52 protein-coding genes and 4 pseudogenes are annotated in these 55,730 nt (G+C 61.2%); 29 read left to right on the forward strand and 27 right to left on the reverse strand.

The window, feature by feature from the left end:
- The 5 genes from ACCD00_RS06610 to paaF form a co-directional block, all read right to left on the reverse strand.
- Positions 1–808: acetyl-CoA C-acyltransferase (locus tag ACCD00_RS06610; RefSeq protein ID WP_413422993.1), on the reverse strand; the 808-nt coding region annotated here is incomplete at its 3' end.
- A complete protein-coding gene (gene paaI / locus ACCD00_RS06615; protein WP_413422995.1) occupies positions 805–1,251 on the reverse strand; it encodes a hydroxyphenylacetyl-CoA thioesterase PaaI in 447 nt (148 codons plus the stop codon). The genes paaI and ACCD00_RS06610, both read right to left, overlap by 4 nt.
- Positions 1,244–2,761 carry a 3-hydroxyacyl-CoA dehydrogenase PaaH gene (paaH, locus tag ACCD00_RS06620; protein WP_413422997.1) on the reverse strand — a complete coding sequence of 506 codons (1,518 nt, stop codon included), beginning with the start codon at positions 2,759–2,761 and terminating at the stop codon, positions 1,244–1,246. The genes paaI and paaH overlap by 8 nt, the downstream gene beginning before the upstream one ends.
- A gap of 3 nt (positions 2,762–2,764) precedes the next feature.
- A complete protein-coding gene (gene paaG / locus ACCD00_RS06625) occupies positions 2,765–3,556 on the reverse strand; it encodes a 2-(1,2-epoxy-1,2-dihydrophenyl)acetyl-CoA isomerase PaaG (RefSeq protein WP_413422999.1) in 792 nt (263 codons plus the stop codon).
- 47 nt (positions 3,557–3,603) lie between these two features.
- Positions 3,604–4,377 (reverse strand): 2,3-dehydroadipyl-CoA hydratase PaaF, encoded by a 774-nt coding sequence (gene paaF, locus ACCD00_RS06630; protein ID WP_008021633.1) that lies wholly within the window; start codon positions 4,375–4,377, stop codon positions 3,604–3,606.
- 348 nt (positions 4,378–4,725) lie between these two features.
- Between paaF and paaY the strand changes: the two genes are divergently transcribed.
- From paaY to feaR, 3 genes are all read left to right on the forward strand, one after another.
- Positions 4,726–5,322 (forward strand): phenylacetic acid degradation protein PaaY, encoded by a 597-nt coding sequence (gene paaY, locus ACCD00_RS06635; protein ID WP_413423125.1) that lies wholly within the window; start codon positions 4,726–4,728, stop codon positions 5,320–5,322.
- Positions 5,323–5,498: 176 nt separating this feature from the next.
- Entirely contained in the window at positions 5,499–6,422 is a 924-nt protein-coding gene (gene paaX / locus ACCD00_RS06640) for a phenylacetic acid degradation operon negative regulatory protein PaaX (protein ID WP_413423001.1), read from the forward strand.
- A gap of 101 nt (positions 6,423–6,523) precedes the next feature.
- On the forward strand, positions 6,524–7,438 hold the full coding sequence (gene feaR, locus ACCD00_RS06645) for a transcriptional regulator FeaR (RefSeq protein WP_413423003.1): 915 nt from the start codon (positions 6,524–6,526) through the stop codon (positions 7,436–7,438).
- A 128-nt stretch (positions 7,439–7,566) separates the two neighbouring features.
- Here feaR and ACCD00_RS06650 read toward each other — a convergent pair whose 3' ends face one another.
- Complete coding sequence (locus ACCD00_RS06650) at positions 7,567–8,310, reverse strand: anti-sigma factor family protein (protein ID WP_413423005.1); 744 nt, start codon at positions 8,308–8,310, stop codon at positions 7,567–7,569.
- Positions 8,303–8,815 (reverse strand): sigma-70 family RNA polymerase sigma factor, encoded by a 513-nt coding sequence (locus tag ACCD00_RS06655; protein ID WP_413423007.1) that lies wholly within the window; start codon positions 8,813–8,815, stop codon positions 8,303–8,305. Before ACCD00_RS06655 ends, ACCD00_RS06650 begins: the two co-directional genes overlap by 8 nt.
- Before the next feature lie 154 nt (positions 8,816–8,969).
- Here ACCD00_RS06655 and ACCD00_RS06660 point away from each other — a divergent pair, with 154 nt between their 5' ends.
- Together ACCD00_RS06660 and ACCD00_RS06665 are read left to right on the forward strand one after the other, a co-directional pair.
- Positions 8,970–9,938, forward strand: coding sequence for a metallophosphoesterase family protein (locus tag ACCD00_RS06660; RefSeq protein WP_413423009.1), 969 nt, complete (start codon positions 8,970–8,972; stop codon positions 9,936–9,938).
- Positions 9,939–9,952: 14 nt separating this feature from the next.
- Entirely contained in the window at positions 9,953–10,261 is a 309-nt protein-coding gene (locus tag ACCD00_RS06665; RefSeq protein ID WP_111285877.1) for a cupredoxin family copper-binding protein, read from the forward strand.
- Positions 10,262–10,393: 132 nt separating this feature from the next.
- Here the strand turns inward: ACCD00_RS06665 and tynA are convergent, their stop codons facing one another.
- On the reverse strand, positions 10,394–12,679 hold the full coding sequence (gene tynA, locus ACCD00_RS06670; RefSeq protein ID WP_413423011.1) for a primary-amine oxidase: 2,286 nt from the start codon (positions 12,677–12,679) through the stop codon (positions 10,394–10,396).
- A 234-nt stretch (positions 12,680–12,913) separates the two neighbouring features.
- On the opposite strand from tynA, the gene ACCD00_RS06675 reads away from it, so the two are divergent.
- The 3 genes from ACCD00_RS06675 to ACCD00_RS06685 all read left to right on the forward strand — a co-directional run bounded on the left by ACCD00_RS06675 (position 12,914) and on the right by ACCD00_RS06685 (position 16,960).
- On the forward strand, positions 12,914–13,414 hold the full coding sequence (locus ACCD00_RS06675) for a sigma-70 family RNA polymerase sigma factor (RefSeq protein WP_413423013.1): 501 nt from the start codon (positions 12,914–12,916) through the stop codon (positions 13,412–13,414).
- Between the two features lie 40 nt (positions 13,415–13,454).
- Positions 13,455–14,438, forward strand: coding sequence for a FecR family protein (locus tag ACCD00_RS06680; protein WP_413423015.1), 984 nt, complete (start codon positions 13,455–13,457; stop codon positions 14,436–14,438).
- 98 nt (positions 14,439–14,536) lie between these two features.
- On the forward strand, positions 14,537–16,960 hold the full coding sequence (locus tag ACCD00_RS06685; RefSeq protein WP_413423017.1) for a TonB-dependent siderophore receptor: 2,424 nt from the start codon (positions 14,537–14,539) through the stop codon (positions 16,958–16,960).
- A 145-nt stretch (positions 16,961–17,105) separates the two neighbouring features.
- Here ACCD00_RS06685 and ACCD00_RS06690 read toward each other — a convergent pair whose 3' ends face one another.
- Positions 17,106–18,257 (reverse strand): MFS transporter, encoded by a 1,152-nt coding sequence (locus ACCD00_RS06690; protein WP_413423019.1) that lies wholly within the window; start codon positions 18,255–18,257, stop codon positions 17,106–17,108.
- A 166-nt stretch (positions 18,258–18,423) separates the two neighbouring features.
- Between ACCD00_RS06690 and ACCD00_RS06695 the strand changes: the two genes are divergently transcribed.
- The gene (locus ACCD00_RS06695) at positions 18,424–19,416 is read left to right on the forward strand and encodes a diaminopimelate epimerase (protein ID WP_413423021.1); all 993 of its coding nucleotides are present in this window, start codon (positions 18,424–18,426) and stop codon (positions 19,414–19,416) included.
- A gap of 119 nt (positions 19,417–19,535) precedes the next feature.
- Here the strand turns inward: ACCD00_RS06695 and codA are convergent, their stop codons facing one another.
- From codA to ACCD00_RS06715, 4 genes are all read right to left on the reverse strand, one after another.
- Positions 19,536–20,780, reverse strand: coding sequence for a cytosine deaminase (gene codA / locus ACCD00_RS06700; RefSeq protein ID WP_413423023.1), 1,245 nt, complete (start codon positions 20,778–20,780; stop codon positions 19,536–19,538).
- A gap of 113 nt (positions 20,781–20,893) precedes the next feature.
- Positions 20,894–21,676: an alpha/beta fold hydrolase gene (locus ACCD00_RS06705; RefSeq protein ID WP_413423025.1), complete on the reverse strand. Its 783-nt coding sequence runs from the start codon at positions 21,674–21,676 to the stop codon at positions 20,894–20,896.
- Positions 21,677–21,821: 145 nt separating this feature from the next.
- Positions 21,822–22,178 carry a 6-carboxytetrahydropterin synthase QueD gene (gene queD / locus ACCD00_RS06710; protein WP_008021670.1) on the reverse strand — a complete coding sequence of 119 codons (357 nt, stop codon included), beginning with the start codon at positions 22,176–22,178 and terminating at the stop codon, positions 21,822–21,824.
- A gap of 75 nt (positions 22,179–22,253) precedes the next feature.
- Complete coding sequence (locus ACCD00_RS06715; RefSeq protein WP_413423027.1) at positions 22,254–23,333, reverse strand: patatin-like phospholipase family protein; 1,080 nt, start codon at positions 23,331–23,333, stop codon at positions 22,254–22,256.
- 197 nt (positions 23,334–23,530) lie between these two features.
- Between ACCD00_RS06715 and ACCD00_RS06720 the strand changes: the two are divergent.
- The 4 genes and pseudogenes from ACCD00_RS06720 to ACCD00_RS06735 form a co-directional block, all read left to right on the forward strand.
- Positions 23,531–23,721 (forward strand): annotated as a pseudogene (locus ACCD00_RS06720) (peptidase); the annotation flags it as partial.
- A complete protein-coding gene (locus tag ACCD00_RS06725) occupies positions 23,721–24,041 on the forward strand; it encodes a PepSY domain-containing protein (protein ID WP_413423029.1) in 321 nt (106 codons plus the stop codon). The pseudogene ACCD00_RS06720 and the gene ACCD00_RS06725, both read left to right, overlap by 1 nt.
- 3 nt (positions 24,042–24,044) lie before the next feature.
- Positions 24,045–24,713: a response regulator transcription factor gene (locus ACCD00_RS06730; RefSeq protein ID WP_057396084.1), complete on the forward strand. Its 669-nt coding sequence runs from the start codon at positions 24,045–24,047 to the stop codon at positions 24,711–24,713.
- Positions 24,710–26,023: a sensor histidine kinase gene (locus tag ACCD00_RS06735; RefSeq protein WP_413423031.1), complete on the forward strand. Its 1,314-nt coding sequence runs from the start codon at positions 24,710–24,712 to the stop codon at positions 26,021–26,023. The genes ACCD00_RS06730 and ACCD00_RS06735 overlap by 4 nt, the downstream gene beginning before the upstream one ends.
- A 130-nt stretch (positions 26,024–26,153) precedes the next feature.
- Here the strand turns inward: ACCD00_RS06735 and ACCD00_RS06740 are convergent, their stop codons facing one another.
- From ACCD00_RS06740 to ACCD00_RS06750, 3 genes and pseudogenes are all read right to left on the reverse strand, one after another.
- The gene (locus tag ACCD00_RS06740) at positions 26,154–27,830 is read right to left on the reverse strand and encodes an MFS transporter (RefSeq protein WP_413423033.1); all 1,677 of its coding nucleotides are present in this window, start codon (positions 27,828–27,830) and stop codon (positions 26,154–26,156) included.
- Between the two features lie 312 nt (positions 27,831–28,142).
- Positions 28,143–28,898: a methyl-accepting chemotaxis protein gene (locus ACCD00_RS06745; protein ID WP_413423127.1), complete on the reverse strand. Its 756-nt coding sequence runs from the start codon at positions 28,896–28,898 to the stop codon at positions 28,143–28,145.
- A 102-nt stretch (positions 28,899–29,000) separates the two neighbouring features.
- Positions 29,001–30,290 (reverse strand): annotated as a pseudogene (locus ACCD00_RS06750) (HAMP domain-containing protein); the annotation flags it as partial.
- Positions 30,291–30,649: 359 nt separating this feature from the next.
- On the opposite strand from ACCD00_RS06750, the gene ACCD00_RS06755 reads away from it, so the two are divergent.
- The 4 genes and pseudogenes from ACCD00_RS06755 (at position 30,650) to ACCD00_RS06770 (ending at position 34,227) form a co-directional block, all read left to right on the forward strand.
- A complete protein-coding gene (locus tag ACCD00_RS06755; RefSeq protein ID WP_413423035.1) occupies positions 30,650–31,966 on the forward strand; it encodes a Na+/H+ antiporter family protein in 1,317 nt (438 codons plus the stop codon).
- Positions 31,967–32,179: 213 nt separating this feature from the next.
- A pseudogene (locus tag ACCD00_RS06760) lies at positions 32,180–32,998 on the forward strand (cache domain-containing protein); the annotation flags it as partial.
- 102 nt (positions 32,999–33,100) lie between these two features.
- On the forward strand, positions 33,101–33,856 hold the full coding sequence (locus ACCD00_RS06765) for a methyl-accepting chemotaxis protein (protein ID WP_413423129.1): 756 nt from the start codon (positions 33,101–33,103) through the stop codon (positions 33,854–33,856).
- Between the two features lie 209 nt (positions 33,857–34,065).
- The gene (locus ACCD00_RS06770) at positions 34,066–34,227 is read left to right on the forward strand and encodes a metallothionein (protein ID WP_085718940.1); all 162 of its coding nucleotides are present in this window, start codon (positions 34,066–34,068) and stop codon (positions 34,225–34,227) included.
- A gap of 27 nt (positions 34,228–34,254) precedes the next feature.
- On the opposite strand, the gene ACCD00_RS06775 is transcribed toward ACCD00_RS06770, so the two are convergent.
- Both ACCD00_RS06775 and ACCD00_RS06780 read right to left on the reverse strand, forming a co-directional pair.
- Positions 34,255–34,533 (reverse strand): hypothetical protein, encoded by a 279-nt coding sequence (locus tag ACCD00_RS06775; RefSeq protein WP_413423037.1) that lies wholly within the window; start codon positions 34,531–34,533, stop codon positions 34,255–34,257.
- Between the two features lie 33 nt (positions 34,534–34,566).
- Positions 34,567–34,794: a DUF6555 family protein gene (locus tag ACCD00_RS06780; RefSeq protein ID WP_413423039.1), complete on the reverse strand. Its 228-nt coding sequence runs from the start codon at positions 34,792–34,794 to the stop codon at positions 34,567–34,569.
- 146 nt (positions 34,795–34,940) lie between these two features.
- Between ACCD00_RS06780 and ACCD00_RS06785 the strand changes: the two genes are divergently transcribed.
- The 5 genes from ACCD00_RS06785 (at position 34,941) to mnmH (ending at position 39,297) form a co-directional block, all read left to right on the forward strand.
- Positions 34,941–35,720, forward strand: a complete 780-nt coding sequence (locus ACCD00_RS06785) for an AraC family transcriptional regulator (RefSeq protein WP_413423041.1) — start codon at positions 34,941–34,943, stop codon at positions 35,718–35,720.
- Positions 35,721–35,825: 105 nt separating this feature from the next.
- The gene (locus ACCD00_RS06790; protein ID WP_413423043.1) at positions 35,826–35,999 is read left to right on the forward strand and encodes a DUF1427 family protein; all 174 of its coding nucleotides are present in this window, start codon (positions 35,826–35,828) and stop codon (positions 35,997–35,999) included.
- Between the two features lie 27 nt (positions 36,000–36,026).
- Positions 36,027–36,983, forward strand: coding sequence for a quinone oxidoreductase family protein (locus ACCD00_RS06795; protein ID WP_413423045.1), 957 nt, complete (start codon positions 36,027–36,029; stop codon positions 36,981–36,983).
- Positions 36,984–37,159: 176 nt separating this feature from the next.
- Positions 37,160–38,194, forward strand: a complete 1,035-nt coding sequence (gene selD, locus ACCD00_RS06800) for a selenide, water dikinase SelD (RefSeq protein WP_413423047.1) — start codon at positions 37,160–37,162, stop codon at positions 38,192–38,194.
- Positions 38,194–39,297: a tRNA 2-selenouridine(34) synthase MnmH gene (gene mnmH, locus ACCD00_RS06805; protein WP_413423049.1), complete on the forward strand. Its 1,104-nt coding sequence runs from the start codon at positions 38,194–38,196 to the stop codon at positions 39,295–39,297. Before selD ends, mnmH begins: the two co-directional genes overlap by 1 nt.
- A gap of 137 nt (positions 39,298–39,434) precedes the next feature.
- Here mnmH and ACCD00_RS06810 read toward each other — a convergent pair whose 3' ends face one another.
- On the reverse strand, positions 39,435–40,106 hold the full coding sequence (locus tag ACCD00_RS06810) for a histidine phosphatase family protein (RefSeq protein ID WP_413423051.1): 672 nt from the start codon (positions 40,104–40,106) through the stop codon (positions 39,435–39,437).
- Between the two features lie 367 nt (positions 40,107–40,473).
- Here ACCD00_RS06810 and ACCD00_RS06815 point away from each other — a divergent pair, with 367 nt between their 5' ends.
- Together ACCD00_RS06815 and hemB are read left to right on the forward strand one after the other, a co-directional pair.
- The gene (locus tag ACCD00_RS06815) at positions 40,474–41,184 is read left to right on the forward strand and encodes a glutathione S-transferase family protein (protein ID WP_413423053.1); all 711 of its coding nucleotides are present in this window, start codon (positions 40,474–40,476) and stop codon (positions 41,182–41,184) included.
- A 138-nt stretch (positions 41,185–41,322) separates the two neighbouring features.
- A complete protein-coding gene (gene hemB / locus ACCD00_RS06820; RefSeq protein WP_008021700.1) occupies positions 41,323–42,297 on the forward strand; it encodes a porphobilinogen synthase in 975 nt (324 codons plus the stop codon).
- 139 nt (positions 42,298–42,436) lie between these two features.
- Here the strand turns inward: hemB and ACCD00_RS06825 are convergent, their stop codons facing one another.
- Complete coding sequence (locus tag ACCD00_RS06825; protein ID WP_413423056.1) at positions 42,437–43,972, reverse strand: FAD-dependent oxidoreductase; 1,536 nt, start codon at positions 43,970–43,972, stop codon at positions 42,437–42,439.
- Positions 43,973–44,109: 137 nt separating this feature from the next.
- Here ACCD00_RS06825 and ACCD00_RS06830 point away from each other — a divergent pair, with 137 nt between their 5' ends.
- The gene (locus ACCD00_RS06830) at positions 44,110–45,204 is read left to right on the forward strand and encodes a DUF1615 domain-containing protein (protein ID WP_413423058.1); all 1,095 of its coding nucleotides are present in this window, start codon (positions 44,110–44,112) and stop codon (positions 45,202–45,204) included.
- 265 nt (positions 45,205–45,469) lie between these two features.
- On the opposite strand, the pseudogene ACCD00_RS06835 reads toward ACCD00_RS06830, so the two are convergent.
- Positions 45,470–45,667, reverse strand: a pseudogene (locus tag ACCD00_RS06835) (phage infection protein); the annotation flags it as partial.
- 261 nt (positions 45,668–45,928) lie between these two features.
- On the opposite strand from ACCD00_RS06835, the gene ACCD00_RS06840 reads away from it, so the two are divergent.
- A complete protein-coding gene (locus tag ACCD00_RS06840) occupies positions 45,929–46,552 on the forward strand; it encodes a glutathione S-transferase (protein WP_413423060.1) in 624 nt (207 codons plus the stop codon).
- A 127-nt stretch (positions 46,553–46,679) separates the two neighbouring features.
- Here ACCD00_RS06840 and ACCD00_RS06845 read toward each other — a convergent pair whose 3' ends face one another.
- Complete coding sequence (locus tag ACCD00_RS06845) at positions 46,680–47,120, reverse strand: CBS domain-containing protein (protein WP_413423062.1); 441 nt, start codon at positions 47,118–47,120, stop codon at positions 46,680–46,682.
- 331 nt (positions 47,121–47,451) lie between these two features.
- Between ACCD00_RS06845 and ACCD00_RS06850 the strand changes: the two genes are divergently transcribed.
- On the forward strand, positions 47,452–49,812 hold the full coding sequence (locus ACCD00_RS06850) for a DNA polymerase II (RefSeq protein ID WP_413423064.1): 2,361 nt from the start codon (positions 47,452–47,454) through the stop codon (positions 49,810–49,812).
- On the opposite strand, the gene ACCD00_RS06855 is transcribed toward ACCD00_RS06850, so the two are convergent.
- Both ACCD00_RS06855 and ACCD00_RS06860 read right to left on the reverse strand, forming a co-directional pair.
- Entirely contained in the window at positions 49,777–50,247 is a 471-nt protein-coding gene (locus ACCD00_RS06855) for a DUF1810 domain-containing protein (protein WP_413423066.1), read from the reverse strand. The genes ACCD00_RS06850 and ACCD00_RS06855 overlap by 36 nt on opposite strands.
- A gap of 29 nt (positions 50,248–50,276) precedes the next feature.
- Positions 50,277–51,098 carry an aldo/keto reductase gene (locus ACCD00_RS06860; protein WP_413423068.1) on the reverse strand — a complete coding sequence of 274 codons (822 nt, stop codon included), beginning with the start codon at positions 51,096–51,098 and terminating at the stop codon, positions 50,277–50,279.
- Between the two features lie 255 nt (positions 51,099–51,353).
- Between ACCD00_RS06860 and ACCD00_RS06865 the strand changes: the two genes are divergently transcribed.
- The gene (locus ACCD00_RS06865) at positions 51,354–52,139 is read left to right on the forward strand and encodes a sulfite exporter TauE/SafE family protein (protein ID WP_413423070.1); all 786 of its coding nucleotides are present in this window, start codon (positions 51,354–51,356) and stop codon (positions 52,137–52,139) included.
- A gap of 20 nt (positions 52,140–52,159) precedes the next feature.
- Here ACCD00_RS06865 and ACCD00_RS06870 read toward each other — a convergent pair whose 3' ends face one another.
- Positions 52,160–52,528: a VOC family protein gene (locus tag ACCD00_RS06870; RefSeq protein ID WP_413423131.1), complete on the reverse strand. Its 369-nt coding sequence runs from the start codon at positions 52,526–52,528 to the stop codon at positions 52,160–52,162.
- A 181-nt stretch (positions 52,529–52,709) separates the two neighbouring features.
- Between ACCD00_RS06870 and ACCD00_RS06875 the strand changes: the two genes are divergently transcribed.
- The gene (locus tag ACCD00_RS06875) at positions 52,710–53,270 is read left to right on the forward strand and encodes a DUF4174 domain-containing protein (RefSeq protein ID WP_413423072.1); all 561 of its coding nucleotides are present in this window, start codon (positions 52,710–52,712) and stop codon (positions 53,268–53,270) included.
- A gap of 76 nt (positions 53,271–53,346) precedes the next feature.
- Here ACCD00_RS06875 and ACCD00_RS06880 read toward each other — a convergent pair whose 3' ends face one another.
- Positions 53,347–53,982 carry a TIGR02646 family protein gene (locus tag ACCD00_RS06880; RefSeq protein WP_413423074.1) on the reverse strand — a complete coding sequence of 212 codons (636 nt, stop codon included), beginning with the start codon at positions 53,980–53,982 and terminating at the stop codon, positions 53,347–53,349.
- On the reverse strand, positions 53,975–55,342 hold the full coding sequence (locus ACCD00_RS06885; protein ID WP_413423076.1) for an AAA family ATPase: 1,368 nt from the start codon (positions 55,340–55,342) through the stop codon (positions 53,975–53,977). The genes ACCD00_RS06880 and ACCD00_RS06885 overlap by 8 nt, the downstream gene beginning before the upstream one ends.
- Positions 55,343–55,730: the final 388 nt, after the last annotated feature.

A 55,730-nucleotide genomic window follows, 5' to 3' on the forward strand; every position in this document is an offset into this window, starting at 1 on the left:
CTTCCGGGCTGGCCAGCAGCAGGGCACAGGCACCGTCGTTGACCCCGGAGGCGTTGCCGGCGGTGACGCTGCCGCCTTCGCGGAACGGCGTCCCCAGTTTGGCGAGCTGCTCAAGGGTGGTGTCGCCGCGCGGGTGTTCGTCGTGCTCGACCACCTTGGCCGGGCCTTTGCGCTGGGGGATTTCCACCGCGACGATTTCTTTGGCCAGGCGCCCGTTGGCCTGGGCAGCGGCAGCGCGTTGCTGGCTGCGCAGGGCGAAGGCGTCCTGGTCGGCCCGGGAGATGTTGAACTGTTCGGCGACGTTCTCTGCCGTTTCCGGCATGGAGTCGATTTCGTAGGCCTTTTTCATCAGCGGATTGACGAAGCGCCAGCCGATGGTGGTATCGAAGATTTCGGCCGCACGGGAAAACGCCTGCTCGGCCTTGCCCATCACCAGTGGCGCGCGGGACATGGATTCAACGCCACCGACCAGCATCAGCCCGGTTTCGCCGCTGCGAATCGCCCGGGCGGCGGTGCCGATGGCATCCAGCCCGGAGCCGCACAGGCGATTGAGGGTGGTGCCCGGCACGCTGACCGGCAACCCGGCCAGCAATGCCGACATGCGCGCGACGTTGCGATTGTCTTCGCCGGCCTGGTTGGCGCAGCCGTAGATCACGTCGTCGACCGTGTTCCAGTCGACTTGCGGGTGGCGGCGCAGCAGTTCGCGCAACGGCACCGCGCCGAGGTCGTCGGCGCGCACGCCGCTCAGGACGCCAGCGTAACGGCCGATGGGGGTGCGCACCGCGTCGATGATCAGGGCGTCTTTCATTCGGGGGTCTCCTGCGTCAGCACCGGGCCGCGCACTTTGTAGGATTTGCCGTGGAACAGGGCGATCAATTGGCCCTGCTGGTTTTCGATGCGTACGTCGTAGTTGCCGGTGCGACCGGAGCGGCTCTGCTCGATGCAGTCGGCGTTCAGCGTGTCGCCCAGGCGGGCCGGGGCGATGTAGTCGATGCTGCAACCGATGGCCACCGTGGCTTCGTTGTAGCTGTTGCAGGCAAAGGCGAACGCCGAATCGGCGAGGGCGAACAGGTAGCCGCCGTGGCAGGTGCCGTGGCCCTGGACCATGTCGGCCCGCACGGTCATGCCCACTCGGGCAGCACCCGGACCGGCGGACAGCAGGCGCATGCCCATGGCCTGGCTGGCGGTGTCGCGCTGGAACAACGCTTGTGCGCAGTCGCTGGCGAGGTTCATCGCTTCGCGGTTAGTCATGGAAGTTTCTCCCTTCGGCAACCCGGCGGCGCAACAACAGCGATGGCCGGTAGCGTTCTTCGCCGTAGGCGGCTTGCAGGTTGTCCAGCACGGTCAGGATGTGGGGAAGGCCTATGGTGTCGGCCCAGGCCAGCGGGCCCTGTGGATAATTGACCCCGGCACGCATGGCCAGATCGATGTCGGCGGCCGAGGCCACGCCTTGCAGCAAGGCGTCGGCGGCCTCGTTGGCGAGCATGGCGACGGTGCGCAGGACGGCGAGGGCCGGGCTGTCGTTGAGCAGGCTGATCTTGAGGCCGGCGCGTTGCAGCAGGGCGATACCTTGTTCGAGTGCCAGCGGATCAATGCCGTTCGAGTAGCTGATGGCGATGCGCTGGGCCTTGGCGTAATCGTGCGCCAGATCCAGCAGGATCAGGTTGCGCAGCCCGTCTTCTCGGGCACGCTGGCAGGCCATGCGGCCATCGCTCAAGGCCAGCACGGCGTCGCCCACTCGCAACAGTCCGCGACCGTCGCGCCGGATGACTTCGACGCCTTGCTCGCTCAAGCGCGCGAGCAAACCCTGGGTGATGCCGAGGTCACCTTCGGCGATACAGGTCTCGACGCTCGCGCTGCTGCTGATTTCAGCTGCTTGCGGGCGTTCGGCGCCTTGGGCGTAGCTGTAGAAACCCTGTCCGCTTTTGCGCCCCAGACGTCCGCCGTCCACCAGTTCTTTCTGGATCAGCGACGGCAGGAAGCGCGTGTCCTGGTAATAGGCGTCAAACACCGAGCAGGTCACGGCGTAGTTGACGTCGTGGCCGATCAGGTCGGTCAGTTCGAATGCGCCCATGGCAAAACCACCAGCCTCACGCATCAGCGCATCCAGCGTCGGGCAATCGGCAGCGCCTTCCTGAAGCATCCGCAGGCTCTCGGCGTAGAACGGCCGGGCCACGCGGTTGACGATGAAACCCGGTCTGGAGCGGGTGTGCACCGGTTTTTTGCCCCAGGCTTTGGCGGTGTCGTACAGACATTCGGCGAGTGCCGGGTCGCTGGCCAGGCCGGAGACAACTTCCACCAATGCCATGACCGGCGCCGGGTTGAAGAAGTGCAGGCCGAGCAAGCGCTGTGGATGATCAAGTTGCGCGGCGATGCTGGTGATCGACAGCGACGAGGTGTTGCTGGCCAGGATGCAGTGCTCGCCGCAGATGCCTTCGAGCTGGCGAAACAGCGCGCGTTTGACCTCAAGGTTCTCGACGATGGCCTCGATGATCAAGTCGCAGTCGGCCAGGGCTTCGATGGCTTCCACCGCGTGCAGGTTGGCGATGGTGGCGCTGCGCGCTTCGGCGGACAGCTTGCCGTTTTCGACCCGCTTGCCCAGTTGCCGATCAATGCCTTCGATGGCTTGCGCCGCCGCGCCGGGGCGGTTGTCCAGCAGCAATACCGGATGACCGGCTTGAGCTGCGACCTGGGCGATACCGGCACCCATGGCGCCGGCGCCGATCACGGCGACGCGTTCAGTTTTATTCAATGCGGTCATGACTCAGCGTCCCTTGAAGCTTGGGGTGCGTTTTTCCATGAAGGCGCCGACGCCTTCGCGGTAGTCCTCGCTGCGCCCGGCCAGACGTTGCAGATCGCGCTCCAGCTCCAGTTGCTCGTCGAAGCTGTTGCTCATGCTGGCGTTGAGGCTGCGCTTGATCAGCGCCAGGCCGTAGGTTGGCTGGGTGGCCAGGTGTTGCGCGAGTTTCAGCGCTTCGTCGCGCAGTTCGGCGTCTTCCACGCAGCGGTAGATCAGGCCCCATTGCTCGGCCTGTTCGGCGGTCAGGCGATTGCCGAGCAGGGCCAGGGCCTTGGCGCGGGCCATACCGACCAGGCGCGGCAAGGTCCAGGTGCCGCCGGAATCAGGGATCAGGCCGATCTTGCAGAACGCCTGGATGAAACTGGCCGAACGCGCGGCCAGTACCAGGTCGCAGGCCAGTGGAATGTTGGCGCCTGCACCCGCAGCCACGCCGTTGACCGCGCAGATCACCGGCATCGGCAGGTCGCGCAGTTGGCGGATCATGGGGTTGTAGAACTTCTCGATGGATTCGCCCAGGTCCGGCACGGCACTGCCCGGCGCGACGTTGCGGTCGCTCAGGTCTTGCCCGGCGCAGAAGCCGCGACCTTCACCGGTCAGCAGCAGTACGCGCACGTCCGGGTTCTGCCGCACCTGTTTCAGCGCTTCCTTCACTTCGCCATGCATCTGGGTGTTGAAGCTGTTGAGCTGGTCCGGCCGATTGAGGCTGAGCAGGGCGACGCCGGCCTCGATGGAAAACAGGATGTGTTCGAAGTTCATGGTCTTGGCGCTCTCTAAGAGGTCGTACGAATTCGGTGGGCCGATGACTACTGGCCGGTAAAGGTCGGTTTGCGCTTTTCCTGAAAGGCCTGGATGCCTTCATCACGGTCGCGAGTGCCGGCCAGCACGGTGAAAGCGTGGCGCTCGAAACGCAGACCGCTGGCCAGATCGGTGTCCATGGCCTTGAGCAGCGCTTCCTTGGCCAGGCGCACGGCCAGTGGCGCCTTGGCCGCAATGCTGCGGGCGATGTGCAGGGCGCGCTCGACGGTAAATTCCGGTTGGGTCACTTCGCTGACCAAGCCGGCGCGCTGGGCCTGGCGGGCGTCGATCGGCTCGCCGGTCAGCACCATCTGCATGGCCATGGATTTGCCGACGGCGCGCAGCAGGCGTTGGGTGCCACCGGCGCCGGGCATGATCCCGAGGTTGATTTCCGGTTGGCCGAAGCGGGCGTCTTCGCCGGCAATGATGATGTCGGCGTGCATTGCCAGTTCGCAGCCTCCGCCGAGGGCAAAGCCGTTGACCGCGGCGATCAGCGGTTTGCTGAAGCGGGTGATGGTTTGCCACGACGCCTGGCGCGGGTCGTCGAGGATGCCGACCAGGTTGCGTTCGGCCATTTCCTTGATGTCGGCACCGGCGGCGAAAGCCTTGCGGCTGCCGGTGAGGACCACGGCGCGGGTGTCGGGGTCGGCTTGCGCGGCATTCAGCTCATCGGCCAGTTCGCCCAGCAACTCGGTGGTCAGGGCGTTCAGGGCTTGCGGGCGCTGCAGGGTAATCAGGCGGACGCCGGGCTCGATCAGTTCGACGGCAAGGGTTAGAGGCATGGCGGATGCCCTCACGGTGCACGCTCGGCGTGGTGCCGGCTCGTTATTGGATCGGCCGCAGGGGCCGGTTTTGCCCAAGTATAGCTATAACGTGATACGTAAATGCAATACGAAAATAGATTTAATGTGTCTTATTGGTTGGGTGTTCGATTGATTTGCTTCCTGCGTAAAGGACGCTGATGGCGGGTTTTGCCCTGAATTTATTGGGTTTAAGCCCGATTAAGACGGCCCGTTGGCATTCGTCGGAAAGCGGTATTTCAAGTGATACGCTTTTTAGTCTTTGTGCTTGTAAAAGTGATGTGATACAAAATGAGCCATTATTTGCATCGCTTTGTGAAGGACGCTTTCATGACCTGCTACAGCCTTGATGGCCTGACCCCGGTGGTTGACCCGAGCGCTTATGTGCACCCCTCCGCCGTATTGATCGGTGACGTGATCATCGGCCCGCATTGTTATGTCGGTCCGCTGGCCAGCCTGCGCGGGGACTTCGGGCGGATCGTGCTGGAGGAGGGCGCCAACCTGCAGGACACTTGCGTGATGCACGGTTTCCCCGACAGCGACACCGTGGTCGAGCGCAACGGCCACATCGGCCACGGCGCGGTGCTGCACGGTTGCCGGATTGGCGCCGACGCCTTGGTGGGCATGAATGCGGTGGTGATGGACAACGCCCGGATCGGCCCGCGTTCATTCGTTTCGGCGGCGGCGTTCGTCAAGGCCGGCTTCGAATGCCCGGAGCAGTCGCTGGTCATGGGCGCCCCGGCGAGCATCAAGCGCACCCTCAGCGATCAGGAAGTGGCGTGGAAGCAGGCGGGCACACGTGAGTACCAGGAATTGGCCAGGCGTTGCCTCACGCAGATGCGGGTTTGCGAACCGCTGAGCGAGCCGGAAGCTGATCGCCCGCGCATCAGCGACAGGGGGTTGCGGCCCAAGGGCAGTGCCCTGTGAATACAAATCCCCTTGTAGGAGCGAGCCTGCTCGCGATGGACGTCAACGATGACGCGGGCTGTCTGAATGCCCGTATTGTCCGGACGTTTTTCGCGAGCAAGCTCGCTCCTACAGGTGGGTGCGATTAACAGGCAGGTTTTCGGTATATTCCTTTTCTTTTTTTGCACGGAACGCCCATGTCGTCCCTGACCCCCTTGAACCATCTGATTACACGCTTCCAGGAACAGACGCCGATCCGTGCCAGTTCCTTGATCATCACGTTGTACGGGGATGCCATCGAACCCCATGGCGGCACCGTGTGGCTGGGCAGTCTGATTCATTTGCTCGAGCCCATCGGCATCAACGAACGGCTGATCCGTACGTCGATTTTTCGCCTGACCAAGGAAGGCTGGCTGACCGCCGAGAAAGTCGGTCGTCGTAGCTACTACAGCCTGACCGGCACCGGTCGCCGGCGTTTCGACAAGGCCTTCAAGCGCGTCTACAGCACCACGATGCCGGCCTGGGATGGCTCCTGGTGCCTGGTGATGCTCTCGCAACTGACCCAGGACAAGCGCAAACAGGTGCGCGAGGAGCTGGAGTGGCAAGGCTTCGGTGCGATTTCGCCGGTGGTGCTGGCCTGTCCGCGCAGCGACCGTTCCGACGTCAACGCGACCCTGCTCGACCTTGGCGCGCAGGAGGACACCATCGTCTTCGAAACCACCGCCCAGGATGTACTGGCCTCCAAGGCGCTGCGCCTGCAAGTGCGCGAGAGCTGGAACATCGAGGCGCTGGCCGCGCACTACAGCGAGTTCATCCAGTTGTTCCGGCCGCTGTGGCAAGCGCTGCGCGAGCAGGAAAACCTGCAGCCGGCCGACTGCTTCCTGGCACGGGTGCTGTTGATCCACGAGTACCGCAAGCTGCTGCTGCGCGACCCGCAACTGCCGGACGAGTTGTTGCCCGGCGATTGGGAAGGCCGCGCCGCCCGCCAGTTGTGCCGCAACATTTACCGTTTGATCTACGCCAAGGCCGAAGAATGGCTGAACGCTGCACTGGAAACGGCCGACGGCCCGTTGCCGGATGTGGGTGAAAGCTTCTACCGGCGTTTTGGCGGACTGAAATAGCACGTCATTGTTCAGGGAGTGGTGCTGTTCAGGAGACTTGAAGCATCCGATGTCGTGTGGATTGACGTAGACAATAAAAATAAGCCTGCGTGAGGCCTGACATGATTTCTACAACTGCACAGCGCCATGATGGGTTCGACCAGTGGATCCATCAGATCAACCAGATCTGTGGCGCCTTCAACGCACAACCCCTGGGCAGCGAATTTGCCGGGCGCATCCGCGAATACCAGAGCGATGCGCTCAAACTCAGTTTCGTCGACGCGTGCCAGGCGCGGTTGTACCGTACGCCCCAGGAAGTCGCTGCGGGCGAGGGCGGCAAGTATTTTGCGGTGTTCCAGCTCGACGGCACGGCGGGCATGGCCCAGGGCGATGACAAGGTCTTGTTGTCCCCCGGTGACATCACGCTGATCGATGCCTCGCGGCCCAGCGACTTCACCTACAGCGAAAACTCCCGGCAGTTGTCGTTGATCCTGCCGTATCAACTGGTCGAGCAAACCCTGCGCTTCAATCAGGTCAGGTGCGGCCACCGGATTGCCGCCAGCTCGCCCATCGCGATGCTGTCGCACCGGTTGATCCTCGATGCGACCCGCCAGCAGCACCTGACCCGACAGGAAAGCGAAGCAACCCTGGAGGCGATTGTCAGCCTGCTGCGCCCGGCGATCAGCCAGGCCGACGACTGCACCGATGCCCATGAGCGGATTTTCCGCAAGACGCTGAATTGCATTGACGAAAACATTCGCTCCGAAGACCTGTGCCCGGAATGGCTGGCACGGGAAGTCGGCATGTCCACCCGTGGCCTGTACCGGATGTTTGCCAAGAAAGGCCTGGTGGTGGCGCGCTACATCAAGAACCGCCGCCTGGACCTGTGCGCCGAGTCCCTGCGCCAATCGGGCAAGGAGCAGAAGTTGTCGGTGCTGGGGTATTCGTGGGGCTTTTCTGATTCGAGCTACTTCTCCACCGCGTTCAAATCGCGCTTCGGCATTGCGCCGGGGGAGTATCGCAAGCAGCATGCCTGAGTTTTTGCCTGTACCTGTAGGAGCGAGCTTGCTCGCGATGGTCGTGAACGATAACGCTTACAACCAGATGCCCAACGGTGCCATGGCGTTTTTCGCGAGCGAGCTCGCTCCTACAGGGGGTAGACGTTTTACGTGCCATTGCGGAGCAACTGGCCCAGCGCTTCCAGCTCACTTTTCTCAAGGTCCGACACCAGCACGAAGCGCATATGGTTCTCTTGCCAGGACACCACGTTGAAGCCGCGGATCGTTTCGCTCCGGCGCGGTTTGTCCGCCTCCGGCGTGGGCAGGATGAACACATTGATAATGTGCTTGTTGCGCCCGTAACTCAGGGCCGCCGTGGTCTGGTGTTGCAGATAATCCAGGCGCCCGCCCAACAGTGGAAAACCCTGCGCCGAGTAATCGAATACCGGTGGCGAGAAGTCGAGTTTGCCGGTGAACCAGGGTTTCACGGTATGGCGGTCGGACGACACCACATCGTTCAAATGCTCGCCCATCAATGAGCGAACGTGGCTGGAGACGGCCTCGTCCATCAGCGGTGCCTGGACGCCCGGTGTTGCCACAAAAAGCACCATGGCCAAGGCCAGCGCCGCCGCTGAAAACGCCGGCGCGAACCAGGTTCGCCAACGCTCGATGAAACGGGGTTTTGGCGGATCAACGGGGAACACACTGGCGGCCAGCGCTGCCGGTGCCCTGTAATACACCGCGCTCTGCTTCACACCAGCCACCAGCAACCGAGCCTGATCATGCAATCGCGCACATTCGGCGCAAGCGGCCAAATGCCCGGCCACATTCGCCGTGGTCGGCGGATCGAGTTCCTTGTCCAGGTAGCCATGCATCAGCGTCTGGCAAACCGTGCAGTCGAGTTCATTCATGATCGTGCAGCTTCAGTAGTTCGAGCTTGAGCATGGCGCGAGCCCTGGCGAGTCTCGACATGACGGTTCCCAGGGGAATGTCGACCACCAGGGCGATGTCCTTGTAGGGCATGTCTTCGAGCTCCTTGAGAATAATCACCTCACGAAACACAGGTGGCAGGGCGCACAGGGCTTGCTGGACCAGCGCCGCATTTTCCGTGTGAATGGCCAGCAACTCCGGGGTCTGGTCGTGGCTTGATGCTCCCGGGTCCTGGGCAACATCGTCGCCGAAAGCGACCCAGTGGCGCCCGGCCGTGGCCTTGAGCCAGGTGTAGCTTTCATTGCGCACGATGGTCAGGAACCAGGCCTTGGCGTTGCCATCGACGAAACGCTGGGAAAACCTGAAGGCGCGCAGGGCGCTTTCCTGCACGACATCGCGCGCGGCGCTGTCGTTGCCGGTGAGCCAGCGCGCGAGGTTGTAGGCGGCGTCCAGGTGGGGCGCAAACAGTTCCTCAAATCGCTTCATGGTGGTTCCCGCACTGTCCCTCTTCTATAACCATGGTCCGTGGCATTTTATTCCCCGGTAAAAGAATATTTTTCGACCGGGAATAAAGACCCGTCCCACAAGGTTTTACCTCGTGTCAGCTGCATCACTGTAGTTCGCCTGCGAGGGAAAACTGATGAACATTCATTCAAAACACCAACGACGCGTCGACGGCCTGCTCAATCCTGACCGCCGCACGCTGCTCAAATGTTCGGCGTGGGCCGGGGCCGGCGTGGTCTGGGCCCTGTGCGGCGGCATTCCCCGGGCTTTCGCCCTGGATGACGCGGGAAATGTCACAGACCCCAAGGCACTCGCCAGCAACTTCCACTTTGTGCAGGTCAGCGACTCGCACATCGGTTTCAACAAGGAGGCCAACCCGGAACCGGTCAAGACCTTGCAGGTGGCCATCGACAAGGTCATCGCGCTGCCAAAACGGCCCTCGCTGATCCTGCATACCGGGGATATCACCCACCTGTCCAAGCCCGAAGAGTTCGACACCGCCGCCCAGTTGCTCAAGGGCCTGCCGTCCACCGTGCACTACGTGCCGGGCGAGCACGACACCCTCGACGAGGGCGGCGGCAAGCTCTATCTGCAACGCTACGGCAAAGGCACCAAAGGCAATGGCTGGTACAGCTTCGATGACCACGGCGTGCATTTCATCGCGCTGGTGAATGTCTTCAACTTCCAGGCGGGCCATGAGGCGACCCTTGGCGCCGATCAATTGGCGTGGCTGGCCGACGACCTGCGCGCTGTAACGAGCAGCACCCCCATCGTGGTGTTTACCCATATTCCGCTGTGGACGATTTATCAGCCATGGGGTTGGGGCACCGAGGATGGCGACCAGGCGATTGCCATGCTGCGCCCTTACGGTTCGGTGACGGTATTGAACGGGCATATCCATCAGGTCATCCAGAAGGTCGAAGGCAATATCACCTTTCATACCGCCCGTGGCACCGCGTATCCGCAACCCGCGCCGGGCACGGCGCCGACGCCTGGGCCGATGACGGTGGCCGCCGATCAGCTGCGCAATTATCTGGGAGTCACCGACGTGCGGGCGACGCAGGGTGAGCATCCGCTGGCGCTGATCGATTCGACACTGGTCTAGGGGAGGGTAAGCGAATGAAAACGCGACTGTTGGCGGTTGCCTGCCTGATGCTGGCGATGCCGGTATGGGCTCAGGAGGTGAAGGTCAATATCAAGGAGTTCATGTTCGGACCCAAGGATCTGGCGGTCGCCGTGGGCACCAAGGTGACGTGGGTGAACGATGACGAGATCCCGCACACGGTGGCAGAGACTCACAAGGTATTTCGCTCGGCGGCGCTGGACACCGGTGACAGTTACTCCTGGGTGTTCAACACGCCGGGGGAGTATGAGTATTTTTGTGCACTGCATCCGCAGATGATCGGCAAGATTGTGGTCAGCCAATAATCCACTGATCCACTGATCCACTGATCCACTGATCCGCTGTAGGAGCGAGCTCGCTCGCGAAAAACGTCAGGACAACACGGGTATTCAGACAGTCCACGTCATCGTTGACGTCCATCGCGAGCGAGCTCGCTCCTACGGTGCGTTGAGGTTCAGGGTCGGTGTTTCATCGAAGAAATTCCACGGTTTGAGCAGCACATGCACCCATTCGGTCGGCATGATCGGCCATTCTTCGGCACGGGCGATGTGGGTGGTGCCGGTGGTCAGCCAGACCACATCGTCAGTGTTCTCGATGGAGTGGTTGTCCTGGGTGAATTGCCCCAGGCCCGAGTCCTTGTCCGAGCGGTTCGGGTACTTGCCTTCCGGGTATTTTTCCTCGGGGTTGTATTGCGTCACCCACAACTGCTTGTCCATGAAACTCAGGCGGTGGTACAGCCATTCGTCCTTGCCGAAGTTGGCACCCTTGGCCACCGGGTGCGTGCCGCCGGCGTACGGAATCAACTGATAGGAAACCGGGTTGCCGACTTTGTTTTCCTTGCTGAAGTTGGTCAGCAGGCGCACGGTCGACGGGTCGAATTTCTGCGCTGCCTGCTGCTCGTTGCCGACAATTTTGGTTTCGGTCTGCATGGTGCTGGTGCGCGGGCCGCCACGGTCGTTCGCCAATACCACCGGGTTCACTTCCACCAGTGAGTTCTGCTCGCCGTCCACGTCCATATCGAGGCGGAAGTTGTAGATGTGCTGGTGCGTGGTGCCGACGATGTTGTGGTCCAGCAGGGTGCCGTAGCGGGTGTCTTCTTTGGCGGTGTCCTCGTGCATGGTCTTGGATTTCACGCCCTTGACCGCTTCGATACCGGTGGCGCCGGCGTCGATGCCGATGGTGCCGTTCTGCTGGAAGACCCAGTCGAAGATGTAGTCGTAGTTGCCCACGGTGCTGATCCAGCGCACCACCAGCTCACGACGCTCGGTGCTGAGGTTGGGCTGGCCCATTTCCTGGTGCTTGTATTCCGGACCGGCGTAGCGCTCGAACACTGCGATGGCGCGCGGGATCGCGGTCGGTGCGCCGGTGTAGTCGGCGATGGTGGCGTCCAGCAGCACGGCGTTTTCCGGGGCGTCTTTGCCGCGGGCGATCGGTGAAGTCAGGGTGCCCATGCCGTAGTCGCCGGAGTCGAGGTAGGCCTTGAAGTACCAGCCGATATCCGGGTCGCCGTAAGGCACGATCATGCCGCCCAGCGAGCCTTCGTACATGATTTTGCGTTTCTTGCCCTTGTCGTCGTAGGTGACGGTGGACAGGATCGGACCGACCCGCGAATCGAGGCGAACGTGGAATTCCCAGTTCTGCCAGTGAATGCTGTTGCCGCTGATGGTGTAGTTCTTGCCCTCGGGCTCGGTGATTTCCAACGGTTTGACCTCGACGCCCTTGCGTCCGCGCCCGTCATACGGCGTCGGCTTCATCGGCACCGGGATCAGCGCTTCGTCTTCGATCTTGATCAGCTTCTTCTGTTCCAGATCGACAATCGCCACCAGCCCTTCAATCGGGTGCGCCCAGTAGTTGCCGTCGTCGGTGTTGAGGTAGCTGACGATTTTCAGCAGGCGCTTGTCCTGCGCCAGGCCGTCCTTGCCGTCGAAGTAACCGACGGTCAGCGGCGTGGCCACGACTTTTTTCACATCGTTGATGCCGCGCTTGGCCAGGGCCTGGGCGTATTCCGGGCTGGTCTCGACGGCCGATTGCACCGTTGCGAAATCGTCCAGGAGCACCATGCCGTGGGCGCCTTCGATCGGCTTCCAGGACTTGAGTTGTTTGCTGTCGAGATCGACCAGCGCCTCGATCACGTGCTTGCCGTCGAGTACCACGATTGAGGCCTCACGCGGCTGGGCGACGTTCTGCCCGGTCAGGGCGAAGTTCCACACCTGATCCTTGGGCGGCTCCTTGACCGAGACTTCGGTAAAGCGGAAACCGGGTTTGTAGTTTTCCGATTTCTTGACGATGTCCACGGCCGTGGTGATTTCGGCGGCGCTCAGGGGGTTGAGCGGGTTAGGGCGGGTCTCGACGACGAAGGTCTTGTCCAGCCCGGACTGGAACACCTGGTTGATGAAGTCCGTGGACATGAACGCCGTGTGGTCCTTGAACACCACCGGCACTGTCAGCTCGATACGCTTGCCGTTGAGCATCGCCACTTTACTGTCGGGCTTGACCTTGAGATAGACCCCGTCCTTGGCAATGGTGAACAGGTTGGCGTAATCGTCCCATTTCACCGTGGCACCAAAGGCCTCCAGACCCGCTTGCAGCGGCACCATGTCGGCGTGACCGCCGTGGGCCTGGGCATTGCCCGCCCAGAAAGGCAGGCCGAGGGTGCTCAGGGTGATGGCCAGGGCCAGGCGGGCAAGCGGTGTTCTTTTGGGCGACGCTTTGGGGCTGAACATGTGTGAATTCCTGGGGAAAAGCCGGGTACGGGCATTCCTGCACTTTGTTACAACCCGTCAATGGTTGCATTTGAATGCCTGCCAGATTTCTTTGCTTCCGTGCCGCCATCCAGCTTTGCTGACGAAATGCACCATGGCAAGCGGACAAAGTGCACCGGTGTGAAGGCCGCAAAGCATTGCTTCAAGTTAATAGGAAGCATTACTATTCACGCCCCGTCTCCACAGCACAGCGCAATGACCCTCAAGCTGCCCCGCAGACACGGCTTTTTCGAGCATTACGAAGAGTTGGTTGGCACCTGGACCCGTCGCCTGAGAAACCGTCAGCAGGCCGAGGACCTGGCCCACGATACCTTCGTGCGGGTGCTTGAGTCCGATTCGGCGCAGGTGGAGCAGCCCCGGGCGTATTTGCACCAGACCGCGCGCAACATCGCCGTGGATGGTTATCGGCGTGAGGACCGGCGGGGCGCCATGGAGTCAGAGGCGATCGATCTCAGTGAGTCGCCGACCGGCGACCCGGAGCATTTCATGCACGCGATCCAGTTGGCGGATTCCATCGAGCGGGCGCTCACCGAGCTGCCGGTCAACTGCCGCAAGGTGTTTGTCTGGCAGAAAATCGAGGGCCTGACCCAGGCCGAAATCGCCGAACGCCTGGGACTGTCCAAGAACATGGTGGAAAAGTATATGATCCGCACGCTTCGGCACCTGCGTGATCGCCTGGACGGGTTGCAGTCATGACCGGCCGCGCTTTCTCCTCCCCAGCCAAACAGGAACTTCCATGATGGATACTCGTGATTGTGCGTGCGGGCAGACAACGGTTCGCGATGACGCGGCGCAGTGGTTTGTGCGATTGCAGGAGCCTGTCGTCGATGTCGAAGTGCGTCGCCGGTTTCAGGCCTGGCTGGACGAACACTCCCAACACCGTAACGAATTCGAATTGCTCCAGGGGTTGTGGAGCGCCGCCGACCTGGTGCCGGCGGCGCGTTTGCGTGCCTTGTGTGAAACCCCGCCAGCCCTGAAAAAGCGTCGCCCCGTGCTGCGTTACGCGGTGGCCGCCAGCGTGCTGGCGGTAGCGCTCGGCCTGGGCCTGTTCAACGGCCTGAATCATCCAGCGCCGTACACCGCCGAGTTTTCCACGGCCCTGAATGAGCGACGCCATGTGGCGCTGCCGGATGGCTCGGTGGTCGATCTGGACAGCCGCAGCCGGATTCAAGTGCGCTTTGAAAAGGGTCAACGCAACGTTGAGCTGAGCGAAGGCGAAGCGATGTTCAGCGTCGAACATGACACCAGCCGGCCTTTCGTGGTCGCGGCGGGCAGCGGCAAGGTCACGGTCACCGGCACCCGTTTCGATGTACGTCGCGGCGCCAGCGCAACCCGGGTAGTGGTGGAGCAGGGCACCGTCAAGGTTCAAGGGCGCGACGCCGCCGACAGCGATTTCATCAATCTGACAGCTGGCCTTGGCACCCACGTCGATGCCCGGGGCAACGTTGCCGCCGCCTATGCCGTCAACCCGGCGGAAATGACCGCCTGGCGCAGCGGCAAACTGGTGTTCAACAACGCCAGCCTGGCTGACGTCGCCGAGCAGGTCTCGCGTTATCGGGAGAAACCGCTGAAGGTCGGCAACGCGGCGGTGGGCAATCTGCGCCTGACCAGCGTGTTCAAGTCCGACAACACCGACGCGCTGCTCAAGGCCTTGCCGAGCATCCTGCCGGTGGCCGTGCGCACCCTTGGCGACGGCAGCCAGGAAATAATTTCAAAATAAAATTCAGGTTTTTTTCGAGTTCATCGTCTTCCTGTTCAACTGCAACTGGTTTGCATTAACAAGCGCACACTCTTGCGATCCACAGGATTACGTTCGACGTGAAAATCTCCACCGCTAAAAACAACAAACTCCCCTGGTTGCCGCTGGCCCTTGCGCTGGCGGTCAACGTAGCGCTGCCCCAGGCCTTTGCGGCCGACGGCATCCACATCCCGGCGCAACCCTTGGGACAAGCCCTGAGCCAGTTGGGCCAGCAGACCTCGCTTCAGGTGTTCTTCAGCCCTGAACTGGTCGCCGGCAAGCAGGCTCCGGCGGTGGATGGCAACCTTTCCCCGGAAGACGCGCTACGCCAGTTGCTGCAAGGCAGCGGCCTGCAATACCGGATCGATGAAGGTTCGGTGACGCTGATGCCGGTGCCAGCCTCGACGGCCAGCGGTCCGCTGGAGCTGGGCGTGACTGACATCAAGGTCGTCGGCAACTGGCTCGGCGATGCCGATGCCGCCGTGGTGCAGAACCACCCCGGGGCACGAACCGTGATCCGCCGCGAAGCCATGGTCGAGCAGGGCGCGATGAACGTCGGCGACGTGTTGAAGCGCGTTCCCGGTGTGCAAGTGCAGGACGCCAACGGCACCGGTGGCAGCGATATTTCCCTCAACGTCGGCGTGCGCGGCCTGACTTCGCGCCTGTCGCCTCGCTCCACCGTGCTGATCGATGGCATCCCGGCGGCGTTCGCGCCTTATGGCCAGCCGCAACTGTCCATGGCCCCGATTTCCTCTGGCAACCTCGACAGCATCGACGTGGTGCGCGGTGCCGGTTCCGTACGCTACGGACCACAAAACGTGGGCGGTGTGATCAACTTCGTGACCCGTGCGATCCCGGAACAGGCCTCTGCGGAAATCGGCACCACCCTGGAAACTTCGCAGCACGGTGGCTGGAAGCACATCGACACGGCATTCATGGGCGGCACCGCGGACAACGGCATGGGCGTGGCGCTGTTGTACTCCGGCGTGAACGGCAACGGTTACCGTGAAAGCAACAACGGCAACGACATCGACGACGTGATCCTCAAGACCCATTGGGCGCCGACCGATGTCGATGATTTCAGCCTCAACTTCCACTACTACGATGCCAAGGCCGACATGCCCGGTGGCCTGACCCAGGCGCAGTTCGACGCCGACCCGTTCCAGTCCGTGCGCGACCACGATAACTTCAGCGGCCGCCGCAAGGATGTGTCGTTCAAGTGGGCGCGGCAGATCGACGATCGCACTCAGGCTGAAGTGCTGACCTACTACACCGACAGTTTTCGTGGCAGCACCATCGCCTCCAGAGACCTGAGCACACTCAACTCCTATCCGCGCAGCTACTACACCTTCGGCATCGAGCCACGGGTGTCACATGTCTTCGATGTGGGGCCGACCACCCAGGAAGTCAGCGTCGGTTATCGCTACCTCAAGGAAGCCATGCACGAAGAGGCCAGCCGTGTGGCGCTGGTCAACAACGAGCCGGTCGCGCGTCCGGGGGCGGACGGCCATGTCTATCAGGACCGCACCGGTGGAACCGAGGCCAATTCGGTCTACGTCGACAACAAGATCGACGTTGGCAACTGGACCGTCACTCCGGGGATTCGCTTCGAGCACATCAGCACCGACTGGCACGACCGCCCGGTGCTCGATAACGCCGGTAAACGGGTGCCTGAGAAAAACCGCAGCATCGAAAGCAACGAGCCGCTGCCAGCCCTGAGCGTGATGTATCACGTGTCCGATGCCTGGAAACTGTTTGCCAACTACGAAACCTCGTTCGGCGCGCTGCAGTACTTCCAGTTGGGTCAGGGCGGTATCGGCGACAACACAGCCAACGGCCTGCAACCAGAAAAGGCCAAGACCTACGAAATCGGTACGCGCTACAACGATGACGTGTGGGGCGGTGAGGTGACGCTGTTCTACATCGACTTCGACGACGAACTGCAATACATCAGCAATGATGTGGGCTGGACCAACCTCGGCGCGACCAAGCACCAGGGCATCGAAACGTCGGTGCACTACGATCTGGCCGCGCTGGACCCCCGCCTGGACGGCCTGACCGCCAATGCCGGTTTCACCTACACCCGCGCCACCAACGAAGGTGACATCCCGGGCTTCAAGGGCCGTGACCTGCCGTTCTACTCCCGTCAGGTGGCCACTGCCGGCCTACGTTACGACATCAACCGCTGGACCTGGAACCTCGACGCGTTCGCCCAATCCAAGCAGCGCTCGCCGGGCACCGGCGTGAACGCCGACGGCAGCTTCAACGGCAACTACATCACCGAAGGCAGCGCCGACGGCCAGTTCGGTGACATTCCGGGTTACGTGACCTGGAACGTGCGTAGCGGCTATGACTTCGGCCCGCAGGTGTCGAACCTGAAGCTGGGAGCGGGGGTGAAAAACATCTTCGACAAGCAGTACTTCACCCGCTCCAGCGACAACAACTCGGGCATGTACGTCGGTGCGCCGCGCACGTTCTTCGTGCAGGCCAGTGTCGGGTTCTGATAGACCGAGGTGCCCCAGAAACCCTGTGGGAGCGGGCTTGCTCGCGAAAGCGGTGTGTCATTCAGCATTGATGTTGGCTGACACTACGCCTTCGCGAGCAAGCCCGCTCCCACATTTGGTTCGCAGGTTTACCGGTGGAAGCTTTTCAGACCTTCAACACTTTCCCGCCAACGGCCACCGCCACCAGCAGCACCGCCATCAAGGCAAAGGCAAAACTCAGGCTGCTGCCATGGGCGATGAAGCCGATCACGGCCGGCCCCGCCAGGATGCCCGCGTAACCCAGGGTGGTAATGGCCGGCACGGCGATGCTCTCGGGCATGACTGTCTGCTTGCCCACGGCGGTGTACAACACCGGCACGATGTTCGAGCAACCGGCACCCAGCAGCGCATAACCCACCAGCGCCGCCTCCCAACCCGGTGCGAAGGTCGCCAGCAACAAGCCTGCGGCGGCTGTCAGCCCGCCGAACACAATCACTCGTTTCGCGCCCAGCCGCCGTACGATTTTGTCACCGGTCAGGCGTCCCACGGTCATGGTCAAGGCAAACGCTGCGTAGCCGAGCCCCGCGTAGGCGGTGTCGATACCGCGCTCCTGCGCCAGGAACACCGCGCTCCAGTCCAGTGCCGCGCCTTCGGCCAGGAACACGATGAAGCACATGCCACCGATGAACAGGACGATGCCATGGGGAACGGCAAACGCCGGGCCCGAACTTTCGCTGCCATAGGGCAACAGGTGTGGCACGGCCTTGGCCAGTGCGATCAACAGCAGCACGATCACCACCAGCGTGGCGCCCAGTGGTGAAATGCCGAGCCCGAGCAAGGCACTGACACCTGCCGCGCCGACTATGCCACCGAGACTGAACAGGCCATGGAAACCCGACATCATGTTACTGCCGCTGGCGCGCTCGACGATCACCGCTTGCAGGTTGACCGTCGAATCCACCGTGCCCAGGCCCGCGCCGAACATGAACAAGGCAGCGATCAAGGCCGGAATCGACGACACCGTCGCCAACAGTGGCAGGGCGGCACAGATCAGCAGGGTCCCGCCGGTCGCCACGCGTCGGCAGCCGAAACGGGTGGCCAGGATGCCGGCCAGAGGCATTGCCAGAATCGAACCCACGCCAAGGCTCAGCAGCAACAGGCCCAGGGTGCCTTCATCCAGCCCGGCCCGGGCCTTGGCATAGGGCACCAGCGGCGCCCACGCGGCGATGCCGAACCCTGCGATGAAGAAGGCGATGCGCGTGGACATCTGTTCCAGGCGGCCGGGAACGAAGGTGGTTTGGCTGTTGAGGCTGGTCATATCAATCCCTGGTAAAAAAACGTCACGTCCTCAACGGACAGTGATCGGCCGACGAGGGTTCGATCAGTGCCCGGAAAGTTTTGCGGTCAAGCAGGGCGACATCGTTGCACAGCGCCGCTGTGTTTCGCGATATGTTGAGGCATTCCAATGACACACGGAGGGCGCCATGGCGCAGAGGTACGATGCACGGGGCAATATTTACATCGTGGTGGCGCCCGAAGAACTGCGCCGCCAGGGTATCGACTTGCCCCTTCAGGCCGGCCACGCCGCACAAAGCCGTCAGGCATGGGCCGTGGCGGCCATCGAGGCTTGCTGTAGCTGGGCACCCGGCACGCGGCCGGTCGGCGGCAAGGATCATCGCAGCGACGGATTGCTGGTCGGACCGTTTCAGTCGTCGTCTCCCTTCGATCTGCTGATCGTCAACACCGATGGCACGCTGGCCGAACGCAGCGGCAACGGGCTGACGATCTTTTCTCAGGCGCTGAGCGACCAAGGTTTTTTTGCGCAGGGCGAAACCTGTGAACTCAGGGTGCATCACGATAAAACCGACACGGCTTCACCGGGGCAGACTTCGGTGAAAACCGCTCAAGTCGAGGGCGTGAAGGGTTTCTGGCTTGACCTTGGCCAGCCTGGGTTCGGGCCGTCGGCGGTCAGTGCCGCGGGCGTTGAAACGGCGCTGTTGAACGGCCATGAGCTCAGCCACGTCAAACAGTTGTCGACACTCAATGGCGCATGGTCGCGCAGCCAGTTCGTGCGGGTCGGCAACCCGCATTGCGTGACGTTGGTCGACAGCGCCGATGCCTTGCCGAGCAACGAGCAGATGCGCGAGCCGGCGTTGGGCGAAGGGCTGACGCGAATCGCCTACGCGATGCCGACCGGGGCAGGACAACCCTGTGTTGCGGGGATCAATCTGCAATGGGCGATGCGCTTGTCCGCAGGGCACATCGCTGCACGGGTGTTCGAGCGGGGCGAGGGGCCGACGGCGTCGTCGGGGACCAGTGCCAGCGCAGTGGCCTGTGCGGCGTGGCGCGTGGGTTGGGTCAGTGCCGGGGAAGTGAAGGTAACGATGCCGGGGGGCACGGCGCCGATCTTGCTGGAGGAAGAGCAGGGGGCGTTGAGTCGGGTCAGCCTGTTTGGTACGGCTCGAATGATCGATTGATTGTCAGATCGCCTTCGCGAGCAAGCCCGCTCCCACAACTGAGCGAGTTGCCCGGACAAACGCGATCAAATGTGGGAGCGGGCTTGCTCGCGAAGAGGCCTGCCCAGTCAACACCAAACTCAGCTCACCCCACTGAACTCCACCACCGGCATCGTCCGCTTCATCAACACCTTGCCATCGCGCACCGAGTACAGCGGCAACCCCTGGCTGCGGATGACCTCGTAGTCACTCTCGGCCGACAGGATCAGCAGGTTCGCCGGTCGCCCGCGTTCCAGGCCATAGCGATCGCCGAGGTTCATGGCTCTGGCGCTATTGTCCGTCACCAGGTCCAGCGCACTTTGCAGGTTGCGATAACCGAGCATGTGGCAGATGTGCAGACCGGCTTCGAGCACCCGCAAGATGTTGCCATTGCCCAGCGGATACCACGGATCGACGATGGAGTCCTGGCCGAAACACACGTTCATGCCCGCTTCCAGCAACTCGTTGACCCGGGTCACGCCCCGGCGTTTCGGGAAATTATCGAAGCGCCCTTGCAGGTGGATGCTTTCAGTGGGGCAGGAGACAAAGCTGATCCCCGAATGCCCGAGCAGGCGAAACAGCTTGGCGCAGTAGGCGTTGTCGTAGGAGCCCATGGCCGTGGTGTGGCTGGCCGTGACCCGCGAACCCATGTCGCGGCTGCGGGCCTCTTCGGCCAGCACTTCGAGAAAGCGTGAGTGCGGGTCGTCGGTTTCGTCGCAATGCACGTCCACCAGGCAACCGCTGCGTTCGGCAAGGTCCATGAGGAACTTCACCGAACTGACGCCCTGATCGCGGGTGTATTCGAAATGCGGAATGCCGCCCACCACATCCGCCCCCATGCGGATGGCTTCTTCCATCAACTCGCGACCATTGCGGTAGGACTCGATGCCTTCCTGGGGGAACGCGACGATTTGCAGGTCGACCAGGTGCCGGCTTTCCTCGCGCACTTCGAGCATCGCCTTGAGCGCAGTCAGTTGCGGGTCGGTGACGTCGACGTGGGTGCGCACATGCTGGATGCCATGGGCGGCGAGGGCCTGGATGGTTTTCCGGGCGCGGGCCTTGGTGTCTTCCAGGGTGATGGTTGCCTTGCGCTCGCCCCAGCACTCGATGCCTTCGAACAGCGTGCCGCTCATGTTCCAGCGCGGCTCGCCGGCGGTCAGGGTCGCGTCGAGATGAATGTGCGGCTCGACAAAGGGCGGCACCACCAGATTGCCGCCGGCATCCAGATCGTCAGGGCCCAGGGTCGGGGCTTCGATCTGGCGGGAGATGCTGCTGATCCGGCCGTTTTCCAGGTACAACTCATGCAGGCCTTCCTGGTTGCGCAGACGGGCATTGATGATGTGCATCGGGCGGATCCTTTTAGCGAGTCGTATAGGCAATACCTCTACGTTAGCTCGCTGGTGGCAACTCGTGCCAGTGACATTGATCAGCGTAATCCAAATGTGGGATTTGGGTTTGTTCAGGAGATTTTTTGCAGGGGCAAGAACCGCATCAAGGCAGCGATGACTGCTTCAGGCGCGTCTTCCTGGACCAGGTGCCCGGCGTTGGGTATCGGATGGAACTGCGCGCCGGGAATCATCTGGTGTAAGGCCCGCCCGCGTTCGACGGGAATCCACCGGTCGTCTTCACCCCAGAGAATCTGCACCGGGCAGCAAATCGTCGGGTACAACCCCTGCGCCTCAAGGGTGTAGCGCTCGTCCATCTGCGCGATCTGCCGGTAGAACGCCGCTTGCCCCGGTTCTCCCAGCCATGGCTGTACGTAGGGGGCGAGTTCGGCGTCGGGAATGTCGCGCTGGATGGCTCCGCGAATATAGGCCGGCACGATGGCGCGCTGGATGTAATCGGGCAATCCGATGAACGCCGCTTCATGCTGACGCACATGCTGCACGAACGGCGAACCCCAGGGTGTCAACGCTACCGGGTCGATCAGTGTCAGGCTGCGGTAATCCTTGCCATCGAGCAGATGCGTGCGCAGGGCGGTAGCGCCGCCGAAGTCGTGGGCCACCACGTCGGGGCGATCCAGGCCCCAATGCTCCAGCAGTTGCGCCAACAGCTGGTTTTGCACGCCCAAGGACACATCGCCATCCGGCTGTGCGGATTGCCCGTAACCCAGCAGATCGAAGTAGTACACGCGGTGTGTGGTGATGAAGTGCGGCGCTATCCGGTGCCACACCCAGGAAGAAAAGGGCGTGCCATGCACGAACACCAGCGGCGGGCCGTCGCCGTGAATGGCGTAGCGCACCTGATGTCCTTTGAAGTCAAAAACCTCATCCAGCGGCTGTAGGAGCGAGCTTGCTCGCGAAGAACGTCAACGATAACGCGCGGCAGCTGGCAGCCCGCGGGGCTCTGGCGTCCATCGCGAGCGAGCTCGCTCCTACAGGTGGGGGCTATTCGCCGCGATAGATGCAACCGCTGGTGCAGGTTTCGTGGATGCGGATCGCACTGAGTTCCGGCAACAGAGGCTTCAATTCCTGCCAGATAAACTTGGCCAACACTTCGCTGGTCGGGTTTTCCAGGCCAGGAATGTCGTTCAGGTAGTTGTGGTCCAGACGCTCGTACAGCGGCTTGAAGATCTCTTTGATTTCCGAGAAATCGCGGATCCAGCCGGTGTGCGGGTCGAGGTCGCCGCTCAGGTGGATCGCCACTTTGAACGAGTGACCGTGCAGGCGCCCGCACTTGTGGCCGTCCGGTACGTGGGGCAGGCGGTGGGCGGATTCGAAGGTAAACTCTTTGAAAATTTCCACAGTATCTTCAGCTCTGTTCAGGTGGCGTTCGCCGCAGCGATTCGGGCAGGTGGCGAGTTTACCAGTTTGTCCTGACTAAAGGGTCAGCAAGCGCTCGCCCAGGCGACCGTTGGCGGCCAGTTCGAGGAATTCGTCGCCCATGCGGCGGCTTTCGTCCATGGTCGTGCGCCAGTATTTCTGCCGGCTCGGGGCGTCGCCCATGAAGCGCTTGAAGTCGTTACGGTCTGGCAGCTTGCCGTAGGGCAGGCGCGCCAGATAGTCCTTCGACGGCGCCAGCAGCAGCACGTTTTGCAAGCGCGCCGGGCAGGCGCGGCGCCACGGCAGGGTCTTGTCGAACCAGCCGGGAATCACCCGATCGGTGAAATGCGGGTAAAGCACGATGTCGTTGCCGCTGTAAGGCAGGTCCAGGTGGTAGTCCAGCAAGCCGCCGTCGCGGTAGGTGCCGGCGCCAGCGCCCGGCAGGTCGCGCACACCTTCCATCACCATCGGAATCGAGCCCGAAGCCAGCAGGGCCTGGCGCAGATTGCCGGCGTTGAGGGCGACGAAGCGCGACGGGAAGTCGTGCAAGGCGTCGACCGGCGGCGCCAGGCGCGGGTCGTGGATGATCAGGCGTTCGAAGTGCCGGGCCAGCCGCGCCCGGCCGCGCAGGTTGTCGGCGATGACCGAGGACAGGCCCAGCCCGAGGCGTCCGCGGTGATCGTCGGCGAGCAGGCCGTGGCTTTTGACCACCATGATGTTCAGGCGGTAATCGCTGTTGTCGAGGATCGAGGCATCGCGACCTTCGAGCAGGTCATTGAGCATGCGCTGTGAGCTCTGGCTAATCTGCGCCATGGTCACGCCCTTGGCGAAATTCTGCTCGGTGTACAGCTGCCCGAGACGCCGGATTCCTTCGGCGGCGTCTGGCAGGCAGGCGCTGGCGAAGCGCCAGGAACCCACCGATGCACCAATCAGCGAACGTTCCCGCGGTGCCGCCGGCAGCCACTGGCCGAACAGCGCCAGGTCCAGCCCCTGAATCCCCAGCGCCTTCGGACCGCCGGCCGCACCGGGCAAGGTGCCGACTTCAGCCGCATCCAGGCCGTTGGCGCGGATGTGCGCAAAGGCGCGCGGACCGGCCTTGAGGGTCAGGGAAGGGAACTTGATGTGGATGGCGGTCATTACGGTCTCGATGTGTGGCCAGCAGAAATTATAAACACGAACACTGTGGGAGCGGGCTTGCTCGCGAAAGCGGTTTGACCGTCAACATTGATATCGACTGACACGGCCTCTTCGCGAGCAAGCCCGCTCCCACAGGGAATGTGTAATGGCCAGCAGTAATGGCCATTCAGCTTCAATTAAGTTCGTCCAGCTAAGGTGTCGCCCACGCCCGGGAACCTGGCCCGGATCAAGCGCCGGAATTGCAGACGCTGGTACCATTGCGGCTTTCGAGAAGCTCACACCACTCGCACTGGCCAGTTCTACCGATGATCGGCAGCAGGGTATCGACCGGGATCTGGAATTAGACGCTGTCAGCGGGCAGGTTCTCAAGAATCATCAGGATTGGTAATGAAGGTGTTTTTATTCAATCGATGCGCCGGCGGCCGGATGGCGCTGCTGCTTCTGGCATTTTGCTCAGCGGTGATGGCCCGCGACCTGGACCAGGATGAAGCCCTGCGCCTGCGTCAACAGGGCGTGATCCTGCCGCTGGAGCAACTGCTGCAGCAGGCAATGGATCGCTACCCCGGCTCGAAACTGCTGGAAGCCGAGCTCGAAGAAAAACACGACGTCTACATTTATGAAGTCGAGTTGCTGACCCCTGAAGGCGTGGTCCGCGAACTGGGCATCGATGCCGCCAACGGTCGCTTATTGAAAGACAAGGAAGACTGATCCATGCGTTTGCTTCTGGTGGAAGACCATGTGCCCCTGGCCGACGAACTGCTGGCCGGTCTCAACCGCCAGGGTTATGCGGTGGACTGGCTGGCCGACGGTCGCGACGCGGTGCATCAGGGCAGTACCGAACCTTACGACCTGATCATCCTCGACCTCGGTTTGCCCGGCGTGCCGGGGCTTGAGGTGCTGGCGCAATGGCGCGCGACGGGGCTGGCCACGCCGGTGCTGATCCTGACGGCCCGTGATTCCTGGGCCGAGCGCATCGAAGGCCTCAAGGCCGGTGCCGACGATTACCTGACCAAACCCTTTCATCCCGAAGAGCTGTTCTTGCGCATCCAGGCGCTATTGCGCCGTTCCCATGGCCAGGTCAACCAGCCGACGCTCAAGGCCGCAGGGCTGCACCTGGACGAAAGTCGCCAGTGCGTTGTCCGCGACGGTGCGGACATTCAACTGACTGCCGCGGAGTTTCGCCTGTTGCGTTATTTCATGCTGCACCCCGAGCAGATCCTCTCCAAAAGCCACCTCGCCGAACACCTCTACGACGGTGAAACCGAGCGCGATTCCAATGTGCTGGAGGTCCACGTCAACCATCTGCGCCGCAAGCTCGGCAAAAGCGTGATTGAAACCCGTCGCGGCCAGGGCTATCTGCTCGGCGGGCAAGCCCGGTGAGATCGATCCAGCGCCGCTTGAGCCTGGGCCTGATCAGCGTGATGGTGGTCGTTGGCCTGGTGCTGGCGCAAACCAGCCTGTGGCTGTTCGAAATGGGCTTGCAGCGCTACCTCGAAGCCGGGTTGCGCAATGACAGCGAGAACCTGCTGGCGGCCCTCGTGCGCGGGCCGCAAGGCTTGCAACTGGATGAACGACGGCTGTCGCCGGCCTATCAGCGGCCGTTTTCCGGGCATTATTTCCGCATCGATTTCGCCGACGGCCATTGGCGCTCCCGTTCCTTATGGGATCAGGAACTGCCGGCACTCGATCAACCCGGCCTGCACGACAACCTGCAACTGGGGCCGGAAGGGCAGCAGTTGCTGGTGCTGCGTACGGACTATCGACGTTCGGGGGTGCCGATTTCCATCAGCGTCGCCGAGGATTACACGCCGATACGCGAAAGCTTCCGGCGGGTGCAACAGCTTGGGTTGGGCCTCGGTTTGACCGGGCTGCTGCTGATTTTGCTGCTGCAGCGGATTACCGTGCGCCGCGCCTTGCGGCCGCTGGAGCAGGCGCGCGAACAGATCGCGCAGTTGCAGCGGGGCCAGCGCTCGCAACTCGATGATCAGGTGCCGGTGGAACTGGAGCCACTGGTGGCGCAGATCAATCACTTGCTGGCCCACACCGAGGACAGCCTCAAGCGCTCGCGCAATGCCCTGGGCAACCTCGGCCACGCGTTGAAAACGCCGTTGGCGGTGTTGTTGAGCCTGGCCTCGAGCGAACAGCTTGAGGCGCACCCGCAATTGCGCAAGACCCTCAGGGAACAACTGCAGCAGGTCGAACAGCGGCTCAACCGGGAACTCAATCGTGCGCGGTTGTCCGGCGATGCGTTGCCGGGCGCACTGTTTGATTGCGATGCCGAGTTCCCCGGATTGCTGGCAACCCTGAACATGATCCATGGCGAACACCTGGCGCTGAGCTACCGCGCACCGACCGGCCTGCAATTGCCATGGGATCGTGAAGACCTGCTGGAACTGTTGGGCAACCTGCTGGATAACGCCTGTAAATGGGCGGATGCCGAGGTTCGCGTGAGTGTGGCCGAAACGGCGGACGGGTTTGAACTGAGTGTCGAAGACGACGGCCCGGGCATCCCCGAAGAGCGTCGCGATCAGGTGTTCAGCCGAGGTACGCGGCTGGATGAACAAACCCATGGGCATGGCCTGGGGCTGGGCATCGTGCGCGACATCGTCGATAGCTGGGGCGGGAAACTGTCGTTACTGCAAAGCGAATGGGGCGGGCTGAAGGTCGTCATCGAATTACCCAGACACTGAGATCCATTGTGGGAGCGGGCTTGCTCGCGAAGGCGGTGTGTCAGTCGATAAAAATGTCTGCTGACACTCCGCCTTCGTCGGAACGCCGCCCGGAGCAAGCCCGCTCCCACAAGGGAGTGGCGCACCGGGCTCAGGTGTGATGAATCTCCCGATCCTTGGTTTCCGGCATGAAGAAAATACCCAGCACAGCCGTCATCACCGCGATGACGATCGGATACCACAGCCCATAGTAGATATCCCCGGTGGCCGCCACCATGGCAAACGCCACCGTCGGCAGGAAGCCACCGAACCAGCCGTTGCCGATGTGATAGGGCAGCGACATCGAGGTGTAGCGGATGCGCGCCGGGAACAGTTCCACCAGCCAGGCGGCAATCGGCCCGTAGACCATGGTCACGTAGATCACCAGGATCGTCAGCAGCAACAGCACCATCGGGTAGTTGGTCTTGGCCGGGTCGGCCTTCTCGGGGTAGCCGGCGTCCTTGAGGGCGGTGGCGAGGGTGGCGGTAAAGGCGTCGTTTTTGGCCTTGAAGTCGGCGCCCGGCATACCGGTGCCCTCGAAGCTCTCGATCACTTTCTCGCCAATGCGCACCTGCGCAACAGCGCCCGGCTCGGCTTTCACGTTCGCATAGGGGATGGCCCGCTTTGCCAACACGGTCTTGGCCAGGTCACAGGAACTGGTGAATTTGGCCTTGCCCACCGGGTCGAACTGGAACGAACACTGGTCGGGATTGGCAATGACCGTGACCGGATTTTTCTCCTGCGCGACGAACACGTCGGGGTTACCGTATTGGGTCAACGCATGGAAGATCGGGAAATAGGTCACGGCCGCGATAATGCAGCCGGCCATGATGATGCCTTTGCGGCCGATGCGGTCGGACAGGCTGCCGAAAAAGACAAAGAACGGAGTACCGATCAGCAGCGAGCCGGCAATCAGCAGGTTGGCGGTCTGCGGTTCGATCTTCAGCGTCTGCAGCAGGAAAAACAGCGCATAGAATTGCCCGGTGTACCAGACCACGGCCTGGCCGGCGGTGCCGCCGAGCAGGGCCATGATCACGATCTTGAGGTTGTCCCAACGGGCGAAGGATTCGGTCAATGGTGCCTTGGAGGACTTGCCTTCGGCTTTCATTTTCTGGAACACCGGCGACTCGCTGAGCTGCAGGCGGATGTACACCGAGATTATCAACAACAGGATCGACAGCAGGAACGGAATCCGCCAGCCCCAGGCTTCGAAGGTTTCGGTGCCCAGGACGGTGCGGCAGGCGAGGATCACCAGCAGTGAAAGAAACAGGCCGAGGGTGGCTGTCGTCTGAATCCACGAGGTGAAGTAGCCGCGTTTGCCCTTGGGGGCATGTTCGGCCACGTAGGTGGCTGCGCCGCCGTACTCACCGCCCAGCGCCAGACCTTGCAACAGGCGCAGGCTGATCAGAATGACCGGCGCGGCTACGCCGATGGTTGCATAGCCAGGCAGCATGCCTACCACGGCCGTGGAGACGCCCATGATCACGATGGTGATGAGAAAGGTGTGTTTGCGTCCGATCATGTCACCCAGCCGGCCGAACACGATGGCGCCGAAGGGCCGGACGGCGAAGCCTGCGGCGAAGGCGAGCAGGGCGAAGATGAAGGAAGTCGTTTCGTTGACACCGGCAAAGAAGTGCTTGGCGATGATCGCCGCGAGGGATCCGTACAGGTAGAAGTCATACCATTCGAACACGGTGCCCAGGGACGACGCGAAAATGACCTTGCGTTCCTCCCGGGTGATTCCGTGATGGGGTGTATGGTCCGTGGATGTGCTGTCGATTACTGCCATGAGTATTCTCCGTCTTGCACTTGTTGTAGGCCGGAGTTCCCACCAACATTTACCCTACCCAGGCCCTGGGGGTGATGTCATCGAATTACGGGTCTTGCATACAGGTTGACGCCTTGAAACGCTGCAAGGTTCCTAGAAGCATAATCACCTTGTGGCAGATATCCACTCGCCACTACGCCTTAGGTTGAAAGGGGGGGGCTGGCACAAGAACTGTAGGAGCGAGCCTGCTCGCGATGGTGTGTCAGTGACGCCAAGGTGGCTGACACACCATCGCGAGCAAGCTCGCTCCTACAGGGGGGATGTTTGCGGGGTTTAAACGCGGAACTGATCCATCAGGCTCTGCTGCTGGTTCGCCAGGCTGTTGAGCGACTGGCTGACCCGTGCCGATTCATTGGCCTGGCCCGACAGCGACTCGGTCACGTCGCGAATGGTCGCCACGTTGTTGTTGATCTCCTCGGCCACCGCGCTTTGCTCTTCGGCGGCACTGGCGATCTGCATGTTCATGTCGTTGATCACGGTCACCGCATCACCGATCTGGCGCAGCGCCGTCACGGCCTGGCCAACCTGCTCGACACTGCCCTGGGCCTGACGATGGCTGTTGTTCATCGAACCCACTACATCTTGTGTGCCGCTTTGCAGTTGTTCGATCACCAGGCGGGTTTCCTCCACTGACTCCTGGGTCCGTCGCGCCAGGTTGCGCACCTCATCGGCGACCACGGCAAAACCGCGTCCGGCCTCACCGGCACGGGCTGCTTCGATCGCGGCGTTGAGAGCCAGCAGGTTGGTCTGCTCGGCGATCGCACGGATAACTTCCAGTACCGTGCCGATCTTCTCGCTGTTGGCTGCCAGGCCTTCGACCTGAACCATCGCCGCGCTCATGTCGGCGGCGAGGTTGTCGATGCTGGCGGTGGTGCGGTCGATCACGGTCAAACCCTGACGGGTCGCCTGATCGGCATCGCGGGCGGCGTGTGCCGCTTGCGCGGCGCTGCGGGCAACATCCTGGGCGGTGGCGCTCATTTCATGGGACGCCGTCGCAACCTGATCCACCTGACGGTACTGCTGTTCCATGCCGGCGCTGGTCTGGGTGGCGATGGCGGACGACTGGTCCGCGGTGCTGCGGGCGTCCTGCACCGAGCGTTTCACTTCGGCGATGATCGGTTGCAGCTTGTCGAGGAAACGGTTGAACCAGCCGGCCAGTTGGCCCAGTTCATCCTTCTTGTCGTAAGCCAGCCGACGGGTCAGGTCACCTTCGCCGCTGGCGATGTCTTCGAGCATGTGCGCCACGCCGAGGATCGGTTTGGTGACGCTGCGGGCCATCAGCCACACCAGCACCAGGCCCAGCAGCGCGGCGAGTATCCCCAGGCCGAGCTCGACCAGCGTACCGGCGGTGTTGCTGTCGTCCAGTTGCTTTTTCAGGGCTTCGGCGGGGCCGACCAGGACTTTTTCCGGCACGTCGAGCAGCACGCCCCAGGATTTTCCGCCGGGAATCGGCTGGAACGGTGCCAGCACTTTCAGTTGCTGATTGCTGTGCAGGCTGCCGGTCTTGCTGCTGGCGGCAAGCATGCGCAGCAGTTCGGCGCCACTGGCCTTGTCCACGGCCTCCAGGCGCTGGCTGAGTTTGCTGGCGTCCGGGCTGTAGCCGGCGAGCAGGCCGGCCGGGCTGATGATGCTGACACTGGTCTGGCCGTCGTAGAGCTTCTTGCTTGCGTCCAGGCTGACCGCTTGCAGGCTGTTGAGGTTGATGTCCACCGATAGCGAGGCGATGACCTTGCCGTTGACCATCAGCGGGAAAACGATGCTGGTCATCAGCACGTTCTGGCCGTCGATCTCATAGAAGTACGGTTCGATCACGCACGGCTTGAGCGTGGTGCGCGGGCAGGTGAACCAGGCGTTGGCCGCTTCGCCGCTGGGGCCGGTGCTGGTGTCGGCCATGTCCTTTTCCGGCAAGGCCATGGACGTCACTTTGCCCGGCGTCGGCTGCGACCAGTAGAGGGCGAAACGGCCCTTGTCGTTGCTGCCCAGTTCGGCTTGACCGGTGAACAGGTCGTCCTTGCCATCCAGTCCGTTGGGTTCGAACACCAGGGACAGGCCGAGCAGGTCCGGGTTGGCCTGCAGGGCCGACTTGACCTGGCGGGTCAGGTCTTCGCGCAGGTCGAAGGCATCGAGAAAGCGCTTCTCGGCCTGCTCACGCAGGAACAGCACCTGCCGGGAGAAGCCGTGGCCGTACTGATAGGCGTCCATGAACTGCTGGCGAATCCCCAGCGCCTGGTTTTCGCCCTGGGACTCGATCCGGGCCTGGGCCGCTTCGGTCAGCATCTCCATGCTCGAGGCTTTCACCATCCCGGAGCTGTGCTCCATGCGGTACAGGGAAAGACCCACCAGCAGGGTCACGATGCCCGCCAGGCACAGCCCGGCCAGCAGGGTGATTTTCCATTGAATGGAAAGTTGTCTGAGCGACATGGAGACGTCCTTATTCGATAAATATCTGAGACTTTGCACTGTAGCGGCCGGAATTTCGGTTTCTTTATCCCGTCTATCGGCTATCAAGCACTTCCCCCTGTAGGAGCGAGCCTGCTCGCGATGGTCGTCAACGATGATGATGGAAACCTGATACCCCACGGTGCTCTCAAGTGCATCTCGAGCTAGCTCGCTCCTACAGGTCTCACATGCCGTTACATATCGATAGCGCCGGGGTGCTTTGACAAGTAGGTGATGCTGCGGCACAGTGCGCGCCCTCTAATAAAACCCATTCCTTAATCCGCTGGCGGCTCTTCGCAGACTGCCGGACGGAGTCTTTTCGTTTGTCTCGAGGTAAAGAAATGAATGCAGTAATTGCCGCGGTCGGCATCATGCTGGTACTCAGCCTGTCCCGCGTGCATGTAGTGATCGCCCTGATCGTCGGTGCGCTGGTCGGTGGCCTGACCGGTGGCCTGGGGATCGAGGCGACACTCAAGGCTTTCAACAGTGGCCTTGGCGGTGGGGCGACGGTGGCGCTGTCCTACGCCTTGCTGGGCGCTTTCGCCGTGGCCATTGCCAAGTCCGGCATGGCCCATGCGCTGGCCGACAAGGCGCTGGCAATGGTCGATCGCCAGCACGCCAGCGGCGGTGGCCAGGTCAAATGGCTGTTGATCGGCCTGCTCTGGGTCGTGGCCATTGCCTCGCAGAACATCCTGCCGATCCATATCGCGTTCATTCCGTTGCTGGTGCCGCCGCTACTGTATGTGCTGACCAGACTGCAACTGGACCGTCGACTGATCGCCTGTGTCATGACCTTCGGTTTGATCACGCCCTACATGTTCCTGCCGGTGGGCTTCGGCAACATCTTCCTCAATGAGATCCTGCTGGCCAACGTCGCGCGCAGCGGGGTGGACATCAGCGGCATCAATGTGACCCACGCCATGGGCATTCCCGCCCTGGGCATGGTGGCGGGCCTGCTGATCGCGTTTGTCAGCTACCGCAAGAAGCGTGTCTACGATCTGGCAAGGATCGAACAGGTCGAGCAAGTGGCGGTGCAGTACAACCCGCTGAGCCTGATGGTGGCTGGCGTGGCCGTCGCGGCGGCGTTCATCGTTCAGTTGTTGCTGGATTCTATGATTATCGGTGCACTGGTCGGCTTCCTGATTTTCTCGGTGTCGGGCATCGTCAAATGGCGCGACACCGATGACCTGTTCACCGAAGGCATGAAAATGATGGCGATGATCGGTTTCATCATGATCGCCGCCTCGGGATTTGCCGAAGTGATGAAGGCCACCGGTGAGGTGCAGACGCTGGTCGAGTCGTCGGCGTCGTACATCGATCACAGCAAGGGCATCGGTGCCTTGCTGATGCTGCTGGTGGGGCTGCTGGTGACCATGGGCATCGGCTCTTCGTTCTCCACCGTGCCAATTCTGGCGGCGATCTTCGTGCCGCTGTGCGTGCAACTGGGCTTCAGCCCGTTGGCGATCGTGTGCATCGTCGGTACCGCCGGTGCCTTGGGCGACGCCGGGTCGCCGGCTTCGGACTCGACCCTCGGCCCGACCTCCGGCCTGAACATCGACGGCCAGCACCATCACATCTGGGACACCGTGGTCCCGACCTTCCTGCACTACAATCTGCCGCTGCTGGCGTTCGGCTGGGTGGCGGCGATGGTCCTGTAACCCCGGAACCCCTTGTAGGAGCGAGCTTGCTCGCGATGGTCGTTAACGATGCCGCGTGTTTACTGACTAAACGCAGCGCTCTTGGGTCCATCGCGAGCAGGCTCGCTCCTACAGGGGCTCGCAAGTCCATCTCACAGCGTTCAACTTTTGCCCTGGCGTGCCGTTAAAGCTTTTACCCACGCCAACAAAATCAAAAGAGTGAACGTCATGCGCATGAGCCTCAAGGCTAAAGTCCTGTCCCTTGCCGTCCTCCCGGTGTTGCTGTTTGCGCTGGTCATCAGCCTGACCACGCTGTTCATTCTTCAGGATCAGGCGCGCAAGGAAGTCGAGCAGACCCGCGAACGCCTGCTCAGCGATGCCAAGGCGACCCTGCAAAGCTACGTGGCCGTGGCCATGACCGCGATCAAACCGCTTTACGACGCGGCCGCCCCCGGCGATCAGGCGGCGCGGGCCCAGGTGATCAAGCTGCTGTCGAGCATCACCTATGGCAAGGACGGCTACTTCTTCGGCTACGACTCCAACACCGTGCGCCTGTTCAAGGCCAGCAGTCCCGAAGGCGTGGGCCAGAGCTTCAAGGACAACCGCGATCCGAACGGTGTCTACGTCAACCGCGATCTGGTGAAAGTCGCCAGGGACGGTACGCACTACCTGCAATACAGCTCGCCATTACCCGGTAACTCCCAGGTGCTGGTGCCCAAGCTCGGCTACACCGAATACCTGCCGAAGTGGGACATGGCGGTCGGTACCTCGGTCAACCTCGACGGCATTGAAGCGCAAGTGGCGGTGGTCGAAGCCAAGGTCCAGGAGCGCATGCAAGGCATGGTGCTGAGCATCGTCGGCGTGGCGGTCGTGGTGCTGCTGGTGATTGCCGCTGCCGGAATGTTGCTGGCCAACACCATTCTGCGTCCGCTGCATCTGATGAAAGCCAACCTCGACGACATCGCGGCAGGCGAGGGCGATCTGACCCGTCGCCTGACGCTCACCAGTCAGGATGAGCTCGGCGAGCTGGCGGGCTCGTTCAACCGTTTCGTCGACAAGATTCACGGGCTGGTACGGCAGATCACCGAAATGACCTCGCAACTGACCGGGCTGGTGAGTCAGGTGTCCGACCAGGCCCATCGCTCGGACCAGGCCATGGAGCGTCAACGCCATGAGACCGATCAGGTGGCCACGGCGATCAATGAAATGTCGGCGGCGGCCCAGGAAGTGGCCAAGAGCGCGCAGAACGCCGCGGTGGCAGCCCAGCAGACCGACGAAGAAGGGCAGGCGGCCAAGCGTGTGGTGGCCGGCAGCATCGAGAAGATCCATGCGCTGGTGGACGACATCCGCAGTAGTGGCGTGTCCCTCGACAGCTTGCAAAAAGACGTGTCGTCGATTGTCAGCGTGCTCGGGGTGATCCGCTCGATTGCCGAGCAGACCAACCTGCTGGCGCTCAACGCGGCCATCGAAGCCGCCCGTGCGGGGGAGGCCGGACGCGGTTTTGCGGTGGTGGCCGATGAAGTGCGGGCGCTGGCCAGCCGCACGCAAATCAGCACCCAGGAAATCCAGGGCATGATCGACCGCTTGCAGGCCGGCACCCGGTCTGCAGTGGAGGCGATGCGTCGCTCCAGCGAGGCTGGCGATGGCACCTCGGCCCAGGCCAACGAGGCGGGGGCTTCGCTGGACACCATGGCGCAACTGATCGCGACCATCAATTCGATGAATGCGCAGATCGCCAGCGCCGCCGAAGAGCAGACCGCCGTGGCCGAAGAGATCAATCGCAGCGTGCACCAGATTGCCGTGGCGGTGGATAACGTCGCCGACGAAACCCAACTCGGTGCGCAAACGTCCCGTAGCCTGGCCGACCTCGGTCAGCGCCTGGGCAGTCTGGTCGGGCAGTTCCGTATCTGACAGAACAGAGACAAGACCTGTGGGAGCGGGCTTGCTCGCGAAGGCGGTGTGTCAGACAACAATTATCGTGACTGACACTCCCTCTTCGCGAGCAAGTCGAATCGTCGCACCGCCGCTCCCACAGGGATTTGTAATCGGCAGGAGCGACAGCCACTACACTTATCCTGTGCATCCGAGCACGGGACGACCTTGCTAGAGGAGTCAGCTCCATGATTGACCGTGAAAGTATCTGCGATTGTCCGAAATGTACCTGCAAACTCGGTGAACATCCGATTGCCCGTCACGGCAAGCATTACTGCTGTGAAGCCTGCGCCAAACACCATGAGCACGGCGAGGAGTGCGCTCATAAAGACTGCAAGTGCGCCCACTGAAAACCACGGTACACGCAAAAGTGGAGCCTAGTCCGGCTCCACTTCCAGCCTGAGGCTGCCATCCTCCAGGCGTTCGCTGCGGCGGACGTTGCCCTGCAAGCGCCGCCCTTCGACCCGCAGCACCAGGGTCCTGGCATGCTCCAGATCTTTCGGCAGTGGTGCCGGGACGCGTATAGCGAAGCAAAAGGCGTCATTTTCGACCTGTTCCAGTCCGATCCGGCACTCGGCGCTTTTGGTGATGCGGCCGAGCGACGTGTCCAGACCGTAGTCCAGTTGCGCAGGGCTGCTGATGGGTGTTGCGCTCATGTCCCGTCCCCCGAACCTGATGGTTGCCTGAGATTAGTGCGCCGGCCGCCATCTGACATTTTCCACGCCGAATTTTTCAGCCATCGGCTTGCTGGTCTTTTGCACCTTCTCGCGTCCAAAACGGGGGATTCGCCCCACCCCCGCGTCACAGCTCGCCCAATGCCAGGCTTCTGTGTTATCCATTTTTTCCAGTCGGATAATGAAAGACTTTGGAGCGCCATGGAGGGTGTACTCGATGACGAATAATTTTGCACTGTTCATAAAGCCGCGGTTCCTCCCTGTTGTACATAGAAGGATCGCGTGCCATCGGGAAAATTCACTCGGATTGTCGGACGGCGGCGGTTGCTGGCGACAAATTTGACGCCCCGTTACCATGCAGTCTTACCGTCCCCCAATGAACATTGACCATGGCCCTCGCCGCACCGCCTGACCTGAGTGACACCGATGTGCCTGTGCAGCCGCTGGCTCGCACCTATCCGCGCGGGTTGTACATCGAGCCCCATGAGCACGTCTGGGGCCAGTTGCTGTATGCGATGAGCGGGGTGATGTGGGTCGAGACGCCGCACGAGGCACTGGTAGTGCCGCCGCAGCGGGCGGTGTGGTTGCCGCCCGGCGTGCCCCACGGGATTCGCGTGGTGTCCGACCTGCAAATGCGCAATATCTACTTGCGCCCGTCCCTGGCGGCGACCCTGGATGACAGCGTGCAAGTCATCGAGGTCGGCGGCTTGCTGCGCGAGCTGATCGTCGGCCTGGTGGAGCAGGGCAACGACGGGCCGCCCGAGTATTACGACGCGCTGGTGGGGCTGGCGCTGCTGGAGCTCAGGCGCGCCAGGCGTTCGCTGCTCAAGATCCCGCTGCCGGACGATTCCGATCGACGGCTGATGAACCTGTGTCAGGCGGTCATGTCTGCGCCTTCGCTGGATATTCCGTTCGAACAGCATGCAGAAACCGCCGGTGCCAGCGTGCGGACCCTGGCGCGGCTGTTCAAGGACGGTTTGGGCATGGGCTTCGCCGAGTGGCGGCGTCAGGTGCAACTGGCGACGGCGGTGGCCGGGTTGATCCAGGGCGTACCGGTCAGCGCGATTGCCCGGGAGCTGGGCTATTCGCCGAGCAGCTTCAGTGACATGTTTCGGCGTGAACTGGGTGTCGCCCCGTCACAGTTTCCGGCGGCGCAACGCCAAGGCTGAATTCGCCGGGCCATGCTTTGGCCGAAATTCAGAAGCACTTGGCCGATGCTCGCCAGCGTCGCCCTCTAGACTCAACGCATACCTCAATTGCCCCCGGAGTCTGCCGTGAACTACCTCATGTCAGTGGCCATCGGTCTGGGCGTCGGTCTGCTCTACGGCGCCCTGGATTTTCGTTCCCCCGCACCCCCGGCCATCGCGCTGGTTGGCCTGCTCGGCATGCTCGCCGGTGAAAAGCTCTGGCCGATGGGGCGCGAGCTGGTGGCTGGCTGGATTTCCTGAACCCTCTTTGACTCGATGGATACGCCCATGAAAGCTCTGCAATTCGATAAAACCGGTGATCTCTCGGCCCTGCGCTACGTCGAGGTGCCTACCCCCGTTCCCGGCGCCAATGAAGTGCTGGTCGAGATCAAGGCCGCGGGGCTCAACCCCAGCGATGTGAAGAACGTGCTGGGGCGTTTTCCCTACACCACCCTGCCGCGGATTCCCGGTCGTGATTTTGCCGGCGTGGTCGTGGCCGGCCCGCAGGCATTGATCGGTCAGGAAGTCTGGGGCACGGGCAAGGAATTGGGCTTTTTCGCCGACGGTTCCCACGCGCAGTTCGTCAAGCTGCCGGCCAATGGCGTAGCGCTCAAACCCACGCACCTGAGCTTCGCCCAGGCCGCCAGCCTCGGCGTGCCGTACACCACGGCGTGGGATGCGCTGGAACGCAGCCTGGTGACCGCCGAAACCCGATTGCTGGTCATCGGTGGCGGAGCGGTCGGCAGTGCCGCGCTGGCCTTGGCCAAGGTGCGCGGTGCCCGGGTGCTGGCGGCTGCGAGGCGTCCCGAGCAGGTCAAGGACTTGCAGGACCAGGGTTACCAGACCCTGCAACTGGATAAACCCGAAGACCTCGGGGCCCAGGTCAACGCGGTCTATGCCGGCGGCGCCGATGTGATTTTCGACACCACCGGATTCTGGCTGCCGGCCTCGGTGCCAGCCCTGGCCGCGTTCGGTCGCATCGCGATCATCGCCGCACCGGTGGACGGTCATGTGCAGTTGCCGGCCCTGGCGTTGTATCGCAAGGGCGGCTCAGTGGTGGGGATCAACTCGTTGCTGTACGGGGTACAGGCGTGTGCGGCCATGCTCGAGCAGTTTGGCCGGTTCTTCGATCAGGACCTGTTGCCGTTGCCGCAGGGCTTGTTCGAGTCGCCATTGGCCGAAGGTGTGGAGCGTTATGCCGAAGTGAATCAGGGCAGCGGTGACAAGGTGATTTTGCTGCCATGACCACGATCAATGTGGGAGCGGGCTTGCTCGCGAAGACGGCGGCACATCCGGCATTGATGTGTCTGACACTCCGCCTTCGTCGGAACGCCGCCCGGAGCAAGCCCGCTCCCACAAGGTCCGTGGCCCGCATGCCCCGCTCTGCTAGAATCGGCCTCATTGACCCTATGAGGTGCCCCATGAGCGAGCCGATTCGCCTGACCCAATACAGCCACGGCGCTGGATGCGGTTGCAAGATTTCCCCCCAGGTGCTGGAAGTGATTTTGGCCGGCAGCGGGGCGCAGAACCTCGACCCGAAACTCTGGGTCGGCAACGCCTCACGCGACGATGCGGCGGTGTATGCCATCGACGAAGAGCGCGGAGTGGTCTCGACCACGGACTTTTTCATGCCGATCGTCGACGACCCCTTCGATTTCGGCCGAATTGCCGCCACCAATGCCATCAGCGACATCTATGCGATGGGCGGCGATCCGTTGATGGCGATTGCGATCCTGGGCTGGCCGGTGAACGTGCTGGCCCCGGAAGTTGCCCGGGAAGTGATACGCGGCGGCCGTTCGGTATGTGACGAGGCGGGCATCCCGCTGGCAGGTGGGCACTCCATCGACGCGCCAGAACCGATCTTTGGCCTGGCCGTCACCGGTCTGGTGGATAAGCGCCACATGAAGCGCAACGACACTGCCACGGCCGGTTGCCTGCTCTATCTCACCAAACCCCTGGGCATCGGCATCCTTACGACGGCCGAGAAAAAGGGCAAGTTGCGCAATGCCGACATCGGCCTGGCCCGGGACTGGATGTGCACCCTGAACAAACCCGGCAGCCGTTTCGGCAAGCTCGACGGCGTAACCGCGATGACCGATGTCACCGGTTTCGGCCTGCTCGGGCACCTGGTGGAAATGGCCGACGGCAGCCAGCTCACGGCGCGTATCGAATATGACCGCGTACCGCGCTTGCCGGGTGTCGAGTATTACCTCGAACAGGGCTGCGTACCGGGCGGTACGCTGCGCAATTTCGACAGCTACGCCAGCAAGCTCGGGCGGCTCCAGGAACTGCACAAACGCGTGCTTTGCGATCCGCAGACCAGCGGCGGCCTGCTGATTGCCGTCACGCCGCAAGGCAACGAGCAGTTTCTCTCGGTGGCCGCCGAACTGGGCCTGAGCCTGGAGCCGATCGGTGAACTGGTCGAACGACAGAGCAACGCGGTCGAGGTGATTTGATGTCTGTCGACTGCACCGATTACCGCGACATCTTCCTCAACGACCGGCCCATGATGGACGCCCGCGCACCAGTCGAATTCAACAAGGGCGCGTTTCCCGGTGTGGTCAACCTGCCGTTGATGAATGACCTTGAACGCCAGCGGGTCGGCACGTGCTACAAGCAGCATGGCCAGCAGGCGGCCATCACGCTGGGGCATCAACTGGTGTCGGGCGCGGTCAAGGCCGAACGCATCCAGGCCTGGGCCGATTTTGCCAAGGCGCATCCCGATGGCCTGCTGTATTGCTTTCGCGGCGGCCTGCGCTCGCAGATAGTCCAGCAATGGCTCAAGGACGAGGCGGGCATCGATTACCCACGGGTGGGTGGCGGCTACAAGGCCATGCGTACCTTCCTGCTGGATACCCTCGATCAAGCCTTGACCCAGTGCGATTTCGTCCTGTTGGGCGGTATGACCGGCACTGGCAAGACCGAAGTGCTCAAGCAATTGGGCAACAGCGTGGACCTTGAAGGTCATGCCAACCATCGCGGCTCCAGTTTCGGCAAACGCGCCACGGGCCAGCCATCGAACATCGACTTCGAAAACCGTTTGGCCATAGATGTGCTGAAAAAACGCGCCCGGGGCATCGAGCAGATCGTTTTGGAAGACGAAAGCCGCGCGGTGGGCAGTTGTGCGTTGCCATTGCCGCTGTACCAGGGCATGCAGCAGTTTCCGATGGTGTGGCTGGAAGACAGCCTGGAAGGTCGGGTAGAGCGGATCCTGCGCGATTACGTGGTGGATCTGTGCGCAGAATTCATCGACGTGCATGGCGAGGAGGGCTTTGCGCTGTTTTCCGAACGGTTGCTGGCGAGCCTCAACAATGTGCAGAAACGCCTGGGCGGCGAACGTCATCGGCGCATGCTGGTTTTGATGGAAGAGGCGTTGGCAGAGCAGGCCCGTAGTGGCGCGGTGGATCTGCACCGCGGCTGGATCGAAGGGTTGCTGCGCGAGTATTACGATCCGATGTACGCGTTTCAGCGAGAGAAGAAAGGCGCGCGGATCGAGTTTGCCGGGGAGCGGGGGGCGGTTCTCGAGTACCTGCGTGAGCGAGTGAATCAACGAAAGTGATGTCGGTTTTACTGGTCCCTTCGCGAGCAAGCCCGCTCCCACATTTAATCAGCGCCGTTCACAATATTTGTGTTCGCTGGAGATCGAATGTGGGAGCGGGCTTGCTCGCGAAGGGGCCCGACCAAGCAATGAGTCACTCAGGTCGGACAGGTTTGCGAGCCATTATCCAGGCCTTGCTTGTACACATGGCTCTGCAAACTGGCCTTGCCGTTGTGCCAGGTCAGGGTGAGCACATACAGCGAGTCATAATCGCTGGATTCCCAGTCTTCCATGATGGTCGTTTTCTTGCCGGTGGCTTCGCCGGCCACTGTGTTGATCAGCTCCGGCAGGTAGCCGTGTGACCAGGCGGTGTAGATGACCGAGTTGTGATACTTGTCGTGAAGCAGTTCTTCGGCCAGGTCATCGGTGTCATTGGCGGAAAAATTGATGTTCACCGGCAGACCGAGCTTGATGGCGCTGGGGCTGATGGTCATCAGGGGACGAATGTAACTGTAGGAATTGTCGAACTCGCCTTCCTCGACGTTACGGGTCGGGTTTGCCGCAAACACATAGTTGGCCTTGCCAAACTTTTCCGGCAGCAGCGTCGCCAGGTCGATGGCGCGGTTCAGCCCCTGGCAATTGAGCTGGCCCAGGCCACCGGCGGGTTTTTCCCCGTGGCGCAGGAAGACCAGCGTCTGGGTTCCATCCATCGGTTGGGCGCGGCTTTGACTGGCCTCCAGCGACAGGAACACCGAACTGACCGCCAGCAAGACGGGCAGCAGCAGGTAGGCGCGATGTCTGAAGCGGTTGGCAATATTGAACAAATTCATGAATAGAGGGTTCTTCAGCGCAATTCGGTTAAGTCTGACAAACCTTTACACCACGATGTTCCAGCGTCGGGTGTTTTCCATGTCGTTGAAACCGGTCCGTTTTCAAAGGGGTGGTGCTCAGAGTCCCCTGAGCCCGTTTGGTTCGATTCCGGTCGAGCGCGCAGCAATGTACCGGCAACCTTAACGGTTTTCAGTGAAGGTTAGCGACAGGATGTTGCGAAATCGTGGACACGCTACACCTGATGGTGTTGAAACGGTCGTGATCTCTTTTGATCTCGTCTATCAGCGAGATTAATGGCTGCAAGGGATCGCAGAGCCGCTATCTCCATTATGATCGTCACTCTCAATGTCTTCGTGGATCCAGCCCATGACCGATTTGTCCGCATTCCCCATCACCCGCAAATGGCCTGCCCAATACCCGGAGTGGATTCAGCTGTACTCCTTGCCGACCCCCAACGGCGTCAAGGTCTCGATCATGCTCGAAGAGATCGGCCTGCCGTATGAACCTCACCGGGTAGGGTTTGACACCAACGACCAGATGTCCCCGGAATTTCTTTCCCTCAATCCCAACAACAAGATTCCGGCGATCCTCGACCCCCACGGTCCGGACGACAAGCCACTGGCGCTGTTCGAGTCGGGAGCGATCCTGATCTACCTGGCCGACAAGAGCGGACAACTGCTGGCCCAGGAATCGGCTGCGCGCTACGAAACGATTCAGTGGCTGATGTTCCAGATGGGCGGTATTGGCCCGATGTTCGGCCAACTCGGGTTTTTCAACAAGTTCGCCGGCAAGGACTACGAGGACAAGCGTCCACGTGACCGCTACGTCGAGGAAAGCAAACGCCTGCTCAAGGTGCTCGACGGCCGCCTTGAAGGGCGCGACTGGATCATGGGCGAACGCTACACCATCGCCGACATCGCCACCTTCCCGTGGGTGCGCAACCTGATCGGCTTCTATGAAGCTGGCGATCTGGTGGGCATTCAAAACTTCCCTAACGTCACGCGGGTGCTGGAACGCTTCCTGGCGCGGCCGGCGGTGGTGCGCGGGTTGGAAATCCCGAAACCAGTCTCGAATTAAACCTCTTGCCTGTAGGAGCGAGCTTGCTCGCGATGGTCGTTAACGATGACGCGTGTTTACTGACTAAACGCAGCGCTCTTGAGTCCATCGCGAGCACGCTCGCTCCTACATTTCGTCCTCTGAAATTCAGGAATAGCCATGTCCAGTCAGTTCCCCGAAGCACGCCCACGCCGTCTGCGCCGCAATGCGAGTCTGCGCAGCCTGTTCCAGGAGACCGAGTTCAGCCTGAACGATCTGGTGCTGCCGATTTTCGTCGAAGAAGAAATCGACGACTTCGTGCCGATCAAGAGCATGCCCGGTGTGATGCGCATTCCCGAGTCGAAGCTGGCCGGCGAGATCGAGCGCTACGCCCGTGCCGGGATCAAGTCGGTGATGACCTTCGGCGTGTCCCATCACCTGGACAGCAGCGGCAGCGACACCTGGCGCGATGACGGCCTGGTCTCGCGCATGTCGCGCATTGCCAAGGACGCTGTGCCGGAAATGATCGTGATGTCCGACACCTGCTTTTGCGAATACACCGATCACGGCCATTGTGGCGTGTTGCACAACCATGAAGTCGACAACGACCAGACCCTGATCAACCTCGGCAGGCAAGCGGTGGCGGCGGCCCGTGCCGGTGCCGATGTGATCGCCCCGTCGGCGGCGATGGACGGGCAGGTCCAGGCGATTCGCCGGGCCCTCGATGACGCCGGCTTTACCCAGACGGCGATCATGGCCTATTCGACCAAATTCGCCTCGGCGCTCTATGGCCCGTTCCGCGAGGCGGGTGGCAGTGCGCTCAAGGGCGACCGCAAAAGCTACCAGATGAACCCGATGAATCGCCGCGAAGCGGTGCGCGAATCGTTGCTCGACGAACAGGAAGGCGCCGATGCATTGATGGTCAAGCCGGCCGGTGCGTATCTGGACATCATCCGCGACATTCGCGAAGCCTCGCGCCTGCCGCTGTCGGCGTATCAGGTGAGCGGTGAGTACGCGATGATCAAGTTTGCCGCCCAGGCCGGGGCCATCGATGAAGACCGCGTGGTGCGCGAGAGCCTCGGGGCGATCAAGCGTGCCGGGGCAGACCTGATCTTTACTTACTTTGCGATGGATCTGGCGTTGGCCGGAATCTAGGCACCAGCGCATATCCCCCCCTGTAGGAGCGAGCTTGCTCGCGATGGACTCAAGAGCGCCGCGTCTAGTCAGTAAACACGCGTCATCGTTAACGACCATCGCGAGCAAGCTCGCTCCTACAAGGAAGGATGTGGTGTCTTCAGGGCGCGCCAAAAAACGGCCGGATCCCGTGATCACGCAAGTACCGTTCGATCACTTTCGGGTCCGAGCACGTCTCGGCGATCGCCACGTAGGTATCGGGCCGTAACAGATAAAACCCGTTGCGCCCCAGCCCCGCCGCTTCGAACGCCGGTCGCCAGTCGAACACGTGCAGCGGCAGATGGTGCTCGTGGCACCAGGCAATCATCTCGTCGCTGGTGTCGCCATAGACATGCACCTGCCAGGTCAGGCACTTGAGCGACTCGAAATTATCCCCCTCACCGTCATGGGCCCAGGGCAGGCGATCACCGCCATGCACGTGCCCGGCAATGCCTGCGCTCAATGGCATGCCCCGATAATTCAGGGTTATTTGCGATATCGTACGAAACATGAATTCGCGGGAGGTTTCGAACGAGGTTATTTTCGGGATCAAGAGCGGTGCCAGGCGTGTCCGTAGCAAATCGGCCATCCGCCCCTCGGCGGTGATGAAGTTGAATACCCGGTCAGTGGTGGCCACCAGTCTGCGGGCGAAGGCGATGCGCTCGGTTTCATAGGTGTCGAGCAGTCTGGCCTCGGCACCACCGCTCAACACGGCCGCCAGTTTCCAGGCCAGGTTGATGGCATCGCCAATCCCGGTGTTCATGCCCTGACCGCCCGCCGGGCTGTGCACATGGGCGGCATCACCCAGCAAAAACGCCCGGTCTTTGCGGAAGTGATCCGCCACCCGATGATGCACGCGATAGGTCGAAAACCAGTTCAGTTGCTCGATCTTCACCTTCATGTGCTCGATGGCCCGGCTGCTGACGTCCTCGAAGCGCAGGGTCTCGGCGTGTTCGGCGCGCTCGTCGCGCACCGTGCCGATCAGACGGGCACGACCACTGTCTCCCAGTGGGAACACGGCGAGGAAGTCCGCCTCGTCGAGATCCACGTGCAGTTCGCCGTTGAATGTCGGGCCGCTGCCCTGCACGTCGGCGACGTAGAAAATCTGCTGGTAAGTGCCGCCGGGAAATCCGGTATCCAGGGTCTTGCGCACAATCGACCGCGCACCGTCGCATCCGGCCAGGTAACAGGCCTGGCAGATTTCCTGTTGACCATCGGGCAGGTGCAGCGTGGCCGTGATGCCGTCTGCGGTTTGCTCGAAGCCTGTCAGTTCAGTGTTGCGTTCCACCACGATACCGAAGGCTTCCAGACGCTCGATCAGCAGCCGTTCGTGTTCGTCCTGCGGGTAAATCTCGAGAAACGAGTAGGGGGTCAGGCCCTCACCGATCTGAGACAGGGGCAGGCGCGCCACGGGCTCACCCTTGACCCAGAAGTTGCCGGCCACCACCCGATGGCCGTTTTGCACCACGGCGTCGTCCAGTCCGAGCTGGCGATACAACTCCAGCGTCCGTGCCTGGACGGCCAGCGCCCGGGACGTGGTGCCGGGGGCGGAGGTTTTGTCGACAATCCGCACGCGCACGCCCAGTTTGCTCAGCCACAATGCCAGGACCAGCCCGGTCGGGCCGGCGCCGATGATCAACACGTCGCTGCGGTGCATGAGCCTGTTCTCCTCGCTACGTGGATAAAGTATGGTCCAGTCGGGGAGGGCGGCAACCATCGGACTACCGCGGCCGTAGCCGCTGGCATGCCATTGGTCGTATGGTTGGCCCCGACCAACGGATTAGATGGAACGACATGCAAGCCAATCGATTGATCTCAAGCATCGCCGCCTTGCTGGTACTGGCCGGTTGCGGCAGCCAGCGAACCCAGGAGCCGGCGGCGCGCAGTCCGGCCGAAGTGAAGGCTGAGATTGTGCGTTTGCTGCCGGCGAAAGCTGCCGATCCCCAGGGTTGGGCCACGGATATCCAGGTGGCGTTTACCGCGCAAGACATCTCGCCGACCACGAAGAACCTGTGCTCGGTGCTGGCCGTGACCGAACAGGAGTCGACCTTTCAGGTCGATCCGAGCGTACCGGGGCTGGGCAAGATCGCCCGCGACGAGATCGACCGTCGTGCCGCCAAGGCACACATTCCAGGCCTGTTGGTGAGCGGAGCGTTAAAGCTCGATTCGCCCAATGGCAAAAGCTACAGCGACCGCCTGAATGCCGCGCGCAGCGAAAAGGAACTGAGCGCCATTTTCGACGATTTCATCGGCATGGTACCGATGGGCAAAAAACTGTTCGGTGGCTTCAACCCGGTGCATACCGGCGGGCCGATGCAGGTCGCGATTGATTTTGCCGAGCAGCAGGCCAAAGGTTATCCGTACCCGGTGAAGGGCTCGATTCGCCATGAAGTGTTTACCCGGCGCGGCGGCATGTATTTCGGCATCGCGCATCTGCTTGGCTATCCGGTGAGCTATCCGCAGCCGCTGTACCGCTTTGCGGATTTCAACGCGGGTTGGTACGCCAGCCGCAACGCCGCGTTTCAGAATGCGGTGAGCCGGGCATCCGGTATCCCGTTGGCGCTGGACGGCGATCTGGTGAACTACGGTTCGATCATGCCCGGTACCACGGAACTGGCCGTGCGTACCCTTGGCAAGCAACTGGACATGCGCAATCCGACGATCCGGGAGCAACTGGAGGAGGGGAAAACCCTGGCGTTCGAAGACAGCAAACTCTATCGGCGGGTCTTCGAGCTGGCCGAAAGGGCCGAGGGTCGGCCGTTACCCCGTGAAGTGTTGCCGGGGATCGTGCTGCAAAGCCCGAAAATCACCCGCAAACTCACCACCGCGTGGTTCGCCAAGCGGGTCGATGAGCGTTACCAGCGCTGCATGGCGCAGGCGGGGAAGTAATCGCGGGGTAAAAAGCACAAAAAACCCGGCTGTTGAGGCCAATGCTGTTCCGTCTAGCGAGAATGATCCCCTGTAGGAGCGAGCTTGCTCGCGATGGTCGTTAACGATGCCGCGGGTTTACTGACTAAACGCAGCGCTCTTGAGTCCATCGCGAGCAAGCTCGCTCCTACAGTGGGTGAATCCTTCTTGCGTGACTGAACAACATCAGGCTGTTGAGGCCGGGCTTTTCTTTGCGTCCTGCGGTAAAGCACTGCATTCAGACAGCGCGGCTTTCGATCAGGCGATCCGAGCCACCTTCGGCCACACGATTCTCGATCAGGCGATCGGAACCACCCTCGGCGACACGGCTTTCAATCAGACGATCCGAGCCGCCTTCAGCGACCACAGGTTGAGCAGAAGTTGCGGCGAAAGCGTTAACTGCGAAAACCGAGAAAGCGATGCTGAGAAGGGTCTGGCGTTTCATGATGGTGTGCTCCGGGGTGCTGATGGGTTGGTATGGAGCAGATGTTACGCCGTGGATTTTTTAAGAGAACTTCATTGAGGTGATGGTGAACATCGACGGCAATGATAGGTACGACGCCATACCTGTTGTGAGCGTGATGGTGCGATCGCCGGACGGTCGCTGTGTGGCGGGTAGCGGCTTCTACACTGGATAGCTGGCGTGTTCGTCTGCCGGGACGGTTGATGAGGCGCCACAGAGAACGCGGTGTACAAGGAGACGTTCATGTACCAGCTCTACGGTTATCGGAACTCCGGGGCGGCGGCCATCGAGGCCGCCCTTGAACTCTGTGATATTCCTTATCGCTTCATCGATGTCGAGACGTCTGCAGAGGCGGCCCAGGCGCTGGAGAAGCTCAATCCGCTCAAACAGATTCCGACCTTGCAGCTACCCGATGGCGGTGTGCTGACCGAGAGCGCGGCGATCCTGATCCACCTCGGCCTGACCTTCCCCGCATCGGCATTGTTGCCGCAAGACCCGGCCGAGCGGGGCCAGGCCATTCGTGGCCTGGCCTACATCGCCAGCAATTGCTATGCGGCCATCGGCATCATTGACTACCCCGAACGCTGGCTGGTCGAGGCGGATGAGTCGTCCAGGCAGAACCTCATGGCGGGAGCCCGCCGGCGCCTGCACTGGAGTTGGGAGGTGTTTGCCGATCAGTTCTCGGGCGAGTTGTATCTGGGCAGCGAGAAACCAGGGGCCCTGGATGTGCTGGCGGCGGTGATCTCGCGATGGGCGGGCAGTCGGGAACATTTGCGCACTGCCCGGCCGGGGTTCTTCGCCTGGCTGGAACGCATCGATCGTCACCCGGCACTGGCACCGGTGTTCGCCCGGCATTGGCCGGCCTGAACACCGAAAAACCAAAGGTGGGAGCGGGCTTGCTCGCGAAGGCGGTGGGTCAGTCAACATTAATGCTGCCTGACACTACGCTTTCGCGAGCAAGCCCGCTCCCACAAGGGATCTTCGGTGTGTCGAATTATTCCCCGCGAATGTACTGTTCCAGCTGGCGAATCAGTTCAGCCTGTTCGGCAATGGCTTCCTTCACCAGGTCACCGATCGACAGCAGGCCGATCAATTTGCCATTTTCCACTACAGGCAAGTGACGCAGGCGCTTATCGGACATGATGCCAAGGCAAGTATCCACGGTTTGATGGGTGTCGACGGTAATCACCGGCGACACCATGATGTCGCGTACCGGCGTGCCCACTGAGGAGCGGCCGTGCAGCACCAGTTTGCGCGCATAATCGCGTTCGCTGATGATGCCCACCACTTCATCATTGTCCACCACCAGCAAGGCACCGACGTTTTTCTCGGCCATCTTCATCAGCGCTTCAAGCACCATGTGATCGGGTTTGATCTGGTGCACTTCCTGATTCTTCTGATCTTTGAGCTTGAGCAGTTGGGCGACGGTTTTCATGGTGGTTACTCGGGTGTTGTCGTTGTCCTTGAAGAATCGTAGACGCAAGCGTTCAGGGCAAGGGCGAAAGCGGCAGATAACACGCAAAAAACGTCATTTGGCGGTTTTTCTTCCGTAAGTCTCCTTTTCAGGCCAGTAAATCACCCTGTGGGAGCGGGCTTGCTCGCGAAGAGGCCAGCCCATCCAACATCTTTGTCGGCAGGTAGTCCGCCTTCGCGAGCAAGCCCGCTCCCACAGGATTGATGTTGACCGCTGATACCGGCGGCAAACGCGCTATCCCGACCGATGACGGGTAGAATCCCCCTCTGAATCAACGTTGAGGTTTGCAGTGGTGGATCTACAGCAGGGCTTCGTCCTGACCCGGCATTGGCGCGATACCCCGGCCGGTACGGAAGTCGAGTTCTGGCTGGCGACCGATAGCGGTCCCCGGCACATCCGCCTGCCGCATCAACCGTCGGTGGCGTTCATCCCGGCCGGGCAGCGTCAGCCGGCCGAAAACGTTCTGCATGACGAGAAGAACGTCGAACTCAGGCCCCTGGCCCTGCTGGATTTCGAACATCGCCCGGTCCTCGGACTTTACTGCCAGCAACATGGCCAGTTGATCCGCCTGGAAACCGCGCTGCGCCGGGCCGGTGTCGAAGTGTTCGAAGCCGACGTGCGCCCGCCGGAACGCTACATGATGGAACGCTTCATCACCGCGCCGGTGCGCTTCAGTGGCACACCGAGTGCCGAGGGCCTGCTGCTCGACGCACAGATGAAACCTGATCCCGGCTACCGGCCGAGCCTCAAGCTGGTGTCCCTGGACATCGAGACCACGGCCCAGGGCGAGTTGTATTCCATTGCCCTGGAAGGCTGCGGCGAGCGTCAGGTGTACATGCTTGGTCCGCCCAATGGCGACGATAGCCAGGTGGATTTCCTGCTCGAATACTGCGATTCGCGGACCCTGTTGCTGAAAAAACTCAACGAATGGTTTGCCCGGTTCGACCCCGACGCGATCATCGGCTGGAATGTCGTGCAGTTCGACTTGCGGGTGCTTCACGAACACGCCCGGCGCCTGGCGGTGCCGTTGAAGCTGGGGCGTGGCGGTGAGGAAATGCAGTGGCGCGAACACGGCAGCGGCAACCACTACTTCGCTTCTGCGGCTGGCCGCCTGATCATCGACGGTATCGAGGCCCTGCGTTCTGCGACCTGGAGTTTTCCCTCGTTCAGCCTGGAAAACGTCGCGCAAACCTTGCTCGGCGAGGGCAAGTCCATCGACACCCCGTACCAGCGCATGGACGAAATCAATCGCATGTTCGCCGAGGACAAACCGGCGCTGGCCAAATACAACCTCAAGGACTGTGAACTGGTCACGCGGATTTTCGCCAGGACCGAGTTGCTCACCTTCCTGCTGGAGCGGGCCAGCGTCACCGGTTTGCCGGCCGATCGCATGGGCGGTTCGGTGGCGGCGTTCACGCACCTGTATATGCCGCTGATGCACCGTCAGGGTTTCGTTGCGCCGAACCTCGGTGGCAAGCCCCCCGAAGCCAGCCCTGGCGGTTTTGTCATGGATTCGCAACCGGGGCTGTACGAATCGGTGCTGGTGCTCGACTACAAAAGCCTCTATCCGTCGATTATCCGAACCTTCCTGATTGACCCCGTGGGGCTGATCGAGGGGCTCAAACACCCTGACGATAGCGAGTCGGTGCCGGGTTTTCGTGGCGCACGCTTTTCTCGAACCCGGCATTGCCTGCCATCCATCGTCGCCCGGGTGGCCGAAGGCCGGGAAGCCGCCAAGCGTGAACACAACGCACCGCTGTCCCAGGCGCTGAAAATCATCATGAACGCCTTCTACGGCGTGCTCGGCTCCAGCGGCTGTCGCTTCTTCGACACGCGCCTGGCTTCGTCCATCACCTTGCGCGGGCACGAGATCATGCTACGCACCCGCCAGTTGATCGAGGCCCAGGGGCATGCAGTGATTTACGGCGACACCGATTCGACGTTCGTCTGGCTGCGTCGCGCCCATGGTCAGCAGGAGGCGGCGCAGATCGGCCAGGCGCTGGTGGCGCACGTCAATCAGTGGTGGCGCGAACATGTGCAGCAGGAATACGGCTTGCAAAGCGTTCTCGAACTGCAGTTCGAAACCCACTACAAGCGCTTCCTGATGCCGACCATCCGCGGCGCCGAAGAAGGCAGTAAAAAGCGCTACGCGGGACTCGTGACCCGTGCCGATGGCAGCGACGAAATGGTCTACAAAGGCCTGGAAACCGTGCGCACCGACTGGTCGCCGCTGGCCCGGCAATTCCAGCAGGAGCTCTATTGGCTGATCTTCCTGCGCAAGCCCTATCAGGATTATGTGCGTGACTACGTGCGCAAGACCCTGGCCGGTGAGTTCGATGACCGGCTGATCTACCGCAAACGCCTGCGCCGCAGCCTCGACGACTATCAGCGAAACGTACCGCCCCATGTGCGCGCGGCGCGCCTGGCCGACGAGTACAACGACCGACAGGGTCGCCCGCGGCAATACCAGAACGGCGGCTGGATCAGCTACGTAATCACCGTCGCCGGCCCTGAACCGCTGGAAGTGCGCAGCGCGCCCATCGATTACGATCACTACATCACCCGGCAACTGCAACCGGTGGCGGACGCGATACTGCCGTTTGTCGACGATGACTTCTCAACCCTGATTGGGGGGCAACTGGGCCTGTTTTGAGTCCATCAGCGACAAGGTCCAGTCATCCAGGATGCCGTGGAAGTACTGGTTCAAGGCTTGCTGGAAAAGGCTGTCGTCGACGGCGACCTGGGCAAACAGGGTCATCGAGGAGTGAAACTTCAGGTCGTCGGGATGACCGAAAATCCCGGCCACCGAACGCTCCCGGATGTTCAGCACTTCCTGGGTGCAGGTGCGTAGCCGGGCGCCCAGCAACGGATGCTCGAGGTAGGCCAATGCTTCCTCCCGCGAGTGGATGGCATAGCGGCGCGACATCTCGCTGTCGCCGAGCCCGGCAAACTGCGGAAAGATGAACCACATCCAGTGACTGCGCTTGTGCCCATTGTTCAGCTCGTTCTGAACCCGGTCGAATACCGGTTCCTGAGCCTGGAGAAAGCGTTGCAGATTGAACGGGTCCAGGTGGTCGGTGCTTCTCATGGCGAAGCTCTCTGACTGACTGCGGTGGTTCAGACCATGGCCAGCCGCTGTTTGCGTTGTGGCGCGTGAAACGCTTGGTCCAGCGCCTCCAGATCCCCGGCTTCAAGCCGTAATTGGGCGGCTTGGGCGTTGAGCTGCACATGCTCGGGGCGGACCGCTTTGGGGATGGCGATCACGTCGTCCTGACGCAGAATCCAGGCCAGCGCCACTTGTGCTGGCGTCACTTCGTGTCGGGCGGCCACCTGTTTGAGGGTGGTGTTGGCGAGCATTTTTCCACCCTGGCCGATCGGACAGTATGCCATGACTGGCATCCGCCGCTGTTGACTCCAGGGTAACAAGTCAAATTCTATGCCGCGCTGCTCCAGATTGTAGAGCACCTGATTGGTGGCACAGGCCGGGGCGTTCAGTTCCAGCAAGTCATCGAGGTCGAAATTGGACACGCCCCAACGACCGATCTTGCCGGCTTCGCGCAGGCGTTCGAAAGCTTCGACCGTTTCCTCCAGCCGGTACTGACCGCGCCAATGCAACAAGTACAGATCGATGCAGTCGGTGCCGAGCCTGCGCAGGCTTCGTTCGCACGCCTGGGGAATGCCCTCGCGGCTGGCGTTGTGCGGGTACACCTTGCTGACCAGAAAGACGCTGTCGCGCTGGCCGGCGATGGCATCGCGGACCACTTCCTCGGCGCCGCCTTCGGCGTACATTTCAGCGGTGTCGATCAGGGTCATGCCCAGTTCGATGCCCAGGCGCAGTGCCGCGACTTCTTCCTTGTGCCGTGAGCGGTCTTCGCCCATCTGCCAGGTCCCCTGGCCGATAACCGGGACCCTGGCGCCAGCCAACTCAAGCGCGCGCATGCAAACCTCCTTCATGAATGCCGATGGTCAAATCAATGGGCAGCAGAATAGTCCATCGGTTCCCCGCAGTGCTCGCGAAGACAGACTGTCAGTCGATATTGATGCCAACTGACACACCGCCATCGCGAGCAAGCTCGCTCCTACAAGGGGGGTGGTGTTCAAGGCATAAAGATAGATCGCATCGATATAACTGGTTATAAGAAATATCGCTATGCTGCGGGCCAGATTTCCCCTGCGATCTTTGTGGAAGTATTCATGGATTTAGTGAACATCGGGTTGGTCGTCGCCGGGCTGGTCGTCGGCTTCATCGTCGGCATGACGGGCGTGGGTGGCGGGTCGCTCATGACGCCGATCCTGCTATGGTTCGGCATCAATCCGGCGACAGCGGTCGGTACCGATCTGCTGTACGCCGCCATCACCAAATCCAGCGGTGTACTGGTTCACCGAAAGAACAACAACATCGACTGGGCGATCACCGGCTGGCTGACCCTGGGCAGCGTGCCTGCGGTGGCGTTGACGCTGTGGTTTCTCAGCACCCTGCACAGCGCCCCCGAGGCGATGAACGCGATCATCAAGCAGGCCCTCGGTTTTGTGTTGTTTGCCACGGCACTGGCGATCCTGTTCAAGAAGCGTCTGCTCGACTTCGCCCACAAACGTGCGGGTGGCAACTACAGCCCCAGCGGGTTGCGCCTCAATGCGATGACGGTCATCACCGGGCTGGTCCTTGGCACCATGGTCGCGCTGACGTCCATCGGTGCCGGTGCGCTGGGCACCGTGGCACTGTTCATTCTCTACCCGATGCTACCGACCCGCCGCCTGGTGGGGACTGAAATCGCCCACGCCGTGCCGCTGACCCTGGTCGCGGGCCTTGGCCATGCCAGCATGGGCAACATGGATTGGCACGTCCTGGGTTACTTGCTGGTGGGGTCGTTGCCGGGAATTTACCTGGGCAGCCACCTGACCGGGCGTATCTCCGACGAACTGTTGCGCCCTTGCCTGGCGACCATGCTGTTGTTTATCGGTTACAAACTGGCGTTCTGATTCAAGCCGCCACGCCAGCTTCACTCGCGGGTGAATATTTCCAGCAGATGCCCGTCCGGGTCATCGAAATACACCCGCCGTCCTCCCGCGTAATCATTGATTTCCCTCAGACGCTGCTTGCACGGGTCGGCCCACCACGGCTGGCCGTTGGCTTGCAGGTGGGCGAAGGCCGCATCGAAATCCTCATCGCCAATCAGGAACGCGTAGTGCTGGGACGCTATCGGCGGGTCGTTGTCGTAGAAGTCCAGTGACACGCCGTTATCGAATTTGACGATCAGCATGGGGCCGAAGGGCTGCGGTGCGGGCAGGCCAAGGAGGCCGGTCAGGAAATTCGCCGAAACCTGCTTGTCCCGGCACCAGACGATGGTGTGGTTCAACTGGGCGCTCATGCGCAGGTCCTCACGATGGATCATGCGGGTTGTCATGAGTCTTCAGATTAGCTCAGCCTGTTGCGCTATGACCGCCCTGACCTAAGCTTGGGACAAGGCGAAAAACATTTGCGGTATGTCACCCGGAACGATCGCCGCGATGCGCAATCATTAGAGCGTGGATATCAAAAAGGAGATGCGCATGCTCATCAGGTCACTGACCCTGGCTACTTTGCTGGCGATTGCCGGCCCCTTGTTCGCCGCTGATGACGGCTCACCGCTGGACATGGACAAGGGCAGGGCCCGGCCACTGATTGTCATCGCTCCGAGCACTGTTGATCCAACCTGGGTCAGCCTGAAAAAATCGCTGGATGAGCCGGCCAATCGCAAGGGATTCACCGACCGCAACCTGGTGCTCTACACCGTGCTCAACCTGATGGGCCAGCGCGACGGCAAGGACCTCGGGTCACAAGACACGGCGGCGCTGATCCGTTCGCTCAAGCTGGGTGTCGGCGCCAGGACCAGGGTCATTCTGGTCGGCAAGGACGGCGAAAAGAAACTGGAACGATCGGACGCCATCAAGCTGGACGAGATTTTCAGTACTGTCGATCAACAGCCGGCGGCCGAGAAAGAGTTTACGGCGACCGTGGCCGCACCCGTCGCTGAGGCCGAGCCGGCGGTTAAAGGCACCAAGGCCGGGAAAAACAGCAAACCGGCGAAACCCGCCAAACCCACCAAACCGCCTGAAATGCCGGATGATTGAACCCTGTTGCAGCGAGCACAGCCTGTGTTCGCTGCGCAGCATCGTAACTGGTAGCTGAAGAATCGCTGACTCTAGCTCAAGGTTGAGCCAGAAATTGATGGATGACATTAACCAGCACGGGTGAAAACGGCTGAAGACATTGTGCCGCGTCGGGAACCTTCAGATCCTCCAAAAGCAGGCTTAGGAGTTCTTCGTCTTCAAATTGCAGGTCTTCGGGAGGTACGCTCTGGCTATAAATGAGTGCATCAACCATCGCTTTTCGTTTGCCAACAAGTCCTTTGTTACTTTGCTCGGTATGACCCAGATTCAATGTCTGAATTGTTACCTTGGCCCGCTCGGTCTTTCCCGCGACCAGGCCGGATAAGTAGAACTTCAATTCGGACTCGCATTCGGCCATCAAGGGTGTAAGCGGCAACACTCGTGTTCCTCGACCATGACCGCATTGATGCGGGTGTTGGCAACTGGCGACGATGTTGGAAAAATCCAAGGTTCGATTCGGCGCACGATCCTGGGCTTCAAGGTGTTCGTTGTGAGCGCTATCAACGGTGATCGACTGACAGCAATACGCGCATAAGCCGTATTGTTCCGAGATACAGGATGATCGAATGGACCGACTTTCTTCAGGCGGTAAATCCCGGTAACGCAACGTGTTGTTCGAGCGTTTAAAGCGAGTCAACGAGGGTGGCTCCATGCCTTTGTCGATTTTACGCACGACGTAACTCCAACTTGCGAATCAACAAGGCCGCTTTCGCCAGTTCCAGATGTCCCTCTGGCAGCTCTAGAGAAAGCTCGGAATACAGTTTTTTCGCACCGTCCAAGTCACCATCCTGCAAATGCTTGAGCAATAGATTCAGACGTTTTTGCACTTCGCTGTTACGCACATCGGTGTCCATGACTTCCAGAAGCACCTGGTTGGCATCCAATCCATACAGGCCATTGTGCTCTTGCAATTCTCCGTCATTGAGCACGTAGCACAGCACGTCTTTCGCGTCGCTGATGACCAATGGCGAGTGAGTGGTCAGGACAAATTGGCAATTTGGGAAAGTCTCGCTCAACTGCCGAATCAGACTGCGTTGCCATTTGGGATGCAGGTGCAAATCGACTTCATCGATCAGGACGATGCCATCACCCTCCAATGGGTTGTCCAAAGATTGATTCATCATCGCCAATCGGCGAGCGATATCGCCGACCAGCGCCATCATCGACTTTTCGCCTTGCGACAGCTGGGAGACATTGAGCGTTACACCGTTTTTGTCGATGGCCATGTGCAGGCGTGGCTTACGTTTTACTCTCAGATTACTGAAGCCAGGCATGAATGCTGCGATAGCAGAGCGAACAGCCGTCAACTGGCGATCACGGGATGAGGCTTTTAATTGGGAAAGGGTTTTCCAGATGTCACTGTTCTTGCCGAATTTTTCGGAAATTTCGGCCAACGCGGTGGCGGACACGCCAGATTCGTTTTCGCTGTCTTCGCGCTCGCGAAACCATTCAAAGAAACGTCGGAAATCAACAGCTCGATTTAGCGAGTTGTCATAGCCGTCTATTTGATCAAAGGAGTGTTTAGTTCGGATTCTTAGCGGCATTTCCAGAACGGAGCGCTCTACCGGGTAGTAGGCGATCAATGGGAGTGAGGCTTTGTCATCTTCTGTCAGTTGGTTGCGGTAATGATCCGCAAGGAGACTGACACCTCCTAATGAGCTATGAATGTGAGCCTTTCGCCCTTGTCGGCCGCGGGCAATCCCCCATGTAAATAGTGCATCTTCAGGGTTAGCATCGGGATTGTTTGAGCGTGCATGTGACTCGTCTACTACAGCAATCAGTATTAATGCAGACGAAGCGCCGTTTCTAATGTCCTCTTCTGAAAGATGATTGCCATTGCCTTTCTCGTTGCGAATTCTGGCGACCAACCAGCTCAATGAAGTGGCCAGAGATCTTAAAAGGGTCGTTTTCCCGGCACCATTGTTCCCCACCAGCACCGTCACGTTCGAGAAGTGGTTGGGGGTGGGGGCCAACGGGATTTCCAGATCGGTGAATCGACCGACATCCTTGAGCTTGAATTTGGTGATTTCCATTACAACGCCCTTCGAAGGTCAGTCGGTTTGAATACTTGAGCGCGCATTATGTCATTCCCGGCCACGGATTGATCCTGTGCCGTTCGCTAGCTTGGGAGGCTCAATAGATACAACGGTTTCACCCGCATCACAACGGTCATGAGCAAAAAGGTATTTGTAACTAGATGCTCATAAAACTGAGTGTGGGCAAAGGCCTTCACATGTGTCGGAAATTTCCTTCAAAGCGTGGCGTATCCCGTGAACTGGTGCCCATCGAGCCATATCGATAATCTTCGCCAGCCGCTGCAAATCAGCGGCCGGATGTGGAAGTCCGTTGGTTCAAGCCATCTACCAATGCCCCTAGAACGCAAGTCGACATTTTTTATGTCAACATTGCCGCGTTTTGGCG

The organism is Pseudomonas sp. Pseusp3, assembly GCF_047304225.1.
Classification (GTDB): Bacteria; Pseudomonadota; Gammaproteobacteria; order Pseudomonadales; family Pseudomonadaceae; genus Aquipseudomonas; species Aquipseudomonas fluorescens_CD.

Excerpts from the sequence above, each read along its gene's own strand:
- mnmH (WP_413423049.1), top strand. The coding sequence starts at position 38,194 with ATGTCTGTCGACTGCACCGATTACCGCGACATCTTCCTCAACGACCGG.
- ACCD00_RS06830 (WP_413423058.1), top strand. The coding sequence starts at position 44,110 with ATGCAAGCCAATCGATTGATCTCAAGCATCGCCGCCTTGCTGGTACTG.
- ACCD00_RS06655 (WP_413423007.1), bottom strand. The coding sequence starts at position 8,815 with ATGAAGCGATTTGAGGAACTGTTTGCGCCCCACCTGGACGCCGCCTAC.
- ACCD00_RS06875 (WP_413423072.1), top strand. The coding sequence starts at position 52,710 with ATGCTCATCAGGTCACTGACCCTGGCTACTTTGCTGGCGATTGCCGGC.
- ACCD00_RS06765 (WP_413423129.1), top strand. The coding sequence starts at position 33,101 with ATGGAGCGTCAACGCCATGAGACCGATCAGGTGGCCACGGCGATCAAT.
- ACCD00_RS06885 (WP_413423076.1), bottom strand. The coding sequence starts at position 55,342 with ATGGAAATCACCAAATTCAAGCTCAAGGATGTCGGTCGATTCACCGAT.
- ACCD00_RS06770 (WP_085718940.1), top strand. The coding sequence starts at position 34,066 with ATGATTGACCGTGAAAGTATCTGCGATTGTCCGAAATGTACCTGCAAA.
- paaH (WP_413422997.1), bottom strand. The coding sequence starts at position 2,761 with ATGACCGCATTGAATAAAACTGAACGCGTCGCCGTGATCGGCGCCGGC.
- ACCD00_RS06725 (WP_413423029.1), top strand. The coding sequence starts at position 23,721 with ATGAAGGTGTTTTTATTCAATCGATGCGCCGGCGGCCGGATGGCGCTG.
- ACCD00_RS06810 (WP_413423051.1), bottom strand. The coding sequence starts at position 40,106 with ATGAATTTGTTCAATATTGCCAACCGCTTCAGACATCGCGCCTACCTG.
- ACCD00_RS06775 (WP_413423037.1), bottom strand. The coding sequence starts at position 34,533 with ATGAGCGCAACACCCATCAGCAGCCCTGCGCAACTGGACTACGGTCTG.
- tynA (WP_413423011.1), bottom strand. The coding sequence starts at position 12,679 with ATGTTCAGCCCCAAAGCGTCGCCCAAAAGAACACCGCTTGCCCGCCTG.
- paaY (WP_413423125.1), top strand. The coding sequence starts at position 4,726 with ATGACCTGCTACAGCCTTGATGGCCTGACCCCGGTGGTTGACCCGAGC.
- ACCD00_RS06660 (WP_413423009.1), top strand. The coding sequence starts at position 8,970 with ATGAACATTCATTCAAAACACCAACGACGCGTCGACGGCCTGCTCAAT.
- ACCD00_RS06860 (WP_413423068.1), bottom strand. The coding sequence starts at position 51,098 with ATGCGCGCGCTTGAGTTGGCTGGCGCCAGGGTCCCGGTTATCGGCCAG.
- ACCD00_RS06780 (WP_413423039.1), bottom strand. The coding sequence starts at position 34,794 with ATGAACAGTGCAAAATTATTCGTCATCGAGTACACCCTCCATGGCGCT.
- ACCD00_RS06865 (WP_413423070.1), top strand. The coding sequence starts at position 51,354 with ATGGATTTAGTGAACATCGGGTTGGTCGTCGCCGGGCTGGTCGTCGGC.
- ACCD00_RS06740 (WP_413423033.1), bottom strand. The coding sequence starts at position 27,830 with ATGGCAGTAATCGACAGCACATCCACGGACCATACACCCCATCACGGA.
- ACCD00_RS06730 (WP_057396084.1), top strand. The coding sequence starts at position 24,045 with ATGCGTTTGCTTCTGGTGGAAGACCATGTGCCCCTGGCCGACGAACTG.
- ACCD00_RS06855 (WP_413423066.1), bottom strand. The coding sequence starts at position 50,247 with ATGAGAAGCACCGACCACCTGGACCCGTTCAATCTGCAACGCTTTCTC.
- ACCD00_RS06840 (WP_413423060.1), top strand. The coding sequence starts at position 45,929 with ATGTACCAGCTCTACGGTTATCGGAACTCCGGGGCGGCGGCCATCGAG.
- ACCD00_RS06795 (WP_413423045.1), top strand. The coding sequence starts at position 36,027 with ATGAAAGCTCTGCAATTCGATAAAACCGGTGATCTCTCGGCCCTGCGC.
- ACCD00_RS06755 (WP_413423035.1), top strand. The coding sequence starts at position 30,650 with ATGAATGCAGTAATTGCCGCGGTCGGCATCATGCTGGTACTCAGCCTG.
- paaX (WP_413423001.1), top strand. The coding sequence starts at position 5,499 with ATGTCGTCCCTGACCCCCTTGAACCATCTGATTACACGCTTCCAGGAA.
- ACCD00_RS06870 (WP_413423131.1), bottom strand. The coding sequence starts at position 52,528 with ATGAGCGCCCAGTTGAACCACACCATCGTCTGGTGCCGGGACAAGCAG.
- paaG (WP_413422999.1), bottom strand. The coding sequence starts at position 3,556 with ATGAACTTCGAACACATCCTGTTTTCCATCGAGGCCGGCGTCGCCCTG.
- ACCD00_RS06650 (WP_413423005.1), bottom strand. The coding sequence starts at position 8,310 with ATGAATGAACTCGACTGCACGGTTTGCCAGACGCTGATGCATGGCTAC.
- ACCD00_RS06715 (WP_413423027.1), bottom strand. The coding sequence starts at position 23,333 with ATGACCGCCATCCACATCAAGTTCCCTTCCCTGACCCTCAAGGCCGGT.
- hemB (WP_008021700.1), top strand. The coding sequence starts at position 41,323 with ATGTCCAGTCAGTTCCCCGAAGCACGCCCACGCCGTCTGCGCCGCAAT.
- codA (WP_413423023.1), bottom strand. The coding sequence starts at position 20,780 with ATGCACATCATCAATGCCCGTCTGCGCAACCAGGAAGGCCTGCATGAG.
- ACCD00_RS06745 (WP_413423127.1), bottom strand. The coding sequence starts at position 28,898 with ATGGAACAGCAGTACCGTCAGGTGGATCAGGTTGCGACGGCGTCCCAT.
- ACCD00_RS06825 (WP_413423056.1), bottom strand. The coding sequence starts at position 43,972 with ATGCACCGCAGCGACGTGTTGATCATCGGCGCCGGCCCGACCGGGCTG.
- ACCD00_RS06665 (WP_111285877.1), top strand. The coding sequence starts at position 9,953 with ATGAAAACGCGACTGTTGGCGGTTGCCTGCCTGATGCTGGCGATGCCG.
- ACCD00_RS06695 (WP_413423021.1), top strand. The coding sequence starts at position 18,424 with ATGGCGCAGAGGTACGATGCACGGGGCAATATTTACATCGTGGTGGCG.
- paaI (WP_413422995.1), bottom strand. The coding sequence starts at position 1,251 with ATGACTAACCGCGAAGCGATGAACCTCGCCAGCGACTGCGCACAAGCG.
- ACCD00_RS06690 (WP_413423019.1), bottom strand. The coding sequence starts at position 18,257 with ATGACCAGCCTCAACAGCCAAACCACCTTCGTTCCCGGCCGCCTGGAA.
- ACCD00_RS06785 (WP_413423041.1), top strand. The coding sequence starts at position 34,941 with ATGGCCCTCGCCGCACCGCCTGACCTGAGTGACACCGATGTGCCTGTG.
- ACCD00_RS06680 (WP_413423015.1), top strand. The coding sequence starts at position 13,455 with ATGATGGATACTCGTGATTGTGCGTGCGGGCAGACAACGGTTCGCGAT.
- feaR (WP_413423003.1), top strand. The coding sequence starts at position 6,524 with ATGATTTCTACAACTGCACAGCGCCATGATGGGTTCGACCAGTGGATC.
- paaF (WP_008021633.1), bottom strand. The coding sequence starts at position 4,377 with ATGCCTCTAACCCTTGCCGTCGAACTGATCGAGCCCGGCGTCCGCCTG.
- ACCD00_RS06845 (WP_413423062.1), bottom strand. The coding sequence starts at position 47,120 with ATGAAAACCGTCGCCCAACTGCTCAAGCTCAAAGATCAGAAGAATCAG.
- ACCD00_RS06675 (WP_413423013.1), top strand. The coding sequence starts at position 12,914 with ATGACCCTCAAGCTGCCCCGCAGACACGGCTTTTTCGAGCATTACGAA.
- selD (WP_413423047.1), top strand. The coding sequence starts at position 37,160 with ATGAGCGAGCCGATTCGCCTGACCCAATACAGCCACGGCGCTGGATGC.
- ACCD00_RS06815 (WP_413423053.1), top strand. The coding sequence starts at position 40,474 with ATGACCGATTTGTCCGCATTCCCCATCACCCGCAAATGGCCTGCCCAA.